The 56613-nt window shown below is 63.0% G+C and carries 53 protein-coding genes, 2 pseudogenes and 1 riboswitch (1 of these 56 cut by a window edge); of the genes and pseudogenes, 32 read left to right on the top strand and 23 right to left on the bottom strand.

Annotation, left to right across the window (positions count from 1 at the left end):
- Together EN845_RS27865 and EN845_RS27860 are read left to right on the top strand one after the other, a co-directional pair.
- Positions 1-182 carry the end of a TetR/AcrR family transcriptional regulator gene (locus EN845_RS27865; RefSeq protein WP_127873108.1) on the top strand. Its footprint begins 427 nt before the window's first position, so the window shows 182 of its 609 coding nt (coding positions 428-609); the start codon falls outside the window, past its left edge; its stop codon occupies positions 180-182.
- Between the two features lie 89 nt (positions 183-271).
- On the top strand, positions 272-1255 hold the full coding sequence (locus EN845_RS27860) for a hypothetical protein (protein WP_245511819.1): 984 nt from the start codon (positions 272-274) through the stop codon (positions 1253-1255).
- Between the two features lie 167 nt (positions 1256-1422).
- Here the strand turns inward: EN845_RS27860 and bluB are convergent.
- Positions 1423-1929: pseudogene (bluB, locus tag EN845_RS36195) on the bottom strand (5,6-dimethylbenzimidazole synthase); the annotation flags it as partial.
- Between the two features lie 171 nt (positions 1930-2100).
- A riboswitch (cobalamin riboswitch) is annotated at positions 2101-2283 on the bottom strand.
- 178 nt (positions 2284-2461) lie between these two features.
- On the opposite strand from bluB, the gene EN845_RS27850 reads away from it, so the two are divergent.
- The 6 genes from EN845_RS27850 (at position 2462) to EN845_RS27825 (ending at position 7416) form a co-directional block, all read left to right on the top strand.
- Positions 2462-3388 carry a histone deacetylase family protein gene (locus tag EN845_RS27850; RefSeq protein WP_127873110.1) on the top strand — a complete coding sequence of 309 codons (927 nt, stop codon included), beginning with the start codon at positions 2462-2464 and terminating at the stop codon, positions 3386-3388.
- Positions 3389-3391: 3 nt separating this feature from the next.
- Positions 3392-3643: an exodeoxyribonuclease VII small subunit gene (locus EN845_RS27845; RefSeq protein ID WP_127280686.1), complete on the top strand. Its 252-nt coding sequence runs from the start codon at positions 3392-3394 to the stop codon at positions 3641-3643.
- Positions 3644-3736: 93 nt separating this feature from the next.
- The gene (locus tag EN845_RS27840; RefSeq protein ID WP_027035955.1) at positions 3737-4003 is read left to right on the top strand and encodes a DUF2277 domain-containing protein; all 267 of its coding nucleotides are present in this window, start codon (positions 3737-3739) and stop codon (positions 4001-4003) included.
- A gap of 40 nt (positions 4004-4043) precedes the next feature.
- Positions 4044-4964: a pirin family protein gene (locus EN845_RS27835; RefSeq protein WP_127280684.1), complete on the top strand. Its 921-nt coding sequence runs from the start codon at positions 4044-4046 to the stop codon at positions 4962-4964.
- Between the two features lie 72 nt (positions 4965-5036).
- On the top strand, positions 5037-6974 hold the full coding sequence (dxs, locus tag EN845_RS27830; protein ID WP_189522192.1) for a 1-deoxy-D-xylulose-5-phosphate synthase: 1938 nt from the start codon (positions 5037-5039) through the stop codon (positions 6972-6974).
- 148 nt (positions 6975-7122) lie between these two features.
- Positions 7123-7416, top strand: a complete 294-nt coding sequence (locus EN845_RS27825; protein WP_127873112.1) for a hypothetical protein — start codon at positions 7123-7125, stop codon at positions 7414-7416.
- Here EN845_RS27825 and EN845_RS27820 read toward each other — a convergent pair.
- Positions 7413-7814 (bottom strand): GFA family protein, encoded by a 402-nt coding sequence (locus EN845_RS27820; protein WP_127873113.1) that lies wholly within the window; start codon positions 7812-7814, stop codon positions 7413-7415. The two genes, EN845_RS27825 and EN845_RS27820, sit on opposite strands and share 4 nt — an antisense overlap.
- A 172-nt stretch (positions 7815-7986) precedes the next feature.
- Between EN845_RS27820 and EN845_RS27815 the strand changes: the two genes are divergently transcribed.
- From EN845_RS27815 to EN845_RS27805, 3 genes are all read left to right on the top strand, one after another.
- Entirely contained in the window at positions 7987-8751 is a 765-nt protein-coding gene (locus EN845_RS27815) for a TlyA family RNA methyltransferase (RefSeq protein ID WP_127873114.1), read from the top strand.
- The gene (locus EN845_RS27810; RefSeq protein ID WP_127279342.1) at positions 8748-9983 is read left to right on the top strand and encodes a class I SAM-dependent RNA methyltransferase; all 1236 of its coding nucleotides are present in this window, start codon (positions 8748-8750) and stop codon (positions 9981-9983) included. The genes EN845_RS27815 and EN845_RS27810 overlap by 4 nt, the downstream gene beginning before the upstream one ends.
- Positions 9984-10140: 157 nt before the next feature.
- Complete coding sequence (locus tag EN845_RS27805) at positions 10141-12618, top strand: caspase domain-containing protein (protein WP_127873115.1); 2478 nt, start codon at positions 10141-10143, stop codon at positions 12616-12618.
- A gap of 142 nt (positions 12619-12760) precedes the next feature.
- On the opposite strand, the gene EN845_RS27800 is transcribed toward EN845_RS27805, so the two are convergent.
- The 3 genes from EN845_RS27800 to EN845_RS27790 form a co-directional block, all read right to left on the bottom strand.
- Positions 12761-13402, bottom strand: a complete 642-nt coding sequence (locus tag EN845_RS27800; protein ID WP_167531501.1) for a transglutaminase-like cysteine peptidase — start codon at positions 13400-13402, stop codon at positions 12761-12763.
- A gap of 290 nt (positions 13403-13692) precedes the next feature.
- Positions 13693-15105 (bottom strand): metalloprotease TldD, encoded by a 1413-nt coding sequence (gene tldD / locus EN845_RS27795; RefSeq protein WP_127873116.1) that lies wholly within the window; start codon positions 15103-15105, stop codon positions 13693-13695.
- 171 nt (positions 15106-15276) lie between these two features.
- The gene (locus tag EN845_RS27790; RefSeq protein ID WP_127281239.1) at positions 15277-15837 is read right to left on the bottom strand and encodes an invasion associated locus B family protein; all 561 of its coding nucleotides are present in this window, start codon (positions 15835-15837) and stop codon (positions 15277-15279) included.
- Positions 15838-16096: 259 nt separating this feature from the next.
- On the opposite strand from EN845_RS27790, the gene coxB reads away from it, so the two are divergent.
- The 13 genes and pseudogenes from coxB (at position 16097) to EN845_RS27730 (ending at position 26110) form a co-directional block, all read left to right on the top strand.
- Positions 16097-17113: a cytochrome c oxidase subunit II gene (gene coxB, locus EN845_RS27785; protein ID WP_167531500.1), complete on the top strand. Its 1017-nt coding sequence runs from the start codon at positions 16097-16099 to the stop codon at positions 17111-17113.
- A 38-nt stretch (positions 17114-17151) separates the two neighbouring features.
- Positions 17152-18804, top strand: a complete 1653-nt coding sequence (gene ctaD, locus EN845_RS27780) for a cytochrome c oxidase subunit I (protein ID WP_127279327.1) — start codon at positions 17152-17154, stop codon at positions 18802-18804.
- Between the two features lie 75 nt (positions 18805-18879).
- Positions 18880-19824, top strand: a complete 945-nt coding sequence (locus tag EN845_RS27775; protein ID WP_127873117.1) for a heme o synthase — start codon at positions 18880-18882, stop codon at positions 19822-19824.
- Positions 19821-19988, top strand: coding sequence for a hypothetical protein (locus tag EN845_RS27770; RefSeq protein ID WP_167531499.1), 168 nt, complete (start codon positions 19821-19823; stop codon positions 19986-19988). Before EN845_RS27775 ends, EN845_RS27770 begins: the two co-directional genes overlap by 4 nt.
- Complete coding sequence (locus tag EN845_RS27765) at positions 19988-20620, top strand: cytochrome c oxidase assembly protein (protein WP_127873118.1); 633 nt, start codon at positions 19988-19990, stop codon at positions 20618-20620. The genes EN845_RS27770 and EN845_RS27765 overlap by 1 nt, the downstream gene beginning before the upstream one ends.
- Before the next feature lies 1 nt (position 20621).
- A complete protein-coding gene (locus EN845_RS27760; protein ID WP_127873119.1) occupies positions 20622-21503 on the top strand; it encodes a cytochrome c oxidase subunit 3 in 882 nt (293 codons plus the stop codon).
- 80 nt (positions 21504-21583) lie between these two features.
- A pseudogene (locus EN845_RS36795) lies at positions 21584-21706 on the top strand (L,D-transpeptidase family protein); the annotation flags it as partial.
- 18 nt (positions 21707-21724) lie between these two features.
- Positions 21725-22111 carry a DUF983 domain-containing protein gene (locus EN845_RS27755; protein WP_027142361.1) on the top strand — a complete coding sequence of 129 codons (387 nt, stop codon included), beginning with the start codon at positions 21725-21727 and terminating at the stop codon, positions 22109-22111.
- A complete protein-coding gene (locus EN845_RS27750) occupies positions 22108-22863 on the top strand; it encodes an SURF1 family protein (protein ID WP_167531498.1) in 756 nt (251 codons plus the stop codon). Before EN845_RS27755 ends, EN845_RS27750 begins: the two co-directional genes overlap by 4 nt.
- 87 nt (positions 22864-22950) lie before the next feature.
- Positions 22951-23961 carry a 4-hydroxy-3-methylbut-2-enyl diphosphate reductase gene (ispH, locus tag EN845_RS27745; RefSeq protein WP_127873120.1) on the top strand — a complete coding sequence of 337 codons (1011 nt, stop codon included), beginning with the start codon at positions 22951-22953 and terminating at the stop codon, positions 23959-23961.
- A 6-nt stretch (positions 23962-23967) separates the two neighbouring features.
- Complete coding sequence (locus EN845_RS27740; protein WP_127280539.1) at positions 23968-24945, top strand: homoserine kinase; 978 nt, start codon at positions 23968-23970, stop codon at positions 24943-24945.
- Positions 24942-25475, top strand: coding sequence for a ribonuclease HI (rnhA, locus tag EN845_RS27735; protein ID WP_127873121.1), 534 nt, complete (start codon positions 24942-24944; stop codon positions 25473-25475). The genes EN845_RS27740 and rnhA overlap by 4 nt, the downstream gene beginning before the upstream one ends.
- Positions 25476-25516: 41 nt before the next feature.
- On the top strand, positions 25517-26110 hold the full coding sequence (locus tag EN845_RS27730; RefSeq protein WP_127873122.1) for a histidine phosphatase family protein: 594 nt from the start codon (positions 25517-25519) through the stop codon (positions 26108-26110).
- On the opposite strand, the gene EN845_RS27725 is transcribed toward EN845_RS27730, so the two are convergent.
- From EN845_RS27725 to EN845_RS27715, 3 genes are all read right to left on the bottom strand, one after another.
- Positions 26107-26583: a DUF2938 domain-containing protein gene (locus tag EN845_RS27725; RefSeq protein WP_127280542.1), complete on the bottom strand. Its 477-nt coding sequence runs from the start codon at positions 26581-26583 to the stop codon at positions 26107-26109. The two genes, EN845_RS27730 and EN845_RS27725, sit on opposite strands and share 4 nt — an antisense overlap.
- A 96-nt stretch (positions 26584-26679) precedes the next feature.
- Complete coding sequence (locus EN845_RS27720) at positions 26680-27162, bottom strand: peroxiredoxin (RefSeq protein ID WP_127280543.1); 483 nt, start codon at positions 27160-27162, stop codon at positions 26680-26682.
- Between the two features lie 84 nt (positions 27163-27246).
- Positions 27247-28053: a protein-disulfide reductase DsbD domain-containing protein gene (locus EN845_RS27715; RefSeq protein ID WP_127873123.1), complete on the bottom strand. Its 807-nt coding sequence runs from the start codon at positions 28051-28053 to the stop codon at positions 27247-27249.
- A gap of 172 nt (positions 28054-28225) precedes the next feature.
- Between EN845_RS27715 and EN845_RS27710 the strand changes: the two genes are divergently transcribed.
- Positions 28226-28834, top strand: coding sequence for a YqgE/AlgH family protein (locus tag EN845_RS27710; protein ID WP_127281136.1), 609 nt, complete (start codon positions 28226-28228; stop codon positions 28832-28834).
- Between the two features lie 99 nt (positions 28835-28933).
- Here the strand turns inward: EN845_RS27710 and EN845_RS27705 are convergent, their stop codons facing one another.
- Positions 28934-29725, bottom strand: coding sequence for an MBL fold metallo-hydrolase (locus EN845_RS27705; RefSeq protein WP_127873124.1), 792 nt, complete (start codon positions 29723-29725; stop codon positions 28934-28936).
- Positions 29726-29824: 99 nt separating this feature from the next.
- Here EN845_RS27705 and EN845_RS27700 point away from each other — a divergent pair, with 99 nt between their 5' ends.
- On the top strand, positions 29825-30715 hold the full coding sequence (locus tag EN845_RS27700; protein WP_127873125.1) for a LysR family transcriptional regulator: 891 nt from the start codon (positions 29825-29827) through the stop codon (positions 30713-30715).
- 31 nt (positions 30716-30746) lie between these two features.
- Here the strand turns inward: EN845_RS27700 and EN845_RS27695 are convergent, their stop codons facing one another.
- The 4 genes from EN845_RS27695 to thrC are packed head-to-tail and all read right to left on the bottom strand — an operon-like array spanning position 30747 to position 36952.
- Positions 30747-33635, bottom strand: a complete 2889-nt coding sequence (locus EN845_RS27695; protein WP_127873126.1) for an EAL domain-containing protein — start codon at positions 33633-33635, stop codon at positions 30747-30749.
- 3 nt (positions 33636-33638) lie between these two features.
- Positions 33639-34235, bottom strand: a complete 597-nt coding sequence (locus tag EN845_RS27690) for a GNAT family protein (protein WP_127278135.1) — start codon at positions 34233-34235, stop codon at positions 33639-33641.
- A gap of 12 nt (positions 34236-34247) precedes the next feature.
- Complete coding sequence (locus tag EN845_RS27685) at positions 34248-35540, bottom strand: pitrilysin family protein (RefSeq protein WP_127278136.1); 1293 nt, start codon at positions 35538-35540, stop codon at positions 34248-34250.
- A 14-nt stretch (positions 35541-35554) separates the two neighbouring features.
- A complete protein-coding gene (thrC, locus tag EN845_RS27680) occupies positions 35555-36952 on the bottom strand; it encodes a threonine synthase (RefSeq protein ID WP_127873127.1) in 1398 nt (465 codons plus the stop codon).
- Between the two features lie 129 nt (positions 36953-37081).
- On the opposite strand from thrC, the gene EN845_RS27675 reads away from it, so the two are divergent.
- Entirely contained in the window at positions 37082-37807 is a 726-nt protein-coding gene (locus EN845_RS27675; RefSeq protein WP_127278138.1) for a hypothetical protein, read from the top strand.
- Between the two features lie 42 nt (positions 37808-37849).
- On the opposite strand, the gene EN845_RS27670 is transcribed toward EN845_RS27675, so the two are convergent.
- Positions 37850-38539, bottom strand: coding sequence for an HAD family hydrolase (locus tag EN845_RS27670; RefSeq protein ID WP_127278139.1), 690 nt, complete (start codon positions 38537-38539; stop codon positions 37850-37852).
- Positions 38540-38717: 178 nt separating this feature from the next.
- On the opposite strand from EN845_RS27670, the gene EN845_RS27665 reads away from it, so the two are divergent.
- The gene (locus EN845_RS27665; RefSeq protein ID WP_127278140.1) at positions 38718-39851 is read left to right on the top strand and encodes a site-specific DNA-methyltransferase; all 1134 of its coding nucleotides are present in this window, start codon (positions 38718-38720) and stop codon (positions 39849-39851) included.
- Positions 39852-39909: 58 nt separating this feature from the next.
- Here EN845_RS27665 and EN845_RS27660 read toward each other — a convergent pair whose 3' ends face one another.
- Together EN845_RS27660 and mutY are read right to left on the bottom strand one after the other, a co-directional pair.
- Positions 39910-40521, bottom strand: coding sequence for an HAD family phosphatase (locus EN845_RS27660; protein WP_127278141.1), 612 nt, complete (start codon positions 40519-40521; stop codon positions 39910-39912).
- On the bottom strand, positions 40514-41653 hold the full coding sequence (gene mutY, locus EN845_RS27655; protein ID WP_127278142.1) for an A/G-specific adenine glycosylase: 1140 nt from the start codon (positions 41651-41653) through the stop codon (positions 40514-40516). The genes EN845_RS27660 and mutY overlap by 8 nt, the downstream gene beginning before the upstream one ends.
- A gap of 53 nt (positions 41654-41706) precedes the next feature.
- On the opposite strand from mutY, the gene EN845_RS27650 reads away from it, so the two are divergent.
- From EN845_RS27650 to smc, 3 genes are all read left to right on the top strand, one after another.
- Complete coding sequence (locus tag EN845_RS27650; RefSeq protein WP_127278143.1) at positions 41707-42207, top strand: DUF721 domain-containing protein; 501 nt, start codon at positions 41707-41709, stop codon at positions 42205-42207.
- 164 nt (positions 42208-42371) lie between these two features.
- Positions 42372-43115: a DsbA family protein gene (locus tag EN845_RS27645; protein WP_127278144.1), complete on the top strand. Its 744-nt coding sequence runs from the start codon at positions 42372-42374 to the stop codon at positions 43113-43115.
- A 123-nt stretch (positions 43116-43238) separates the two neighbouring features.
- Complete coding sequence (gene smc, locus EN845_RS27640) at positions 43239-46697, top strand: chromosome segregation protein SMC (RefSeq protein ID WP_127873128.1); 3459 nt, start codon at positions 43239-43241, stop codon at positions 46695-46697.
- Between the two features lie 454 nt (positions 46698-47151).
- Here smc and EN845_RS27635 read toward each other — a convergent pair whose 3' ends face one another.
- Positions 47152-48789, bottom strand: coding sequence for an ABC transporter substrate-binding protein (locus tag EN845_RS27635; RefSeq protein ID WP_127873129.1), 1638 nt, complete (start codon positions 48787-48789; stop codon positions 47152-47154).
- Between the two features lie 125 nt (positions 48790-48914).
- Here EN845_RS27635 and EN845_RS27630 point away from each other — a divergent pair, with 125 nt between their 5' ends.
- Positions 48915-49814, top strand: coding sequence for a LysR family transcriptional regulator (locus EN845_RS27630; RefSeq protein WP_127873130.1), 900 nt, complete (start codon positions 48915-48917; stop codon positions 49812-49814).
- An 89-nt stretch (positions 49815-49903) separates the two neighbouring features.
- On the opposite strand, the gene EN845_RS27625 is transcribed toward EN845_RS27630, so the two are convergent.
- The 6 genes from EN845_RS27625 to EN845_RS35565 form a co-directional block, all read right to left on the bottom strand.
- Positions 49904-50854 carry a phytanoyl-CoA dioxygenase family protein gene (locus EN845_RS27625; protein WP_135907132.1) on the bottom strand — a complete coding sequence of 317 codons (951 nt, stop codon included), beginning with the start codon at positions 50852-50854 and terminating at the stop codon, positions 49904-49906.
- Positions 50855-50909: 55 nt separating this feature from the next.
- On the bottom strand, positions 50910-51665 hold the full coding sequence (locus EN845_RS27620; RefSeq protein ID WP_127873131.1) for a GGDEF domain-containing protein: 756 nt from the start codon (positions 51663-51665) through the stop codon (positions 50910-50912).
- 145 nt (positions 51666-51810) lie between these two features.
- Positions 51811-52470 carry a thermonuclease family protein gene (locus tag EN845_RS27615; protein WP_245511818.1) on the bottom strand — a complete coding sequence of 220 codons (660 nt, stop codon included), beginning with the start codon at positions 52468-52470 and terminating at the stop codon, positions 51811-51813.
- Positions 52471-52519: 49 nt separating this feature from the next.
- Entirely contained in the window at positions 52520-53719 is a 1200-nt protein-coding gene (locus tag EN845_RS27610; RefSeq protein WP_127279954.1) for a penicillin-binding protein activator, read from the bottom strand.
- Between the two features lie 29 nt (positions 53720-53748).
- Positions 53749-54117, bottom strand: a complete 369-nt coding sequence (locus EN845_RS27605; RefSeq protein WP_127873133.1) for a hypothetical protein — start codon at positions 54115-54117, stop codon at positions 53749-53751.
- Positions 54118-54189: 72 nt separating this feature from the next.
- Positions 54190-56613: type I secretion C-terminal target domain-containing protein (locus EN845_RS35565; protein ID WP_189587427.1), on the bottom strand; the 2424-nt coding region annotated here is incomplete at its 5' end.

The following is a 56613-nucleotide window of genomic DNA, read 5'->3' as shown; positions in this document are numbered from 1 at the left end:
GGATGGTGGTGCCGGGCGTCGATCCCGAAACGGCGGCGCGATTGATCAACGGTGCGAGCAGTCAGGCCGCACAGCGGATCGCCAACTCGAACGATCCCGAAGCGACGTCGAGGAAGGTGGTGGCGGCGTTCAAGCAATTGCTCGAAGGCCTGCTCGAGAAACCGGAAGCACAGCCAAACTGAGCCGCCGTGGCGCTTCCGCCACCGCCTGCAATTGACAATAGCCGGTTTGGGCGCATCCTCCCCAGCCATCTCTGAGGGGAGAATCGGGCATGTGGGATTTCGATATCGGCAGGTCGGTGTCCATCATGATGCGGACCTGGCCTTTCATTGTCTTTCGCATGGTCGTCTATTTCGGCATCACACTGGCCTACGTCATGGCCACCGGCACCGGTGCCTCGGTCGGCTACGGCGTCGGACATATCTCCACCGATCCCGACGGACCGTTGTCCTTTGCCCTTTGGGGCGGTGTGGTCGGTTTCGGCGTCGTCTCGATCGCCGTCTACTGGATCCGCGAATACATCCTCTACGTCGTCAAGGCAGGCCATATCGCCGTCATGGTGCATCTGATCGACGGACATGACGTTCCCGACGGCCAGAACCAGATCGCCTACGCGAAAGAGGTTGTGACCGAGCGCTTTGCCGAGGCGAACATCCTTTTCGTCGTCGACCAGCTGGTCAAGGGCGCTATCCGCGCCATCACCGGCCTGCTGGGTGGCATCGCGGCCTTCCTGCCCATCCCCGGTCTGAGCGGCCTGGTCTCGTTCCTCAACACGGTGATCCGGCTGTCGCTGACCTATGTCGACGAGATCATTCTCGGCTACAACATCCGCATCAATTCGTCCTCGCCGTTCGAGACGGCGCGCCAAGGCGTGGTGCTCTACGCCCAGAACGGCAAGACCATGGTCAAGAACGCCGTCTGGCTGGCGGTCATCATGTGGGGGGTGTCTTTCGTGATTTTCCTGCTGATGCTGGCTCCGGCAGCCGCCATTCTTTACGTCATGCCCGGGCAACTCGCCGGCTGGGCTTTCGTGCTCGCCATCGTCTTTGCCTGGGCTTTCAAGGCGGCCTTCATCGAGCCATTCGCCATTGCCTGCCTGATGCAGGTCTATTTCAGGACCATCGAGGGCCAGGTGCCTGATCCGGCCTGGGACGCCAGGCTGGCCGAAGCCTCATCGAAGTTCCGGGAACTCAAGGACAAGGCGCTCTCCACCTTCGGCGGCTCGCGCTGGGGCACGGCCGGCGCGACGCGCTGATCGGCGGGGCTGGCGGGCGCACCTGCGACGGTGTCGAGGCGCGCCACCGCCAATTTGAGCGGTGCCTCACCCTGGCCGCAAAACGTCTCGCTCATGATCAGGTCGGGCAGCGGCAGGCGTCGGCCCCAGCCATGCGTTTCGAGGTCCGGTTTCGGCGCGAACTCCGAGACACGGCCGACGCAAAGATAGGCGATCGGCGTCACGTGGTCGGGGACAGACAGCAGGCTTTTCAGCGCTTGCGCCTCGATGATGCTGACCCAGCCGACGCCAACGCCTTCAGCGCGCGCGGCCAGCCAGAAATTCTGCACCGCGCAGACCGTGCTGTAGAGATCCATTTCCGGGTTGTGCCAGCGCCCCAGCGGCGAGCCTTTCGAGCGCTCGCGGTCGCAGGTGATACAGATGTTGAATGCGCTTTCGCAAATGCCTTCGAGCTTGAGCTTGCGGTAGAGCGCCTGCCGGTCTGCCTCGATTGCCGGCAGTTCCTGCTCGCGCGCGGCAAGGAACAGGTCGCGCACCTTCGCCCGTCGCGCGGCATCGCGGATGACGATGAAATTCCAGGGTTGCATGAAGCCGACCGATGGCGCGTGGTGGGCGGCAAGCAGCAGCCGCGCCAGCACTGCATCGTCGATCGCCTCCGATGTAAAATGGCTGCGGACGTCGCGCCGCGTGAACATGGCGCGATAAACCGCGTCACGCGCTATCTGATCAAATCCATCGCCCATTGGAGCGGTCATGGCTTCCGGCATCGCTTATCCCCTTGCGATTGCAGCAGTTCAAATTCTCAGAGCGAACTTTGCGCGTCCAAGAGGACCCACATCGCTCTGATGTCATCCGCCTGACCATGCGGATGACGATGCCTGCCAGGCCGGTCTTCTGGCTCGGGATCAACCCGCGTCCGGTGCCTTCCCGTCATCGACAGTGGCATTTACCGGCGCGGTCCCCCTTACAGCGTTGGGCACGCCACGGAATTCAACCGTGTTCCCGATTCTCCCGCCGGAGCATTTGCAGCCAAGTGAAATCATTTGGCGTCGCAGAATGCGGCTAAAACAAACAGACCGGCAGGCACCAGGCAGTGGCGGCAACCTTACGCCGAAGCCCCAGCGCCGCCAATCCCCGCAGCGACGCCAATGGACGCAGGCGTGATTTTCCCCAGCGATCAAGCCGCTGCGCATGGCCATTACGGCGCCGGGGCACTAGATAGGGGAGATGGCTACCCGTCTCTACACGCACCCCATCTTTCTCGAACACATCACCCCGCCGGGTCACCCCGAGCGGCCCGACCGCCTGCGCGCCATCGAGCGCGTGCTCGACGACGAAGCTTTTGCCGCGCTCGACCGCGTCGAGGCACCGCAAGGCGACGAGGCGACGATCCTCTATGCGCATCCCGCCGATTTCGTCGCGCGTGTCCGCGCCGCCATCCCCCACGAAGGCATTGCCCACATCGACGCCGACACCACCGCCAGCCCGAAGAGCTGGCAGGCCGCGATCACGGCGATCGGCGCCGCCAACGCCGCCGTCGACGACGTCTTTGCGGGCCGCGCCGACAATGTCTTCGTCGCCGCCCGTCCGCCTGGCCACCATGCCGAAAAGACCACGGCAATGGGCTTCTGCTTCTTCAACACGGCCGCGATCGCTGCCCGCTACGCGCAGAAGAGGCACGGCGCCGAGCGTGTCGCCGTCGTCGACTGGGACGTGCATCACGGCAACGGCACGCAGGATATTTTCTGGGACGATCCGTCGGTGCTCTATTGCTCGACGCACCAGATGCCGTTGTACCCGGGCACCGGGGCGAAGAACGAGACCGGTGCCGGCAACATCGTCAACGCGCCGCTGGCGCCACAGACCGGCAGCGAGGTGTTTCGCGATGCCTTCCTGTCGCGCGTGCTGCCATCGCTCGACAATTTCGCCCCCGACCTGATCATCATTTCGGCCGGCTTCGACGCGCACCACCGCGACCCGCTGGCCGAGATCAATCTGACCGAGGACGATTTCGACTGGGCGACCGGCCAACTGATGCAGCGCGCCGCACGCCACGGCGGCAACCGGCTCGTCAGCCTGCTCGAGGGTGGCTACGATCTGCAAGGATTGGCATTTTCGGTCGCCGCCCATGTCGGGCGACTGATGAAAGGATGAATGATGAGCGGTGAGATCAACGAAGACGTCAAGGCGATGAGCTTCGAACAGGCACTCGACGCGCTGGAGAAGATCGTCGATGATCTGGAGCGCGGCGACGTGCCGCTCGACCAGTCGATCCGGATCTACGAGCGCGGCGAGGCGCTGAAGGCGCATTGCGACCGCTTGCTGAAGGCAGCCGAGGACAAGGTCGAGAAGATCAGGCTGTCGCGCGATGGCAAGCCGGTTGGAACCGAGCCGCTCGACGCGGACTAAGGCGCCCTCGCAGTCTTACCGATTTTTGGACACGATCATGATTGAGGATACAGTTCGTCCCGATTGAAACGGACAAGAGGAGGTTTGGAAACGATGTGCAGAAACATCAAGACCCTGTTCAATTTTGATCCGCCGGCAACCAACGACGAAGTCCGCGACGCGGCACTCCAGTTTGTCCGCAAGCTGAGTGGAACGACGCGGCCGTCGAAACAGAACCAGCATGCGTTCGATCATGCTGTCGAAGCCATCGCGGCATCGGCACGCGAATTGCTTGATTCCCTCGAAACCCACCAGCATCCGCGCAATCGCGAAGAGGTGGCGGCCAAACTAAGAGCAAAGGCCGCGATCCGCTTTGCCTGATGCGGCTGAGGCAGCCACCGAGCGCTGACCAGGAGAGTTCATGAGCTTCTTCCCGGGGAAAGACCCTGAGGCCGGCGATGCCTTCGCCAGCGACCAGATCGAGTTGATGGTCATCCCCAACGCCAAGGATATTGGCGGCTTCGAAGTGCGCCGCGCGTTGCCGACCGCCAAGAGGCGGCTGGTCGGGCCGTTCATCTTCTTCGACCGCATGGGCCCGGCCATCCTGCGCGCCGGCCAGGCGCTCGATGTCCGTCCGCACCCGCATATCGGCCTGTCGACCGTGACCTATCTGTTCGACGGCAAGATCCGGCATCGCGATTCGCTCGGCACCGAAATGGTGATCCAGCCCGGCGACGTGAACCTGATGACCGCGGGCCGTGGCATCGTCCATTCCGAGCGCACGCCACAGGAATTGCGCGGCGCGCCGATGTCCATCTCCGGCTTGCAGACTTGGCTGGCACTGCCCGATGGCAAGGAAGAGGTTGCGCCGGTGTTCGAGAACACAGCGGCGCTTCGGCTTCCCGAGATCGATGCCGACGGCGTCAGCGGGCGCGTCGTCATCGGTGATTTCCAGGGATTGCGGTCTCCGGTGCGGGCGGACTCCGAAACGCTCTACGCTGATTTGCGGCTGGCGCCCGGTGCCAGTGTCAAAATCCCGGCCGATGCGGAAGAGCGCGCCATCTATACGCTGGAAGGCGAGGTCTCGATTTCGGGCGACGTCTTTCCGGCGGAACGGCTGCTGGTGTTCCGCCCCGGCGACGAGATCGTCATATCATCGCTGACCGGGGCGCATTTCATGCTGTTCGGCGGCGCCTCGCTCGGTTCGAAGCGCTACATCTGGTGGAATTTCGTCTCCTCGTCCAAGGAGCGCATCGAGCAGGCCAAGCAGGAATGGAAGACCGGCCGCTTCGATATCGTTCCTGGCGATGAGAAGGAATTCATTCCGCTGCCGGAAGGCTGAGCGGATCGAGAGGCTGGCCGTCCGCGTCACCGACACGCATTTACTTTCGCCGGCCGGCGGCCTATCCCGCCGATGAACAGAAAGTCTGGGCCCACCGTGAACGCAACGCCGCATACGCCGCTTCTCGACAGGATTCGCATCCCGGCCGACCTGCGCACGCTGGCCGAGAGCGAATTGCCGCAATTGGCATCCGAGCTGCGCGCCGAACTGGTCGATGCCGTGTCCCGCACCGGCGGCCATCTTGGCGCCGGCCTGGGCGTGGTCGAACTGACAGTGGCGCTGCACTATGTTTTCAACACACCCGATGACCGGCTGATCTGGGATGTCGGCCACCAGGCCTATCCGCACAAGATCCTGACCGGACGCCGGGACCGCATCCGCACCTTGCGCCAGGAAGGCGGCTTGTCGGGCTTCACCCGCCGGGCCGAGAGCGAATACGACCCGTTCGGCGCCGCCCATTCCTCGACGTCGATATCGGCCGGCTTGGGCATGGCCGCCGCCCGCGACCTCTCAGGCGGCCGCAACAATGTCATTTCCGTCATCGGCGACGGCGCAATGTCGGCCGGCATGGCTTATGAGGCGATGAACAATGCCGGCGCGCTCGATGCCCGGCTCATCGTCATCCTCAACGACAACGACATGTCGATCGCGCCGCCGACCGGCGCCATGAGCGCCTATCTGGCGCGACTGGCTTCCGGCAAGACCTATGTCGGCCTGCGCGACTTCGGCAAGAAGCTGACCTCCTATCTCGGCAAGCGGGCCGATCGCGCCATCACGCGGGCGGTCGAGCATGCGCGCGGCTACGTCACCGGCGGCACTTTGTTTGAGGAACTCGGCTTCTATCACATCGGCCCTATCGACGGTCACAATCTGGAACATCTGATTCCGGTCCTGAAAAATGTCCGCGACAACGGCAAGGGCCCGGTGCTGATCCATGTCGTCACCCAGAAGGGCAAGGGCTATGCGCCGGCGGAAGCCGCCGCGGACAAGTATCACGGCGTCAACAAATTCGACGTCATCACCGGCGCGCAGGCCAAGGCGCCGGCCAACGCGCCGGCCTACACCAAGGTGTTCGCCGAAAGCCTGATCCAGGAGGGCCGCGAGGACGACCGCATCGTTGCCGTCACTGCCGCCATGCCGAGCGGCACCGGCCTTGACCTGTTCGGCGAGGTGTTCCCGTCAAGGACCTTCGATGTCGGCATCGCCGAGCAGCATGCGGTGACCTTTGCCGCCGGCCTGGCATCGGAAGGCTACAAGCCGTTCGCGGCGATCTATTCGACCTTCCTGCAGCGCGCCTACGATCAGGTCGTCCATGACGTCGCGATCCAGAAACTGCCCGTGCGTTTCCCCATCGATCGCGCCGGCTTCGTCGGCGCCGACGGCGCCACCCATTGTGGAGCGTTCGACACCACCTTCCTGGCAAGCCTGCCGGGCTTTGTGGTGATGGCGGCGGCCGACGAGGCGGAACTGCGCCACATGGTGCGCACCGCCGCCGGCTATGACGACGGGCCGATAGCCTTCCGCTATCCGCGCGGTAACGGCGTCGGCGTCGACATGCCGGAGCGCGGCTCGGTTCTCGACATCGGCAAAGGCCGCATCGTCCGGGAAGGCAGCAAGGTCGCCCTGCTGTCCTTCGGCACAAGGCTGCAGGATTGCCTTGCCGCCGCCGAGGAACTCGGCGCGGCCGGGCTTTCCACCACGGTTGCCGATGCCCGCTTCGCCAAGCCGCTCGACCAGGATCTGATCCGGAGGCTGGCTCGCTCGCACGAGGTTCTGGTCACCGTGGAGGAGGGCGCCATCGGCGGCTTCGCCAGCCATGTGCTGCAGCTCCTTGCCCAAGAAGGATTGCTGGAGAGCGGCCTGAAGGTACGCCCGCTGGTTCTGCCCGACGTGTTCGCCGATCACGCCAAGCCGGAAAAGATGTATGCCGACGCCGGACTCGACGCCGCCGGGATCGTGCGCACCGTTTTCACCGCCCTCGGCCACACGGTCCGCGCCCAGCGCGCCTGAATCAAAATCTGAACAGTCTGACTCAGTTTGCCGGCTTGATTTCATAACGCATTGTTAACGCTGCCGTTTGGCCTTTCGCTTACCGTGTCCCTTGGCCGTTTTTCAACGGCGCCCTGCTAGACAGCAGCCAGGCAGGGAGACAACGAAAATGAAGACGCTTCTGTGCGGCACGGCCCTCTTGGCCGTGATAGTGGTACCGGCTGCCGCCGAGACGCCCTACGACCGCAATCTTGAAAAGGCGGCGACAGGGATTGTCGCCGGCAAGATGGGCGGTATCCGCGGCGGCTTTTCCTACAAGCAGATGCCGCAGCTTGTGGTCGTGCCCAACGCCGCACCTCAGCCCGCTGTTACGACCGAGCATCCACGTGAACAGGCGTCGGGCAACCGGAACGATGGTCTGTCTCCGGCTATCGAGCGCCAGGTTCCGCGAACCATCTTCTAAAACCACATATCGCGCACGCAGCGACCATCGCGTGGCAAATCGTCGAAAGAGTCGAGGCCATCGAAATGGTCGATCGGCAGGTCGGCAACGGCTTCGGGTGGCGCCAGCCGCACATTGACGGCGATGCGTATTCGGCCAGAATCGCTGGCGCGCAAGCCGCGCCAGGCCAGCACACAGGCGCAGGTCGGGCAGAACAGGACTTCGAGCGACGGCGTGTCCTTTCCGGCGCGCCTATAGCTGGCCGTCGGCCCCGAAACGCGAATGCGCTCGTCGACATAATCATAGGCCCAGAGCGCGCCATAGCGGCGGCAAAGCGTGCAGTTGCAGGCGGTCACCGGGCCGGGATCGCCCTCCAGGGTCCAGTGGGTCGCGCCGCAGTGGCAGGTTCCCGTCAGCATTCGTTCTCCCCGGATTCCCCGATGGAGGCTGTCCCCGACGGCCATTTTGCCGGACCCGACGCGATGCGCGCAAGCCGCGGCTTGGCCCGCTGCTCCAGCCGTTCACGCACGACGTCACCCTGTTCCGTGTAATGTCCTTGCCTTCATCGCGGGCTTTCGCCAGAGAAGGCCGATGAATTCGCCTCTGCCAGCCAGCACACGCCAGCGGCTCGACGACCTGCTCGTCCAGCGTGGGCTGTTTGCCAGCCGTTCGCGCGCCCGTGACGCGGTCGAGCGTGGCACGGTGACGGTTGACGGCGCAATTGCCCGCAAGCCCGGCCAGAACGTTTCGCCGCAATGCCTCGTTGTCATCGACGATCCGGCGCAAGGCTATGTTTCGCGCGCGGCGCTCAAACTGATCGGCGGGCTAGACCATTTCGGCCTCGACCCCGCCGGCCGCGAGGCCCTCGACATCGGCGCCTCGACAGGCGGTTTCACCCAGGTATTGCTCGAACGCGGCGCGTCCCATGTCACGGCCATCGATGTCGGCCACGGCCAGATGCATCCTGATGTCGGCGGTGATCCGCGCGTAACCGTGATCGAAGGCCTGAACGCACGCGATCTCACCGCCGCCGATCTTGCCGGCCACAGTCCGGATTTCATCGTTTCCGACGTCAGTTTCATCTCGCTGAAACTTGCGCTGCCGCCGGCGCTTGCTCTTGCGAGGCCCGGCGCCGGCGCGGTCTTTCTGGTCAAACCGCAATTCGAGGCGGGTCGCGAGGCGATCGGCAAGGGCGGTCTGTTGAAGGACCCCTTCGATGCCGCCCGTGTCGCGGGCCTGCTGCAGGATTGGCTGGATGCCGTTCCCGGCTGGCGCTCGCTCGGCCTGCATCTGTCGCCGATCGAAGGTGGCGACGGCAATCGCGAATTCCTGCTCGGTGGGATCAAGGACCGATGAGCGCACGCTTCACAATACGAAAGCTCGGATCGCAGGGCGACGGCATCGCCGAAACCGAAAGCGGCGATCTGTTCATTCCCTTCACGCTGCCGGGCGAGACCGTCACCGCCGCGCGCGAAAGGGATCGCGCCACGCTGATGGCGGTGCTGGAGGCCTCGCCGCTGCGCGTCGACCCTGCCTGCCGCCATTTCACCGAATGCGGCGGTTGTGCCCTCCAGCATTTCGAGACCGAAGCCTATCGCGGGTGGAAACGCGAAAAGGTGGTGCACGCATTGAAGGGCATCGATTGCGAGATTGGCGAACTGGTCGCCTGCGCGCCGCGATCGCGCCGCCGTGTCGTGCTTGCCGCCCGGCGCACTGAAACAGGCATGTTGCTCGGCTTCAATCGCCATCTGTCGCCGGAAATCATCTCGATATCCGAATGTCCGATCTCGCTGCCGGAGATCGTCGCCGCGCTCGGCCCGTTGAAGGCGCTGGCCGGATTGATATGTGCCACCACCAAATCATTCCGGATGGCGGTCACCGTGACGGCTTCGGGCCTCGACGTCGCGGCGCACGACCCCGGCAAGCTCGGCGAACACCAGCGCCGTATCGCTTCCAATTTTGTCATTGCGCAGGGCTTTGCCAGATTGTCCATCGACGACGAGATCGTCATCGAGCCGAGGAAGCCTGTCGTCATGTTCGGCAGCGTCGCGGTCGCCGTGCCGCCGGGCGCCTTCCTGCAGGCGACCGAGGCAGCCGAACAGACAATGGCCGAGATCGTCGGCGGACATCTGAAGCGTGCGAAAAAGGTCGCCGACCTTTTTGCCGGTTGCGGCAGCTTCGCCTTGCGGCTGGCCGCGAAGTCGGAGGTGCACGCGGTCGAAGGCGATGCGGCCGCACTCTCGGCGCTCGACCGGGGTTCCCGCTTCGCGACCGGCATCAAGCGGGTGACGGGCGAACGCCGCGACCTGTTTCGCCGGCCACTGACGTTCAAGGAGTTGAACGCCTTCGACGGCCTTGTCTTCGATCCGCCGCGCGCCGGCGCCGAGGATCAGTCGAAGCAGATCGCCCGCTCGGATGTCCCGTTCGTTGCCGCGGTGTCCTGCAATCCGGTGACGCTGGCTCGCGACCTGCGCATCCTCATCGATGGCGGCTACAGCTTGAAAAGCGTGACGCCCATCGACCAGTTCCTGTGGTCTCCTCACGTCGAAGCGGTCGCCTTGCTGGAAAGGCCGAAGAGGCGGCGGTAGTTCACGACCGCCGGTTCGCAGGAAATTTCTGAAGCCTCTGTTCTTTCGACCAAATTGTGCCCTAAAGCCGCCTTTGTGCGGGTTCCTAATTTCGCATCTTTGGGAAACATTTCGGCCCATTCGCCGTTACTAATATGAACCGATGGCGATAACGGACATGCAGACCCTTCAGAAATTCACCGGCCTCATCATCGTTCTTATCTTTTTCGCGGTCAGCTCCTCGACCGGAGCCCTCGCGCAAGGTGAAAAGCGCTTGGCGTTCGTCATCGGCAATGGCGCGTATCAGGCCGGCGAGCTCGCGACCGCCGCCAATGATGCGGGCCTGATCGCGCAGACCTTGCAGGCGGCCGGGTTCGATGTGGTCGGGGCGCGCGATGTCGATCAGGAATCGCTGCGCGGCGCATTGCGCGATTTCCTCGGCAAGGTCTCCGCCGCCGGTCCCGACGCGATTGTCTTCGTCTATCTCGCCGGCCACGGCGTGCAGTTCGAAGGCGAGAATTACTACTTGCCGATCGATGCCCAGATTGCCAGTCCAGCCGACGTGCCGCTTCAGGCGATGCGGCTCTCCGATGTCACCAAATCGCTGGCCGGATTGCCGACGAAGGTCAACATCGTCGTGCTTGACGCGGCGCGGCCAAATCCCTTCCCGAAGTGGAAAGAGCCGCTGGCCGGCGGCCTTGCGTTGGTCGATCCCGACCCGAACATGCTGATTGCCTTCAACGCCGCTCCCGGAACGGTCGCGCCCGAAGGCAAAGGCCCCTACGGTGCCTATGCCCAGGCGCTGGCCGAGATGATACGCCAAGGCGGATTGTCGCTTGACGACGTGTTCGACCGCACACGATTGCGTGTCAACGAGGTGACGCAAGGTGCGGAAGTGCCGTGGAACGCCTCGAAAATCGTCACGCCTTTCGTCTTCTTCGACCGCGCTGCGGACGCGCCCGCGCCCAAGGTCTCGGAGGCCGACTCCCGGTCCAATCGAACCAGGGCGATCCGCGATTTCAATGCTCATGACGCCTATGTCGCGGCTCTCGATCGCGACACGATGCGCGGCTACGAGGATTTCCTCGTCACTTATCCACACGATCCGATGGCCAAGCGCGTGCGCGCCATCATCGCCGCGCGGCGCGAGGCAATCACGTGGCGTGAGACCTGGCTGCAGGACACCCCGGAAGCCTATTGGTCTTATCTGCGACGCTATCGGCATGGTCCGCATGCCTGGGACGCGCGCTGGCGGCTCGAGCATTTCGACGCTGCGCTGGAACCGCCGGAGGAATTCACCGTCTATGACTATGATTTGCCGCCGCCGCCGGAGGAGGAAATCGTCTACGTCGACAGGCCGGTGCTCTATTTCGACGATCCCGATTTCGACTTCGAGCCGCCACCGCCGATCGCGGTGATCTTCCTGCCGCCGCCGCCGCCGGAATTCGTCGTGTTGGAAGCGCCTCCGCCGCCGGTTGACGTCTTCGTCCTGCCGACACCGGTATTCGTGCCGATACCTGTGTTTATCAATCCGCCGCGTCACATCGTGCCGCCGCCGAACGACATCATCTTCAACAACATCCACAACACGACCGTCATCAACAATATCAACACGACGATCAAAAACGAGACCATCAATCACAATGCTCAGGGTGGCCTCACGACAGGCCAGAAGACGGCCGGAGGCACGGTTGGGGCCGGCTCGGCTGCACTGGCGGCCAGGGTCGCGCTGCCGCCGCTGCTGAAAAAGAGAGTGGCCATGTCCGGTCAGGCCCCGTCCAATCAGCAACAGGGCGGCTTGCCGCCGAAGCCTGGCCAACGTGTGATACAGGGCCAGCAACCTGATGCCGCGACTCCGCTGTCGAAGACCTTGTCGACCGGTAAGCTTGAAACCGATCACGCCCTGCCAGGAGCCAACGGTAGAAAGCTGCCGCTCATCAACGGTAGGCCGGCGCTGAACGACGAGAATTTGCGCAGCAACAAGTCCAGGAAGCAGCTTGGCAAGCAAGGCATCGTAGGCCGCAACCAAGAGGCGACTGGAAATGCCGGTGCAGCTGTTACCGGAGAGCAGGGCACAGCTCGGCAGAACGGCAAGAAGTTCCGCAAGCTGCCGACCGTCAACGGTGCTCCGGCCGAAAATCGGCCTGGCGTGCAGGAGCGGCTCAGGAAGAACAATCCGGAGGTGTTCTCCAACCAAGGTCAAGGCCCGGCCAGCGGAAACGACAAGAGCAGGAAGCTCCGCAGACTGCCGACCGTCAACGGTGAGCCAACCGACAACGGACCGGGCGTGCAGAAACGGTTCAGCAGGAACAATCCGGCGGTGTTCTCCGACGAGAATCAGGGCTCCGCCAGCAGGAACGACAGGGGCAGGACGTTGCGCCGGCTGCAGAACAGCGAACAGGGGGCCGCCGGCCCGGAGGTTAACGTCCAGCGCAACCTCAAGATCAGGCCGAACGAGAATGCGCAGCGTCAGTTGAGACAGGAAAGGCCTAACGAGCAGGTGCTCCGGCCGCAGAGATCGGAGCCGAAGCCGGAATTCCGGGCGCAGCCGAGACAGCAGATGCAAGAGCGGCGTCTCCCGCAGGAGCAGCCGCCACAGCAGCTCAAGAAAAAGCCGTCTTGCGGAAAGCAGGGCGAACCGGCCTGCAACCAGTAGGCTGCCGCGGCCGGGAGGCGCCCTTTCCGTTCGCGGGGCGAACATCCTTGCTCGTTGCCAGACAGGGGGCCTCTGGTGTGGCGCATCAGCCCGTCAAAGGCGATCGCTCCGGCCGCTCAGATTACGCGCTTGGCGGCATCCGTCAGGTTTTCGGCGTGCCGCCTCGCTGGTTGACCGACTGCCAGACATTCGGATTCTGCTGCGACTGACGTTTCAGAAAGTAGTAGCCGGTCGCGTTCCAGGGCCTGATTTCGTCGACCATATTGTCGAGGACGAGATCGCCTTTGTCGGTTTTCACCGTCAGGATGGTGTGGCCCTCATTGTTGAGGTCGCGCACGACCGTCATCAGCAGCGCCTGTCTGGGAAATCCAGCCTCCTGAAGGAGCTTGCGTTTGTAGAGTGCGTAGATCTTGCAATCGCCCTTGCCGTCAACCGGGTAATCCCAATGGTCCGCCATCGTGCCCCAGTGATCGAAATTGCTGACGGGTTTGATGGCGCTGTTCGCCTTCTGATTTATCCGCTTGAGGATGCGGAGGTTCCGTGCTGTCAGCTTGACATTCGCGGCCGGCAGAGCGGGCACCTTGCACTCTTTTGGCCGGCGATGACAGAAGTCGATCCAACCGTAGGGGACGCTGGTGCTTCCACCCACGGCGGCGGCAGAAGATTGCGTCGATCGCGCCTTGAACCACGTCGACTGTGCTGCCGCCGGACTGGCTTGCAGCGCTGTCGCGCCAATCAACGAAACGAAGCCAAGCAGGAAAGACGAAGTCAGGACGGGCCGCATTGCCAAAACCACCACCGCAACGAGGAACTGGTGCTGCGTTCGTGCGCAAAAGGCAGCCCAAGCAGTCAAAGACCTAATAATGTCTTAATGTGGATTGTGTTCGCTTCAAGGTCGCGGCCGGGATTCAGGTTGGGAACGCCGGCAATAGCCTGTCGCTGAGAGAGCACGCTCGACGAAGGCAGGCACCATCCGTGTCGCCGGCCGCTCGATCTGTTCGTCGAAGTTCTATCGCCACGAACAGGTCGAAACGCGTCAGCGCGTCGTCGATCTCTTCCGAACGGCGCCGAGCCTCAAACCCGGGTGCCGCCGACCGTCATCTGGTTCATCCTCAGATGCGGCTGGCCGACGCCGACCGGCACGCCCTGGCCGGCCTTGCCGCACATGCCGATGCCATTGTCGAGCTTCATGTCGTTGCCGACCATCGAGACGCGGTGCATGGCGTCAGGTCCGTTGCCGATCAGCATGGCGCCCTTGATCGGCTGCGTCACCTTGCCGTTCTCGATCATGTAAGCCTCGGTGCAGCCGAACACGAATTTGCCCGACGTGATGTCGACCTGGCCGCCGCCGAAGGACACGGCATAGATGCCGTTCTTGACCGAGGCGATGATCTCGTCCGGCTCCATGTCGCCCGAGGTCATGTAGGTGTTGGTCATGCGCGGCATCGGCTGGTGCGCATAGCCTTCGCGCCGGCCATTGCCGGTGGCTTTCATGCCCATCAGACGCGCGTTCTGCCGGTCCTGCATGTAGCCGACCAGCTTGCCGTCCTCGATCAAAACGTTGCGGGCCGAAGGCGTGCCTTCATCGTCGACGGTGAGCGACCCGCGCCGCTCGGCGATGGTGCCGTCGTCGACGACGGTGACGCCCTTGGCGGCCACCTGCTGCCCCATCAGGCCGGCGAAGGCCGAGGTCTTCTTGCGATTGAAATCGCCTTCCAGCCCGTGCCCAACGGCTTCGTGCAGCATCACGCCCGGCCAGCCGCTGGACAGCACGATGTCGAAAGTGCCCGCCGGGGCCGGGATCGCCTCGAGGTTGACCAGCGCCTGCCTGAGCGCCTCCCTGGCGGCGTGCTTCCAACTGTCCTCGACCAGGAAGTCGCCGAACGCCTTTCGCCCGCCCATGCCATAGGAGCCGCTCTCCTGGCGGTCGCCATCGCCGACGACGACCGAGACGTTGACGCGGACCAGCGGCCTGATATCGCGCACCACCTGGCCGTCGGCGCGCACGACCTCGATATGCTGCCAGGATGCGGCGATCGAGGCCGTCACCTGGCGTACGCGTGGATCCTCGGCGCGCAGCCAGGCGTCGATTTCCTGCAGCAGCTTCCCCTTGGCCTCGAAGGACGGCGAGGGGATCGGATTCTCGTCGCCGTAAAGATGGCGGTTGGTGCGGGCGGGGGCCGCGGCAAGCGTGCCGGAATACCCACCCTTGACGGTCGACACGGCATTGGCCGCGCGCAGCAGCGACGCCTCGGACAGGTCGCTGGAATGAGCGTAGCCGCTGGCTTCGCCGGCGACCGCGCGCAGGCCAAAGCCCTGGTCGGTGTTGAAATTGGCGGTCTTTAGCCGGCCGTTGTCGAACATCAGCGCCTCGCTCTCGCTGTATTCGAGGAAAAGCTCGCCGTCGTCGGCGCCCTTGATGGTGTCGGCGACGATCTGCTTGATGCGGTCGTCTGAAATGTCGAATTGGCCGATCAGGCTGTTCATGGCGCGTCCGTCCGTGGGATGATTGCTTTCCCCCGATGTAGGCGTGAAGCCGCGCCCGCACAATCGGCAATGAAGATCAGCGCCGACGAATGACCCCGTCCGCTCGATGCAAGGCATGCGTCCGTGGTCGGCAAAAGCCGCGTCCAGGTCTGGTTCAGCGCCCAGCCACGATCAGGGCAGGGCGGCGAAACCCTCGGCGAAACCCTTGAGGTCGACCGGGATGCCGATGCCTTCCTCAGGCGTCTGGAAGACGATGAACGTTGCCGACGTGCCGGTCTTCAGCGTGTCGAGCAGCGGCTTTTCGAGAATGACCTCGGCATAACATCCGTCCTGGAAGCAGCGCACGAAATAGGCGCGGCCGATGTCCTTGCCGTCGACGTTGAGACCGAGGCCGTTCGGCAACAGCACGCCGAGCGGCGCCAGCACGCGCAGGATCTCGGCCTTGTTGTCGGCGGTGCGCAGCACGACGACCGAAAGCCCCATCTCCGGACGGTCCTCGGCGACGACGTTCTGCATCATCACGCATTGTTCCGAGGTCGCGCCGGCCGGCGTGTCGCAGATGATCGACCATGCGCCATGCGTCGACTTGACCGTGCCGCTCGGCTGGGCCGCATTGGCCTGCCCGGCGACGAACAGACCGGCCGCCGACAGGACGGCGAGAAACATGGCGTTTGCCAGGGTTCTCGAAAGTCTCAGTCGCGTATGCCTCAGTCTCGAAAGCCAAGAGTTCATGACGGCTCCATTGCGAATCACGGCACTTTAAGCTGCGCCAATGCCAAGTAAAGGACGAGACCGCGGCCGGACTGTCCCGAAACAGGCAATACAGCGCTTTTCCCTGTCAAATTCGCCTGAATTACGACGCTCTGCGGGCTCCGCCAGCGTAGGGCGGACAGCCCGCCGAACATACGCGATTCGCCACCATCGCCATTGCCTTCGAAGAGCCCTGTCAGCTTGCGCGCAAAAATGCCGCACGGTTTCGACCGCTCCTTTCTTGCGGAGGGAAAAAGAGTATGGTTTGAACCACCTTGAGACTGTCGGGATTCCCGTCCCGGCATTGTTCGTTATTCTCGTTGGCGCAGCCGCGAGGAACTGGGAGACGAAGAGGGCGATGAGAAATTTCCTAGCTGGCGCCAGGTTTCTAGCAAGTGCCAAGTTTCTGAGTGCTTGTGCCGCCGCCACGATTTTTGCCGGCACATCCGCCCAAGCCGATCAGCCCGTGGAGTGGGAGACCACCTTCCAGGCGCCGGCGACCGACATGATGCGGCAGATCGAGTGGTTCGGAAACTACACGATGTGGTTCATCGTTCCGATCACCATTCTGGTGCTCCTTCTCCTCGCCTACTGCATCGTGAGGTTTCGCGCGAGCGCCAACCCGGTTCCCTCCAAGACCAGCCACAACACGCTGATCGAGGTGATCTGGACCGTCGGTCCGGTCGTCATCCTGCTTTGCCTCGCCATTCCCTCGTTCCAGCTCTTGACCGCGCAATATACGCCGCCTGAAGAGGCCAAGCTGACAGTCAAGGCGACCGGCAACCAGTGGAACTGGGATTACGAATACCAGACCGACAACACGCTCGCCTTCAACTCCGCGATCCTCCAGGACGGCGACCGCGCCAAGGCCGGCAAGGAAGACCGCAAGGTCTATCCGCGCCTGCTCGCCGTCGACAACGAGCTGGTGGTGCCGGTCAACACCATGACCCGCGTGCTCGTCACCGCGACAGACGTGATCCACTCCTTCGCCATGCCGTCCTTCGGCATCAAGATCGACGCCATTCCAGGCCGTACCAACGAGACCTGGTTCAAGGCGGAAAAGGAAGGTCTCTACTATGGCCAGTGCTCGCAGCTTTGCGGCAAGGACCATGCCTTCATGCCGATCGCCATCCGTGTTGTCTCGGATGCGCAGTTCAAGACCTGGCTGGCGGCAGCCAAGACCGATTTGCCGGGCGCCAACAAGACGCTCATGGCCGAGGTCGATGGCCAGAACAAAGTAGCGGCCGCCGGCAATTGATGCCGCTGGTTAGCAAGATTTAGGGAACGGAGCGGAACATGGCAGACGCTGCAGCTCACGACGGGCACGACCACAAGCCGTATCATGGCTGGGTGCGGTGGGTTTATTCGACCAACCACAAGGACATCGGTACGCTCTACCTGATCTTCGCGATCATGGCCGGTATCATCGGCGGTGCGCTGTCGGTCGCCATCCGCATGGAGCTGCAGGAGCCTGGCATCCAGATCTTCAGCGGCCTGGCGCAGATGGTCTACGGCATGAACGGTGACGCCGCGGTCGACGGCGGCAAAAGCATGTACAATGCCTTCGCCACCGCGCACGCCCTGATCATGATCTTCTTCATGGTCATGCCGGCGCTGATCGGCGGTTTTGCCAACTGGATGGTGCCGATCATGATCGGTGCGCCGGACATGGCGTTCCCGCGCATGAACAACATTTCGTTCTGGCTGCTGCCGCCGGCCTTCATCCTGCTGCTCACCTCGATGTTCGTGCCGAGTGCGCCGGGCGCCTACGGCGTTGGTGGCGGCTGGACGCTCTACCCACCCCTCTCGACCTCGGGTCAGCCCGGTCCGGCCATGGATCTGGCGATCCTGTCGATCCACATCGCCGGCGCCTCCTCGATCCTCGGTGCCATCAACTTCATCACCACGATCTTCAACATGCGCGCCCCTGGCATGACGCTGCACAAGATGCCGCTGTTTGCCTGGTCGGTGCTGGTCACTGCGTTCCTGTTGCTGCTGTCCCTGCCGGTTCTGGCCGGCGGCATCACCATGCTGCTCACCGACCGCAATTTCGGCACCACCTTCTTCGCTCCCGATGGCGGCGGCGATCCGCTGCTGTTCCAGCACCTGTTCTGGTTCTTCGGCCATCCGGAAGTCTACATCCTGATCCTGCCGGGTTTCGGCATCATCAGCCATATCGTCTCGACCTTCTCGAGGAAGCCAGTGTTCGGTTACCTCGGCATGGCTTACGCCATGGTCGCGATCGGCGCCGTCGGCTTCATCGTCTGGGCGCACCACATGTACACGACCGGCCTGTCGCTCGACACGCAGCGTTATTTCGTCTTCGCCACCATGGTCATCGCCGTGCCGACGGGCGTGAAGATCTTCTCCTGGATCGCAACGATGTGGGGCGGGTCGATCTCGTTCAAGACGCCGATGCTGTGGGCGCTGGGCTTCATCTTCCTGTTCACCATCGGCGGCGTCACCGGCGTCCAGCTGGCCAATGCCGGCCTCGACCGGTCGCTGCATGACACCTATTTCGTCATTGCCCACTTCCACTACGTGCTGTCGCTGGGCGCGGTGTTCGCCATCTTCGCCGGCTGGTACTACTGGTTCCCGAAGATGACCGGCTACATGTACTCGCCCGTCATCGCCAACACCCACTTCTGGGTCACCTTCGTCGGCGTCAACCTGATCTTCTTCCCGCAGCATTTCCTCGGCCTCGCCGGCATGCCGCGCCGCACCATCGACTATCCCGATGCGTTTGCGGGCTGGAACTATGTGTCGTCCATCGGTTCTTATATCTCGGCCGTCGGCGTCCTGATCTTCCTCTACTGCGTGTTCGAAGCCTTCCAGAAGAAGCGGGTGGCCGGCGCCAATCCGTGGGGCGAGGGTGCAACGACGCTCGAATGGCAGCTGCCTTCGCCGCCGCCCTTCCACCAGTGGGAGCAGTTGCCGAAGATCAAGTAAGGCGGCTTCCCCTCGAATGCGAAACCGCCGGTCCGCCGGCGGTTTTGGCCAACGGAATAATGGACTTCAGTACGCATGGCCCTAGTCGACGAAACCAGCATTGACGAAGCGGGCTTCCGCATGTCGGAAGCGACGGCGGGCGATTTCTTCGCCCTCCTGAAGCCGCGCGTCATGTCGCTGGTGGTGTTCACCGCCTTTGTCGGGCTGGTCGCCGCACCGGTGACCATCAATCCGCTGCTGGCGGTGATAGCCATCCTGGCCATTGCGATTGGGGCTGGCGCCTCCGGTGCCCTCAACATGTGGTACGACGCCGACATCGACGCGGTGATGACCAGGACCGCCAGCCGCCCGGTCCCGTCCGGCCGTATCCAGCCGCACGAGGCGCTCAGCTTCGGCCTGGTGCTTTCGGTCCTGTCGGTGATGACGCTCGGCGTGCTGGTCAACTGGCTGGCCGCCACGCTGCTTGCCTTCACCATCTTCTTCTATGCCGTCGTGTACACGATGTGGCTGAAACGCTCGACGCCGCAGAACATCGTGATCGGCGGTGCCGCGGGCGCCATTCCTCCGGTGATCGGCTGGGCCGCGGTGACCGGGTCGGTCAGCCTCGAAAGCATCATCCTGTTCCTGATCATTTTCCTTTGGACGCCGCCGCATTTCTGGGCGCTTGCGCTGTTCAAGTCCGAGGACTATGGCCGCGCCGGCATCCCGATGATGCCGAACGTCGCTGGTCATGCATCGACCCGTCGTCAGATTTTCGCCTATGCATTGGTGCTGGCCCCGGTTGGCGTGCTGCCCTGGCTGCTCGGCTACACGACGCCATTCTATGGCATGGCCGCTCTGCTGCTGGGCGCTGGTTTCGTCTGGTATGCCTGGAAAGTGCTTGGCATGGTCGACGATGACCGCGCCATGAAGCCGGCCAAGGCCCTGTTCGCCTATTCGCTGCTCTATCTCTTCGCCATCTTCGCCGCCTATCTGGCCGACAGTGTCGTCGAACGCGCGCTTGCCATGGGTGGGGCATGACCATGGTCGAGAAAGAACTCGAGACGGTCACCCTGACCGATCGCCAGAAGAAGGCCCAGCGCAGCCGTTCCATCGCGATCGGCGTGGCGCTGGCTCTGCTGGTCGTGATTTTCTACATCGCGACGATCGTGAAGTTCGGCCACAATTTGTCGGGCAAGATGTGATGAGCATCGAGACGCCCAGAAAGACGGCGGGCAAGACCAGCAACCGCGTCGTCGCGGCTGTCTGCCTCGCCTTCTTCACCGGCATGATCGGCATGGCCTATGCAGCCGTGCCGCTGTACAAGATGTTCTGCCAGGCGACCGGTTATGGCGGCACGACGCAGCGTGTCGAGAAGCAGTATGCCGGCCGCGTGCTTGACCGCGAGATCACCGTCCGCTTCGATGCCAACATTGCCGGCGTGCCGTGGGAGTTCCAGCCGGTCCAGCGCTCGATGACCATGAAGATCGGCGAAACGGTCCAGGCACATTATCAGGCGACCAACAAGTTCGATCGCCCCGTCACCGGCCGCGCCACGTTCAACGTGCAGCCGGAACTGGCGGGCCCTTACTTCAACAAGGTCGAATGCTTCTGCTTCACCGATACGACGCTGAAGCCCGGCGAGACGCTGGACATGCCGGTCCTGTTCTATGTGGATCCCGACATCGTGAACGTGCCGGAACTGAAGGACATCAAGACGATCACGCTGTCCTATACGATGTTCCCGGTCGAGAAGAACAAGCCGGTCGCCTCCTCGGAGCCGGCCAAGGGCAATAGCAAGACAGTTTCAGATACCGAAGCAAATCTCGGGGGTTGATATGGCAGACGCGCACGCAAAACCACACCATGACTACCATCTCGTCGACCCGAGCCCGTGGCCTTTCCTGGGATCGGTCGGGGCGCTTGTCACCGCTTTTGGCGGTGTCTGCCTCATGGAATACCTGAAGGGCGGTTCCTTCCCGATCTTCGGCTTCAACATCGCCAATCCTTGGCTGTTCTTCATCGGCATCGTGATCGTGCTGTACACCATGTTCGCCTGGTGGTCGGACACGATCAAGGAAGCGCATGAGGGCCACCACACGCGCGTCGTGTCGCTGCACCTGCGCTACGGCATGATCATGTTCATCGCCTCGGAGGTGATGTTTTTCGTCGCCTGGTTCTGGGCCTATTTCGATGCCAGTCTTTTTGCCGGTGAGGTGCAGAACTACGCGCGCCACACGTTTACCGGTGGTGTCTGGCCGCCGAAGGGCATGGAGGTTCTCGATCCCTTCCACCTGCCGCTTTACAACACCGTCATCCTGCTGCTGTCGGGCACCACGGTCACCTGGGCGCATCACTCGCTCATCCATGGCGACCGCAAGGGGCTGATCAACGGCCTCGTGCTGACCGTCGGCCTCGGCATGCTGTTCACCATGGTGCAGGCCTACGAGTACATGCACGCGCCGTTCGGCTTCAAGGATTCCATCTACGGCGCCACTTTCTTCATGGCGACCGGCTTCCATGGCTTCCATGTCATCATCGGCACCATCTTCCTGCTGGTCTGCCTGATCCGCGCGATGAAGGGCGACTTCACCCCCAAGCAGCATTTCGGCTTCGAGGCGGCCGCCTGGTACTGGCACTTCGTCGACGTGGTCTGGCTGTTCCTGTTCGCCTCGATCTACGTCTGGGGATCGGTTGGCGCGGTGATCGAGGGCCACTGATCCAGCCTTTGGGATTTCGATTTGGGGAAGGCGGTCGCGGCAACGTGGCCGCCTTCTTCTTTTCGGCGCAATGATTGTCGTGGTGGGGTTGGCTGCTTCAATTGGTCGACTGGACCGATGGCTGCATTGCGGTTACGGATTCCGACATGGACGAAATCTGGGCAATGGTGGCCGATGGGACACCGATCGATATCGAGCAATGACCACGAATGAAGACAACCATGAGTGAAGATAGGGCGATCTGGCCTCCGATCGATCCGATTTCGGCCGGCCTGCACGGCCGTTGCCCGCGCTGCGGCGAGGGGCGGCTGTTTTCCGGCTTCCTCACCGTCGGCAAGCGCTGTGTCAATTGCGGCCTCGACTATTCTTACGCCGATGCCGGCGACGGGCCGGCGGTGTTCGTCATCCTGATCATCGGCTTCATCATCGTCGGCCTGGCGCTCTGGGTTGAAGTGACGCTGAGCCCGCCGCTCTGGCTGCATCTGCTGATATGGATCCCGCTCGCCCTGGTGCTGTGCCTGACGGCGCTCCGCTTGATCAAGGGCGTGCTGCTCACCCTGCAATACCGCAACAAAGCGGCCGAGGGTCGGCTGGATCGCGGCGAATGAGCGAAGCTTCCGCCAAGGCCGGCGGCCGTTCGCGGCCGAGATCGGCGCTGTTGATCGCCCTTGGCCTTGTGCTGTTCTTCATCCTGCTGGCGCTCGGCACCTGGCAGGTCCAGCGCCTGCACTGGAAGGAAGGCCTGCTGCAGACCATCGACCAGCGCACCCATTCGGCGCCGTTGCCGCTGGCAGAGGTCGAGAAGGAATTCGCCTCGACCGGCGACGTCGACTACACGCCGGTCACGGTCACCGGCACTTTCCTGCATCCCGGCGAACGGCACTTCTACGCGACCTGGGAAGGGGATGCCGGCTTCAACGTCTACACGCCGCTGGCCCTCGACGATGGCCGTTTCGTTCTGATCAACCGTGGCTTTGTGCCCTACGACCTCAAGGATGCCGCCAAGCGTGCCAAGGGACAGCCAACGGGCAAGGTCACGGTCACCGGGCTTGCTCGCAACCCGCTGTCGGCAAAGCCCTCGATGATGCTTCCCGACAATGACGTGGCCAAGAACATCTTCTACTGGAAGGACCGCGACGTCATGGCCGCGAGCGCCGGCCTGCCGGCTGGGTTCAAGCTGGTGCCGATCTTCATCGATGCCGACAAGACGCCTAACCCCGGCGGCCTGCCGGTCGGAGGCGTCACCATCATCGACCTGCCGAACAGCCATCTGCAATATGCTGTCACCTGGTACGGGCTCGCCGCCGCGCTTGCCGCCATACTCGTCCTGCGGCTTCGCCGGCCCGCGAAAGAGGACTGAACGCGAGCGACGCCCCCTTTCTACACAGACCCTTGACAGGGCGGGGGTGGGCACCTCATTTCGGCGCTGACGAACCGGCAGGATTTAATGCTTCACACAACCGCCAAGCCTCCTCTGACGATCCGGCTCTGCCAGCCGCGCGGTTTTTGCGCGGGCGTCGACCGTGCCATCCAGATTGTCGTGCTGGCACTGAAGAAATATGGCGCGCCGGTCTATGTCCGCCACGAGATCGTGCACAACCGCTACGTCGTCGAGGGGTTGCAAAGCCTTGGCGCCGTGTTCATCGAGGAACTTTCCGAAATCCCGGCCGAACATCGGCAGTCGCCCGTCGTCTTTTCGGCGCACGGCGTGCCCAAGTCGGTGCCGGCGGACGCGCAGGCGCGCAACCTGTTCTATCTCGATGCAACCTGTCCGCTGGTCTCCAAGGTCCACAAACAGGCGATGCGGCATCAGCGGCTTGGCCGCCACGTTCTGCTGATCGGCCATGCCGGGCACCCCGAGGTGATCGGCACCATGGGACAGTTGCCGGAAGGCGCGGTAACGCTGATCGAGACCGAGGCCGATGCCGCCCGGCTTGTGCCGGCCGATCCCGAGGCACTCGGTTTCGTCACCCAGACAACGCTCTCGGTCGAGGATACTGCCGGTATCATCCGCGCGCTGCAGGAACGCTTTCCGGACCTGCAGGCGCCGGCGGCGGAATCGATCTGCTATGCCACCACCAACCGCCAGGAAGCGGTAAAGGACACGGCCCCCGGTGCTGACCTCTATCTGATCGTCGGCGCTCCCAATTCCTCGAATTCGCGCCGCCTCGTCGAAGTTGCCGAACGCGCCGGCGCCGCCATGTCGCTTCTCGTGCAGCGCGCCGCCGAAATTCCGTGGAATGACATCGGCAGCATTTCGACGCTTGGCCTGTCGGCGGGAGCATCGGCGCCGGAGATCATCGTCGACGAGATCATCGACGCGTTCCGTCAGCGTTTCGATGTGACCATCGACCTGGCCATCACGGCCACCGAAACAGAGGATTTTCCGGTCATGCGGGTATTGCGCGATGTCGAACTGACGCCGGCCGACATGGCCTTCGTCAACGGGGCCGCGTGAACGGCCATGGCGGTGTACACCGACGTTGCGGAGGGCGAACTCGGCGCTTTCCTGAAGCACTATCCGGTCGGCGACCTCCTGTCCTATAAGGGCATCGCCGAAGGTACCGAGAATTCGAACTTCCTGCTGCACACCTCCAGCGGTTCCTACATCCTGACGCTCTATGAAAAGCGGGTCGAGAAGGCGGACCTGCCGTTTTTCCTTGGGCTGATGGGCCACCTCGCCAACAAGGGGGTGTCCTGCCCGTTGCCGGTTACCGCGCATGACGGCAGCGTCATCGGCACGCTGGCCGGCCGGCCGGCGGTCATCATCACCTTCCTCGAAGGGCTTTCGCTGCGGCGACCGGCCGCGACCCATTGCGCCGAGGTTGGCAAGGCGCTGGCCGCGCTGCATCTGGCCGGCGCCGATTTCTCTATGACCCGCCCCAACGCGCTCGCCATCGACGGCTGGCGCAAGCTTTGGGACGCGGCCCGCGCCCGCGCCGACGAAGTCGAGCCGGGACTGGCGGCCGAGGTCGATGCCGACTTCGCCGATTTCGAACAGAACTGGCCCAAGGGGCTCCCCAAGGGCATAATCCACGCCGATCTTTTCCCGGACAATGTCTTTTTCCTGGGCGAAAAGCTTTCGGGTCTGATCGATTTCTATTTCGCTTGTGACGATCTCTACGCCTACGATGTCGCCACCTGTCTCAATGCCTGGTGCTTCGAGAAGGATTTTTCCTTCAACCTTACCAAGGGCAAGGCATTGCTTGCCGGTTATCAGAGCGTGCGCCCGCTGAGCGCGGAGGAGAAGGCGGCGCTACCGATGCTGGCGCGCGGCTCGGCGCTGCGCTTCATGCTGACCCGGCTTTACGACTGGCTGACCGTCCCCGATGGCGGGCTCGTCATGAAACGCGACCCGACCGAATACATCAGAAGGATGCGGTTCCATCGGGCGATCAGATCTCCTTCGGAATATGGATTGGCCGAATATGGGGCATCATGAGCAAGCAGGTTGAAATCTTTACCGATGGCGCCTGTTCCGGCAATCCCGGCCCCGGCGGCTGGGGCGCCATCCTGCGCTTCAACGGCGCCACCAAGGAACTCTCCGGCGGCGAGGCCGAGACGACCAACAACCGCATGGAATTGTTGGCGGCCATTTCGGCGCTGAACGCGTTGAAGGAGCCTTGCACGGTCGAGCTTCATACCGACAGCAAATACGTCATGGACGGCATTTCCAAATGGATCCATGGCTGGAAGAAGAACGGCTGGAAGACCGCCGACAAGAAGCCGGTCAAGAACGGCGAGTTGTGGCAGGCGCTGGACGAGGCCAACCGACGCCACAAGGTCACCTGGAACTGGGTGAAGGGCCATGCCGGCCACACCGAGAACGAGCGTGCCGACGAACTGGCACGGGAAGGCATGGCGCCGTTCAAGAAGGGGCCTTTCAGGCCGGCAGTGCTGGCGCCAAAGCCTGATGGCCCGGCAGAGCAGCCGCTGGCTTCGAAGCCGCGTCGTTCTACGCAGAGCTATTGAGCTTCTGTTCGAGGGGGCTGACCGGCCGGAGAGTTTCTGTCATGTCGATCGCCTACTACATCACCCATCCTCAGGTTCAGATCGACGCCACCATTCCGGTACCGGATTGGGGTCTGTCCGACATCGGCCGCGCCAGGGCGCATGCAATGCTGGACCAGCCGTGGATCGCATCGATCGCGCGTGTGGTGTCATCGGGCGAACGCAAGGCCGTTGAAACCGCCGAGGTGCTCGGGCGGCACCTCGACCTTGCGGTGCAGGTGAGGGAGCGGATGCATGAGAACGACCGGTCGGCGACGGGTTTCCTGCCGCCTCCTGAGTTCGAGGCGGTCGCCGACCGTTTCTTCGCCAATCCGCACGAAAGCATTCGTGGCTGGGAGCGAGCCATCGACGCGCAGCAGCGCATTGTGAGCGAGGTCGAGGCCGTGCTTGATGCCGGCGGCGCCGGAGATATCGCCCTTGTCGGACATGGCGGTGTCGGCACGCTCCTGCTGGTGTCGCTGAGCGGCAGCCGGATCAGCCGCGACGCGGATCAGCCGGCGGGCGGCGGCAACTATTTCGCCTACGATATCGGCGCCCGCCGCCTCATCCATGGATGGCGGCCGATCGACAGGGTAGAACAGCCCCTGAATCCTTAGCGGATCAGCAGCGCCGTTCCCCAAAGACCGAGTGCGAACACGGTGTGCGAGACCAGGTTGAGGGCGCGGATTAGCATCGGATTAGGCCGCTTTGACGCCGCCCAGCCGGCGCCCATGCCTGGCGCCAGCAGGAACCAGCCGGCGCCGATGGTGACGATGCCGAGGATGAAGGCCGGCAGGAAGGTCGGGGCCGCCAACCAGCCCGCGCCCGCCAGCACCACCAGGATGATGCCGTAGACAATGCCGACGAAGTAATGGAAAGCCCAGCCCAGCGCCTTCTCATGGGCGTAGGGCGTGGCATCGCCAATATCGTCGTGAAACACCTTGTGACGCAGATGCCAGACCCAGCGCCCGACCGGCCCCCAGTTCGGCCGTGGTTGGCCGAACGCCTTGTGCAGGAAGAAGGCCCAGATATCCATCAGGACAGTGGCGCCGACGCCGATCGCGATAGCGCGCCAGATGATGTCAAACATCGTTGGAATTCCCCCCGAAAGCCGGCAGTTCTGAAGCGCAGCCGCTTGTTAGGCGAGGCCAGCCGTTGCGACCCCCGCCTGACCGGCCGTCGAAGCTCAGAGCTGGCCGAGAATATGAGCCGCGCCGGACTCGTCGACGCCGGGTTTGGTCTCGACATTGAGCGCGGTGACCTTGCCGTCGTCGATAATCATCGAAAACCGCTTCGAGCGCAGGCCCATGCCGCCACCGGAGTAGTCCGCGTCAAGACCGACCGCCTTGGCGAAATCGCCATTGCCGTCGGCGAGGAACAGGATCTTGCCTTCGCCGCCGGTGAAGCGCGCCCAGGCGCCCATGACATGGACGTCGTTGACCGAAACGACCGCGATGGTGTCGACGCCGCGCGCCAGGATCGCGTCATGGTTCTCGAGATAGCCGGGCAGATGGTTGTTGCTGCAGGTCGGCGTGAAGGCGCCGGGAACGCCGAACAGAACCACTTTCTTGCCCGGGAAAATCTCGGCCGACGTGATCGCCTTGGCGCCGTCGGCGGTCATGGTCTTGAAGGTCGCCTCGGGCAGCTTGTCGCCAACGGAAAGGGTCATGAGTTCCTCGCTTGGGGATTTGGGGAAGGACGGTGCTTGCGTAGCGAACTAGGGGGCTCCCTGCAACTGTTCGGGCAAGCTGGATCAAGGGAAAGGCAGCAGCCCTTCGACCGCGCCCGCCGAACTCGTCAGCGTGTAATGAAGCCCGCCGTCCGTCGGCGTCGTCGAGGGGCGATCGAGGATCGGCACGGTGAAGATCAACTTGCCGTCCTTTTCCGCACGGGAAGGGGTGCCGAACATATAGTCGCGCTCGCCGGCGACGAAGAAATCCGCCGCCTGCGGATCGCCAGGAAAACTCGCCTCGACAACCAGCGTCTCGTGATTGCCCGGCAGCACGTTGATGCCAAAGTCGGGTTTTGCAGCCGCCGGCAATGCCGTGAAACTCGCCTTTACCAATGCCGTGTCGTCGGCATTGTCGGGATCGGCAGCGGGGTCGACGCTCAGCCGTGTCTGCACGGGGATGCAGATGGTTTCGCAAATGCCGAGAAAGACGTCGGCATCGATGACGGCCGGCTGGTTCGGCGTCGACAGCGTGAACGTCACCGGCAGCGAAACCGGATAGTTGTAGCCGGCCCATTTGCCATAGCCATCGTCGTGACGCTGCGGCGCGGGAAACGACAGTGTCGCATCGCCGATATTGGTGCTGGCCGAAATGTCGAGCTGCGGCGGCACGCCGGCGTCACCCGGGTCGCGCCAATAGGTCTTCCAGCCGGGTTTGAGGGCTATGTCGAGGACACCTCGGATGCGGCCGGCGTCGTCCGGCTTGCCTGATGTCACCAGCCGTACCTTGCCGCCTTCGCTGTTGTACCAGGCGGATGAGGAGGCGGTGGCGGGAAGGGCGGTTGCCAATCCGATGGCGGCGCCGAGCAACAGGATTTTCAAGCTTTGCATGGCGGTGATTTGATCGTCCGTTCGTGGCCGCGCAATGATTTCATGGCCGTGCTGATATCATATTTGCGTGACCTTTGTGGGCAAGCCAAGACCGGCCCCGCAATATGGGCTTTGGTCGAATCCGGTACGGCGCATCTTTTCGGCGCCCGGGAAACGCGTTACCCTCCCTGGAATGGATTTGTTGCGCCACAAGAAGACAGCCGCCCGCCGTGGCTTTCTCGACGATCAGTTCCTGATTGCCATGCCTGGCATGAAGGACGACCGTTTCACGCGCTCGGTCATCTACATCTGCGCGCACAGCGATGAAGGCGCGATGGGCCTGATCATCAATCAGACGCAGCAGATGCTGTTTCCGGACCTTCTGGTGCAGCTCGGCATCATGAACGAGCAGGAGGCGATCCGCCTGCCGGCGCAGGCGCGCGATTTCGTCGTGCGCAATGGCGGGCCTGTCGACCGCAGCCGGGGCTTCGTCCTGCATTCGGGTGACTACCGCGTGGAATCCTCGCTCACCGTTTCCGACGACATCTGCCTGACCGCGACGGTTGACATATTGCGGGCGATATCGTCGGGGCGCGGGCCGCGTCGTGCGCTGATGGCGCTGGGCTATTCCGGCTGGGGCGCCGGCCAACTGGAGACCGAGATCGCCGAGAATGGCTGGCTGACCTGCCCGGCGACACCGGAATTGCTGTTCGACGCCGATATCGAGCGTAAATACGACCGGATCCTTGCCTCGATCGGCATCGATCTCGCGCATCTCAGCCTGGCCGCCGGCCACGCTTAAGCCTCGTCTTGCCGATAGTGACCTTTTGGCCGGGGCGCAGCGGAGCCGGAACGATGCGCCGCGAGCCCAATCTTATCCCGTGACGGTGCGCAAGAGCTTTTATGCCGGTTCATAGCCGTACGCTCCGCCCGCGCGCACCACGCGGCCGACGCCTGGCCAGCCAAGGTGCGCTCCAGCGACCCACATTCCAGCCTCGGCCGCATCGCGGAAAACCTTCTGGCGTGTTGCACGTGCGGCCGGTTGATCGTCGTCATACCCCCAACTCAACGCGGGATTGCCAAACTGCAAGGCCGGCACATGAACGACGTCCCCGAAAAACAGGAAGCGGTCTTCGTTCGTGTCGAATGCGTAGCCGATGTGGCCGGGAGCATGACCCGGCAGGGCAACTGCTCTCAACCGCTCAGCCACTGGGTCGCCATTCCGCACCGGCTTCAACAGGGATTGGAATCGCGCAAGGCTTGTTTCGGCCAGAAAGCTCTTCACAGCCTCCTCGGCAATTACAATGGCCTTCAAGTTCGGAAAAAGCCCCCGATCGTCGAGGGTCAAAAGGCCGTACACATGATCCTGATGGGCATGGGTGAGAGCCAAGACCGTGATCGAGCCGGGATCGATGCCGGCTTCGGCCAGCGCCTGCTCGAGACGTCCTGTTGTGGGGGCCCAGCTTCCTCCTCCACTATCGATCAGAATGCCGTCAACGCCTGGACCTGCGAGGGCAAAGCAATTGACGGAAAGGAGTAGCGCTCCTGCCTGCGCGACTTGCAGCACCGGCTTGTCCTGCGGATCCCGAAGAAGGTCCGCCGGCATCTCGATATAGCCGTCCGAGAGCGACCAGACGCGCCAAGCGCCCGTGGTACAGCCGAGAACGTTGTCGCTGCGGAATGTCACGATCATAAGGTCCCTCAATCTACCGTTTGCCGATCAAATTTACGACAGGGTTACCTATGAGGATAGGCCTGTTGAGCTGGGAGGCCTTATGAGTGATATTCATAAATGATGAGGAACGAGCTGAATGAACTCGCTGCGTTCGCGATGGTCTCGCGGGAACGAAGCTTCACACGAGCCGCGGCAAAATTGGGTGTGTCTCAGTCCGCGCTGAGCCACACTATCCGTGGGCTTGAGCAGCGGCTCGAGTTACGGCTTCTAGCGCGAACGACGAAGAGCGTCGCGCCAACCGCCGCGGGGGCGGCTCTCTTGAAGGATTTGTCTCCAGCGCTTGAGCAAATCGCTGCTGCCCTTGACGGAGTGCGAACCCTCAGGCGCCGCCCAGCGGGCCGCCTTCGAATTGTGATGTCCCGCTCGGCCGCCGTAATGGTATTGCTGCCACGGCTCACGGCATTCGCCGAGGCCTACCCCGACATCGTCCTCGACGTTGTCACCGTGACAGGTCCTGTAGACCTCGTTGCCGGCGAGTTCGATGCCGGTATCCAGCTCGGCGAATACATTCAAAAGGACATGATCGCGGTACGCGTCACGCCGGAGTTGCGGCTGGCCGTGGTAGGGTCGCCTGGCTATTTCTCGTCACGAAGCGTTCCGAAAAAGCCGAGGGATCTCAATGATCATCGATGCATAGCGCTCCGTCTTCCGGGCGGTCCATCTCGGTGGGAGTTTGAGCGCGCACAAAAGTCGGCCACGATCAGCGTCAGCGGACCGCTCATAATCGACGATACTCACCTCGTGATCCAGGCGGCGCTCGCTGGCGTTGGTCTCGGCCTCGTCTATGAAGAGCAAGTCGCCGAGTATATCGCAGAGCGACGGCTTATCCGTGTCCTTGAGGATTGGACGCCGCCAATCCCTGGCTTTTTCCTGTATTATCCCAGCCGTCAGCTTCAGCCGGCGGCGCTGTCTGCATTGGTGAACGCGCTGCGACACTCGCAACAATAGTCGTGCGCGATGCGCTAGACCCCGAGGGCCTCTAGGCCTGCGTCAGCGGATACTGCTCTTTCAGCGTTTTCAGCACCTGGTCGCCCGGCATCGGCGCGCCGAACATGAAGCTCTGCACATATTCGCAGCCCATCTGGCGCAGCTCGAGCGCATCGCGCTCGTCGGAGATGCCCTCGGCGACGACAGACAGGCCGAGCTCATGCGCCATGTTGACCATGGATTTGAGCAGCACGGCGCGCTTGGGCGTGCTGTCGTCGACGAAGCTCTTGTCGATCTTGATGGTGTCGAAGGGGAACCGCGTCAGATAGGCGAGCGATGAATAGCCGGTGCCGAAATCGTCCAGCGACAGGCCAATGCCGAGCTGTTTCAGCTTGGTCAGCACATGGGCCGTCTGTTCGGGATTGTCCATGACCAGGGACTCGGTGAGTTCGAGCCGGAAGCAGCGCGGCTTCAAATTGGCGCGTGCGATCACGGAACGCACATCGCTGACCAGGTCGCGGCGGATGAGCTGGCGGCTGGACAGGTTGACCGAGACCGACAGTGGTGCGTCGCCGATCTGCTTTTGCCATCCCGCGAGATCCTCGGCCGCCTGCTGCATGGCGAACAGGCCAAGCTGCACGATCAGCCCACAGCTTTCGGCGACCGGGATGAAATCGGCCGGCGGGATCATGCCGCGGCGTGGATGGTCCCAGCGCAGCAACGCTTCGAAGCCGGCGACACTACCGTCCTCGAGCCGCACGATCGGCTGGTAGGCAAGCGTGAATTCGCGCCGCTCGATGGCGCGCCGCAGGTCGGATTCGAATTGCAAGCGGTCGGTACCGACGGTGCGGAATGCAGGGCGGAATGGCTCGATCCTGTCGCCGCCGAAGCGCTTGGCCTGATGCATGGCGAGCTCGGCGTCCTTGACCATGTCCTCGGCCGAGGTCTGCGCCGAGGTCCAGGTGATCAGCCCGATCGAGGCGGTCAGCACGATCTCGCGCTTGGCAAAGGTGATGGGGTTGTTGATCGCATGCTTGATGGCATCGGCCACGCCGGCGATGCGGGCGGGATCCTGCTCCGACAGCAGCATCAGGGCGAACTGGTCGCCGGCGAAGCGCGACAGCGAATCCTTCGGCTTCAACAGCCGGTGCAGGCGGCGCGCGATGGTGAGCAGGATGGTGTCGCCGGCCGAGATGCCGAGCCCGTCATTGACCTGCTTGAAGCGGTCGATGTCGATGACGAAGACGGTCGGACGCACCTTCTCCTCGGTGCGGGCGATCGAGATGATCGCCTCCAGCCGGTTCATGAACAATTCGCGGTTCGGCAGGCCGGTCAGGTTGTCATGCACGGCGTCGTGCAGCAGCCTTTCCTCGGATTTCTTCTGTTCGGTGACGTCGACCATGGTGCCGACGCAGCGGATCACCTCGCCGTCCGACCCGATGACCGGGCGCGCGCGCAGGGCAAACCAGTGATAGTGCCCGTCGGCGCCGCGCAGGCGGAAATTCTGCGCCACCTTGCCGCGGCGATGTTCCAGAACGACGTCGAGCGTCGTGCGGAACGTGTCGCGGTCATCAGCGTGCAGCACCGGCAGCCAGTTGCGCGCGGCACCGCCCAGGCTGTTGGGAGCAAGGCCGAGCTGGATGCTGACATCGGGTTTGGTCACCACGCGGTCGCGCAGCACGTCCCAGTCCCACACCGTATCGCCCGACCCCGCGACGGCCAGCGCCTGTCGCTCGAGGTCGGAGAACAGCCCCTGATGCAGCGCACCGCCTGCAAAGGCGTGCTGCATGACGGTGAAGCCGATCAAGAGGATGATCAGGATCAGCCCGCCGCCAAGTGCTGGCTGGGCGATGTCGTTGTCGAGCATGCCGGTGATCGCCATCCACGACCCGCATAGCCATAACAGCACCATGACCCAACTGGGCACCAGCATGATGGCGCGGTCATAACCACGAATGCCGAGGAAGATGATCAGGCCGAGCCCGGTCAGCGCCGTGGCGGCAAACGAGATGCGGGCGATGCCGGCGGCGACCGCCGGATCGACGATGGCGACGCCGGCGATCAGCAGCAGGCCGAGGATCCAGACCAGGGCGCCATAGCTGAAATGGCCGTGCCACCGATTGAGGTTGAGATAGGCGAACAGGAACACCACGAAGGTCGCCGCCAGCGCCACCTCCGTTCCGGCTCGCCACATCTGCTCGTTGCCGGGCGAAATCTCGATGACCTTGTTGAGGAAGCCGAAATCGACGCAGATATAGGCAAGAACCGCCCAGGCGAGGGCTGCCGTCGCCGGGAACATCGACGTTCCCTTGACGACGAACAGGATGGTCAGGAACAGCGCCAGAAGGCCGGCAATGCCGATGACGATGCCGCGAAACAGCGTGTAGGAATTGACCGAGTCCTTGTAGGATTCCGGATCCCAGAGGTAGACCTGCGGCAGCTTCGGCGAGGCAAGCTCGGCGATGAAGGTGATCACCGTGCCGGGGTTCAGCGTCACCCGGAACACGTCGGCATCGGGGCTGGTCTGGCGGTCGAGTGCGAAGCCTTCGCTGGGCGTGATGGCGGCGATGCGCGTCGAGCCGAGATCCGGCCAGAAGATGCCGGAATTGACCAGCCGGAAATGCGGCGCGACGATCAGCCTGTCGAGCTGCTGGTCGGTGGTGTTGGCGAGCGCGAACACCGCCCAGTCGCCGGTCGAGCGGGCGTCGTTGGCTTCGACCTCGATGCGCCGCACGATGCCGTCCGGCCCGGGCGCGGTCGACACCTGGAAGTTCTCACCCTGATTGCGGTAGATCTCGACGGCGCGCGAAAGGTCGAGCGCGACATCGTCGCGGGCAATCTTGATGGGTTCTACGGCAAAGGCCGACGAAGCCGCGCACAGCGTCAGCATCGTCGCCAGCAGAAAGGCGAACAGCGGTCCGTTTCGCAGGAAATTCGTCAAAAATCAGTCCTTCGTTCCAGCGCCCGGCGGATCGTCGGCGATCCGGGCGTAGAGGTAATGGTCCTGCCAGATGCCGTTGATCCTGAGATAGGATCGCAGAAGTCCTTCGCGCCGGAATCCGGCTTTTTCAAGCACGCGGATCGACCTGATATTGTCGGGAATACAGGCGGCTTCGATCCGGTGCAACCTCAGCGTATCGAAGGCGAAGCGGGCCACCACCTTGACCGCGTCGGTCATCAGGCCACGGCCGCCGAAGCGTTCGCCGATCCAGTAGCCGACATGGCCGCTTTGCGAGACGCCGTGACGTATGTTGCCGAGCGTGATGCCGCCCGCGAGCTTGCCGCTCGACTTCTCGAAGATGAAGAAGGCGATCGCCGTTCCCTGTGCATAGTCCTCGCGATAGCGGCTGATGCGCAGGCGCCATGCCGTGCGGTCGAGTTCGTCGGGGGTCCAGCGCGGCTCCCACGGCTCCAGGAACGTCCGGCTTTCGCCGCGCACCGCCGACCACTCGCGATAATCGCTGGTGAACGGCACGCGCAGCGTGACGAGGTTGCCCTTCAGTGCCGGCAGGTCACGGCGAAAGAAAGGGAGCGCGAACACGGCGCTTGGGACTTAGACGGCGAGCCTGCGGGCCGTGGCTTGCGTACCCGGAAGCGAATCGAGGATCGCCTCGTATGGTGCCAGCGTACCCACGGGCCCGACAGCGGTAAGCGTCGGCTTGGTCGAGAACATCCGCGACGACAGGTCGGTCAGGCGCTCGATCGTCAGCGCCGCCAGCCGCTCCATCAACTCTTCCTTTGCGATCGGACGGCCGAAAAGCAGCAGTTGGCGCGCGATCTGCGAGGCACGGCTGGCCGGACTTTCGGCGGACATGATCAACCCGGCGCGATACTGGGCGCGCGCACGGTCGAGTTCTTCTTGAAGGATGCTCTCGCCGGCCTTCTGCAACTCGTCAATGATGACAGGCACCAGCTTGGCGATGTCGCTTTGCCCCGTGGCGGCATGGACGCCGAATATGCCCGTATCGGAAAAACCCCAGTGGAAGGCATAGACCGAATAGCACAGGCCGCGTTTCTCGCGGACTTCCTGGAACAGACGCGATGACATGCCGCCGCCGAGAATCATCGACAGCACCTGCGAGGCGTAGAAGTCGCGCACATGATAGGCGCGGCCCTCGAAGCCCAGCACGATCTGCGCGTCCATCAGGTCGCGGTCCTCACGGAAATCGCCGCCGACATATTGCGCGTATTGCGGAATGGTGCTGTCGGCCTTGCTGCGGAAGCCGCCGAGCCGGTTTTCGACCTCGCGCACGAACTTGTCGTGCTTGATGTCGCCGGCCGCCACGATCACCATCCGCTCGGCGCCATACTGGCGTTCGATGAAATCGTGCAACTGCTTGGAGGTAAAGGATTTTACCGTTTCGGGCGTGCCCAGGATCGACCGGCCGATGGTCTGGTGGCGGAAGGCCGTCTCGGTGAAACGGTCGAAAACGATGTCGTCGGGCGTGTCGTGCGCGGCGCCGATCTCCTGCAGGATGACGTGCTGCTCGCGCTCGAGTTCCTGCGGGTCGAATTCAGACTCCTGCAGGATGTCGGACAGGATGTCGACGGCCAGCGGCACATCGTCGGAGAGCACCCTGGCGTAGTAGGAGGTGGTCTCGACGCTGGTGGCGGCATTGATCTCGCCGCCGACGTCCTCGATTTCCGAGGCGATCTCGAAGGCGCTTCGCCGCTTCGTCCCCTTGAACGCCATGTGTTCGAGCAGATGGGCCATGCCATGCTCTTCTTCGCGTTCATTGCGGGCACCCGACTTGACCCAGGCACCCAAGGCAACCGATTCGATACTTGGAAGGGTTTCGGTGGCGACTGTCAGGCCGTTCGACAGACGGCTTACCTCAACACCCATATGGCTCGTACTCCCTAACGCGCCGCCCGCGCACGGCGGCTGACGTAATCTTCCACCATTTTCAGGTCGGATGGAAGTACCGTGTATTTTTCCTCAAATGTCATCAATCCCCCTAGCCATGCGGGCAGGGCGGGCGAGACACCGCTGGCGGCCTCGACGGCGGCCGGGAATTTCGCCGGATGTGCAGTGCCCAGCACCACCATCGGCACGGCGCCCGATGCTTTGCCGGCCGCGACATACATGGCCGCGGCGGTGTGCGGATCTAGAAGATAATTGCTGCCCGCGAGCGTCGAGCGGATGGTGGCGGCGACCTCGTCCATATCGGCGCGGCCGGCATCGAATTCGGACCGCATCCCGGCAATTTCCTGGGCTTCGATGGTGAAAGCGCCCGATTGCTTCAGGCCGGCCATGTAGCGCCGCACCGTCGCCGCATCGCGGTTTGATGCCTCGAAAAGCAGGCGTTCGAAGTTCGAGGAAACCTGGATGTCCATCGACGGCGAGGTGGTCGCAAAGACGCCCTTGGTGCGGTATTCGCCGGTCGCGAAGGTGCGAGCCAATATGTCGTTGTCGTTGGTGGCGATGACCAGCCGGTCGATCGGCAGGCCCATCTTCTTGGCGGCGTAGCCGGCGAAGATATCGCCAAAATTGCCGGTCGGCACGGTAAAGGAGACCGGCCTGTCCGGTGCGCCGAGCGACAATGCCGAGGAGAAATAATAGACGATCTGGGCCATGATGCGCGCCCAGTTGATCGAATTGACCCCCGACAGCGACACCCGGTCGCGAAAGCCGTGATCGTTGAACATATCCTTCAGCAGGCCCTGACAGTCGTCGAAATTGCCTTCGATCGCCAGTGCATGGACATTTTCAGCCTTCGACGTGGTCATCTGCCGCTGCTGCACCGGCGAGACGCGGCCATGCGGGAACAGGATGAAGATGTCGGTGCGGCTGCGCCCGGCAAAGGCGTCTATGGCCGCGCCGCCGGTATCGCCCGACGTGGCGCCGACGATGGTGGCATGCTGGCCGCGTTCGGCAAGCACATGGTCCATCAGCCGGGCAAGCAATTGCATCGCCACGTCCTTGAACGCCAGCGTCGGCCCATGGAAGAGTTCGAGGACAAAAGTGTTGGCGCCGGTCTGGACCAGCGGGCAGACAGCCTCATGGCGGAAGGTGGCATAGGCTTCGCGGACCAGGCGCTCGAAGACCGGTGCGGCGATCTCGCCGCCGAGGAACGGCGTCAGCAGGCGGATTGCAAGGTCAGGATAGGCAAGGCCACGCATGGCGCGGATCTCGGATGACGAGAAGTGTGGCCATTCGCGCGGCACATAAAGCCCGCCATCGCGCGCCAGGCCGGCCAGGACGGCGTCGGAAAATCCAAGCGCGGGCGCTTCCCCGCGGGTACTCACATAGTGCATGTCACAGATCCGTTTGCCGCCTGTTTTTCCGTTCACCACAAGGTGGTTAATTTCTGCACCGGCTGTAGTCGCATTTTTGCCGCGCGGTTGATATACGTCACCAGCTTTGCGAGAGGGAAGTGCAGTTTCATGGCGTTTCGTATATCAAGTGGTCGCTTTTTGGCGGGTCTCGCGCTCACGGGCTTTATGCTTGCCGCCGCCGGCTGCCAATCCGGCGACAATGGCATCTTGAACCTCGGTTTCGGCAAGAAGGACCCGACGGCGCCACCGCCGCCGCAGGACCCCAAGGTGCTGGCCAGCCAGCTGAACGCCTACTGCCCAAGGGTGACGGTGCGCGATGGCACGGCGTTCTTCAACACCTATGTCAACGAGGCCCGGAAGCCCAAGCCGAAGCTCAAGAAGACCGGCGACGCCGCTGCGGATGCAGCGGCCCAGGCAGCGGCTGACGCCGCCGCCGCTACACCGCCCGACGATTCGGCGAGGATCATTTATCAGGCATCGATCAGCGACGTGACCCGCGATTGCAGCCGTGCCGACGGACAACTGACGATGACGATCGCGGTTGCCGGCAAGATCGTACCAGGGCCGAAATTCACTCCGGGCACCATCACCATGCCGATCCGTACCGCGGTGATGCACGGCACCGACGTGCTTTATTCGCAAATCCACCAGTATCAGGTCCAGGTCACCGATCCCTCGGTCGCGACCCAGTTCGTCTTCACCGATTCCAATATCGTCGTACCGGCGCCGACGGCTGCGGACTATCAGGCCTATGCCGGTTATGATGAAACCGCGCCCAAGGCTACAACCGACAAGTCGAAGCGCAAGAAGAAGAAAGCCGCGGCAACGAACTGAGCGGCCCTCAGCGTGGCGTGCGTCCGGTCGGGCGCACGCAGCTCAAGCATTCGCAGACCACTCCGACAGCGCCGCGATAACGCTTTTCAACTCCGCCCACCGCCGGATCACCGTTTCGGCGCCGGCCTCGGTCAGGGCATCGGCGTGGCCGGGATAACTGTGGCTCGCGCCCGTAAAACCGATCACGCGCATACCGGCGGCCGTGGCGCCGGTGACGCCGTGCACGGAATCCTCGATGACGAAGGTGTTCGCCGGGTTGGCGCCGAGCTTTTCGGCGGCATGCAGGAACACGTCCGGGGCCGGTTTGGTCTTTCCGGTCGGCGTCTCCAGCGCCGAGAAGATGCGTCCGGCGAAGAATGGCAGCAGATGCACCTTCTCCAGCATGAACTCGATCCGCTCCGAACGTGAATTGGAGCAGATGCAGCGTTGCGTCGTGACCGAGGCGACCGCTTCCCGCACGCCTTCGATGGCACGAACGTCGCTGCGCAGTTTGCGGTCGACCAGTTCCTCGGCGCGATCGATCAACGAGACCTGGAACGGGATCTTGGACTTCTCCTCGATCCGCATCAGTATGTCCTTGAAGGTCAGGCCCGCATAGGTCTCGGCAATCTCCTCCGCCGAGACTTCATATCCGGCCAGGGTGATCAATTCGGCCTCGACCCGTGCGGCGATGATTTCGGAATCGACGAGCACGCCGTCGCAATCGAAGATGACAAGGTCTGGCTGGGGCATGATGATCCGGACGATGGAGGATGGAGAAATGGCCGCTCAGGGCTCAAGCGGCGCGGCATACACCAATGGGCACGCCTTCGCAAACTCCTGCACCGGATCGATAAAGCTTCACCGAATATTTACGCTGATCGGTAACCATAACGGGGAGTAAACAGTAACGCGTGCCTTGGGTGTAAAAATGTCAGCCGTGCGTCTTCTCGACGAGCTCTCCCATGCTCCCCAGCAATCCGAATGGCTGGACACGATCCTGAAAGGCGACTGTGTCGCGGCGCTCGACCGCCTGCCGGAAAAGTCGATCGACGTCATCTTTGCCGATCCCCCCTACAATCTGCAGCTCGACGGCGATTTGCATCGTCCCGACCAGTCCAAGGTCGATGCGGTCGACGACGACTGGGACCAGTTCGAGAGCTTCGAAGCCTATGACGCCTTCACCCGCGCCTGGCTGCTGGCGGCGCGCCGCGTGCTGAAGCCCAACGGCACGATCTGGGTCATCGGCTCCTACCACAACATCTTCCGGGTCGGCGCCAAGATGCAGGATCTCGGCTTCTGGATCCTCAACGACGTGGTCTGGCGCAAGACCAATCCGATGCCGAATTTCCGCGGCCGCCGGTTCCAGAACGCGCATGAGACGATGATCTGGGCCTCGCGCGATCAGAAGGGCAAGGGCTATACCTTCAACTACGAAGCGCTGAAGGCGTCGAACGACGATATCCAGATGCGCTCCGACTGGCTGTTCCCGATCTGCACCGGCGGCGAGCGCTTGAAGAACGACAATGGCGACAAGCTGCATCCGACACAGAAGCCCGAGGCGCTGCTTGCCCGTATCATGATGGCCTCGACCAAGCCGGGGGACGTCGTGCTCGACCCGTTCTTCGGCTCCGGCACGACGGGTGCCGTGGCCAAGCGCCTCGGTCGCCACTTCGTCGGCATCGAGCGCGAGCAGGCCTATATCGACGCCGCCAATGAGCGCATCGATGCCGTGCGGCCACTCGACGAAGCGGATCTCACCGTGCTTACCGGCAAGCGCGCCGAGCCGCGCGTCGCCTTCGTCAGCCTGATCGACACCGGTCTGGTGACGCCCGGTGCCACGCTCTATGACGCCAAGAAGCGCTGGGCCGCCAAGGTTCGCGCCGATGGCACCGTGGCGATCGGCGACAGCGCCGGCTCGATCCACAAGATCGGCGCCGAGGTGCAGGGGCTGGACGCCTGCAATGGCTGGACCTTCTGGCATTATGAGCGCAGCGGCGGACTTACCCCGATCGACGAACTGCGCCGCATCGCCCGCCTCGGCATGGAGCGGGCAGGGGGCTGATCCCCTGCCGCTTATTCGTTGAATCAAAGTCTCAACGGATCGCCCCAAGCGATAGAGATCACGCCTTTATTCCGAAGCGTTCAAGATCCGCTTGAAGCGTCCTGGCATCGGTGAACAGCACCGCTTTCCAGCCGGCCGCCTTGGCGCCGTCGACATTCTTCTGGCTGTCGTCGATGAACAGTGTCGCGGACGGTTCGAGGCCGAACGCCGCCACGTGATGGTCGTAGATGTCGCAGTCGGGCTTGATCTTGCCGATATCGCCCGACACTGTCACGCCGCGTGGGCGGTTGAGAAAATCGAAGCGCTGCCGGGCTTCGGCCAGCGTGTCGGAGGCGAAGTTGGTCAGCATGGTGACATCATGGCCGCTTTCGATCAGGCCGAGCATGATGGCGACGCTGTCGTCATAGGCATGCGGCACCATCTCGTGCCAGTGGCGGCGGAAATTGCGGATGTTTTCAGAATGATCTGGATGATCCGAAATGAGCAGCGCCTCGGCCTCTTGCCACGTCCGGCCGCGATCCTGCTCGAGGTTCCAGTCATGCGTACAGACATTGTCGAAGAACCACTTTCTCTCGTCGGCATCGGGAATGAGGCGGCTGAACGGAATGTTTGGATCGTAGTGGATCAGCACCTTGCCGATGTCGAAAACGATGTGGCGGATTTCAGTCATGGGGTCTCTTTGCACCTGATGGCGACGGTTTTTTCGTCGCGCCGGGTATCGCAGCCTCGATTGCCTTTTTCATGACAGTCGGCAGCGCCTCGCCGGAAATCTCGCCAGCGGGCGACCAGAAGTGCCCTGCCACCGCATCACCTTTGATGTGGGCGTGAAAGACTTCGAGTGCGAGCGCGAAATGGGTGAAGACATGCGTGATTGACCCGGCGTGCCGCCAGGCGCCGGGAAAGGGCGCCGCCGCTTGCGTGGTGGCTCCGTCCACCCGCGCTGTCCAGTCGGTGGTAGGCACTTCCGTCATGCCGCCGAGCAGCCCTTTTTCCGGCCGCTTGCGCAAAAGAATGGCGCCGTCCTCACGCACGGCCACGAAAGCCGCGCCGCGCCGCAGCGGTTTGTCGGCCTTTGGCAGCCGCACCGGGAAATTCTCGGGGTCGTCTGCAATGGCGGCGCTGCAGTCCTCGCGCAGCGGGCACAGCATGCAGCGCGGCCGGCGTGGCGTGCAGATCGTGGCGCCGAGATCCATCATCGCCTGGGCGAAGTCTCCCGATCGCGTCGCCGGCACCATGCGCTCGACCTGGGCCCGTATCTCGGCCTTGGCTTCGCTGAGCGGCGTCGTGATCGAAAACAGCCTTGAGATGACGCGTTCGACATTGCCGTCGACAACGGCCGCCGGGCGGTCGAAGGCAATCGCCGTTATTGCCGCCGACGTATAGGCGCCGATGCCGGGCAATTCTCGAAGTCCGGTCTCGGTGTCGGGAAACCGGCCGCCGCGTGCCGCCACCAGATCGGCACAGGCCTTGAGGTTGCGGGCGCGGGAATAGTAGCCGAGCCCGGCCCAGGCTTTCATCACATCCTCGGTCGGCGCCGCGGCCAAGGCTTCGACATCGGGCCATTTCTCGACAAAGGCGCGGAAATAGGATTTCACCGCTTCGACGGTGGTCTGCTGCAGCATGACCTCGGACAGCCAGATACGGTAGGGGTCGGGCCGCACGCCGCGTGCATGCTCGCGCGGCGTCACGCGCCACGGCAGTTCGCGATGATGCGCGTCGTACCAGGCGACCAGCCGTGACGCCGTATCGTCGGCCTTGGCTCTGCTGGTCTGGGCCTTGCGGGTCTGGTCTGCTGGTGCCATTGATCTTGCGTAGGCTTGGCCGGTGTCTGCTGGGTCGTGGCTGGAGAACGCACATGGCAGGGAAAAGGCCCTTCGGCAATCCCGTTCCGGTGAGCGACCTCGCCACCGAGATCCTCGACCCGGTGCTGCGCAAGCGGGCAGGCATCTCGATCGGTCTCGTCCAGTCCTGGGAAGAGATTGCTGGCCCGCGCCTGGCCATTCACTCGCGGCCCGAAAAGATCCAGTGGCCGCGCCGCCTGCACGAGGACGATCCATTCGAGCCGGCCGTGCTGGTCATCGCCTGCGAAGGCATGGCCGCGCTTCACCTGCAGCACGAGACCGGCGAGATCATCAACCGGGTCAACGCCTTCCTGGGCTTTATCGCGATAGGCCGCATCAGGATCGTGCAGAAGCCGGTGACTTCTGGAAAAGCCCGGCCCAAACCTGCTCTCAGGCCACTGAGCGCGGCGGAAAAGGCGAAATTGGCCGATACAGTCGGATTGATCGAGGATGACGGACTGCGCGCCTCACTGGAAAGGCTGGGTGCGACCATTTTGGGCACAAGGAAAGCCTAGTTCTGACTGGAAACAGTCATAGGTTTGTCGTTAATCTCGCGCATTCGTGATCACCCTTGTCAGGTTTCGCGATTGGATTGGGGACAGGGATGCCTTAATTCGCGCCAACTCTCGCTTTTTCGTGTCTTTGCATTGCAAAATTCAACCCTTATCAGGTGATTCGTATGAGCCGCACCCCGTTTGGCCAAAGCTTCTCTCGCAGAAACGTCCTGACTTCGCTGGCCGCCATTCCGGCGGTGGCCCTGCTCGCGGCCTGCAGTGATTCCGGCGAACAAGCCAAGGCGGCGGATGTCAAGCCCGCGGACCCGGCAACGCCCGCGAAGCCGGCCACGCCCGCAGCGGTCCAGGTGCCGGAGGCGCAAGGCACGGTGGATATGGCCGAATTGTTGAAGCCGGGTGCGCTGCCCGACAAGCAGCTCGGCAAGGACGACGCCAAGGTCACCATCGTCGAATACGCTTCGATGACCTGCCCGCACTGTGCGCATTTCGCCGAGACCACCTTCCCGGATTTGAAAACCAAGTACATCGATACCGGCAAGGCCCGCTACATCCTGCGCGAATTCCCGTTCGATCCGAGCGCCGAGGCGGGTTTCATGTTGGCACGCTGCGCCAAGGATAACTATTTCCCGATGGTCGATGTCCTGTTCCGGCAGCAGGCGAACTGGGTCGGCGTGTCCAACACCAAGGATGCGCTGCTGCAAATCTCCAAGCTTGCCGGTTTTACACAGGAGTCCTTCGAGGCCTGCTTGACGGACCAGAAACTTCTGGACGATGTGAGATCGGTCCAGAAGCGTGGCGCCAATGAATTCAAGGTCGACTCGACACCGACCTTCTTCATCAACGGTAAGACCTACAAAGGGGCGATGTCGATTGAGGAAATGTCGGCCATCATCGACCCTCTGCTCTGACATCGGCTCAGCGCTGAAGCGGCAGCGCTCCGGCGCTGCTTGCCTTTCCATCTGTTCGCGCGCCATGCGCCCTATCGCAAAACTTCGGTACACTTTTGCGGAACCGGTGTATGAGGCGCGTGAATGAAGTTTTCGCGCCTCCGCCTTCTTGGTTTCAAGTCCTTCGTGGAACCCGGCGAGTTCGTCATCGAACGCGGCCTGACCGGCATTGTCGGGCCGAACGGGTGCGGCAAGTCGAACCTCGTCGAGGCGCTGCGCTGGGTGATGGGCGAAAGCTCCTACAAGAACATGCGCGCGTCCGGCATGGACGACGTGATCTTTTCCGGCTCGGGCACGCGTCCCGCCCGAAACACCGCCGAAGTCACGCTTTTCCTCGACAACAGCGACCGCTCGGCGCCATCCGCCTTCAATGATGCCGACGAGCTGCAGGTGTCGCGCCGCATCGAGCGCGAGGCGGGCTCCCTCTACCGCATCAACGGCAAGGAAGCACGCGCCAAGGACGTGCAGCTTCTGTTCGCCGATCAGTCGACCGGTGCACGCTCGCCTTCGATGGTCGGGCAAGGCCGTATCGGCGAACTGATCCAGGCCAAGCCGCAGGCCCGTCGCGCCCTGCTCGAAGAGGCGGCCGGCATTTCCGGCTTGCACACCCGCCGCCACGAGGCGGAACTGAGGCTGAAGGCCGCCGAACAGAATCTCGAACGCCTGGACGACGTCGTCGGCGAACTGGAAAGCCAGATCGAAAGCCTGAAGCGCCAGGCGCGCCAGGCTTCGCGCTTCAAGAACCTGTCCGCCGACATCCGCAAGGCCGAAGCAACGCTCTTGCACCTGCGCTGGACGCTGGCCAAGACGCAGGAAGGCGAGGCGCGTTCGGCGCTGTCTACGGCCACGGCGCTCGTTGGCGACCGCGCCGCCACGCAGATGAACGCGGCCAAGGAGCAGGGCATCTCCGCCCATCGCTTGCCTGACCTGCGCGACGCGGAAGCCGCGGCTGCAGCCGCCTTCCAGCGGCTGTCGATCGCCAGGTCGCAGATCGAGGAGGAAGCCGGCCGCATCCGCACCCGTCAGGCCGAACTCGAGCGCCGGTTGCAGCAGCTCGACGGCGACATCGCCCGCGAAGAGCGGATGGTGCGCGACAACGCCGACGTTCTCGAGCGCCTGCGCGCGGAAGAGGCCGCGCTGAACTCCGAAAACGCTGGTGCCGCGGAGCGCGAGGCCACCACCCGCGCGGCATTCGAACAGGCCGCCTCGACGCTTGCGCAAAGCGAAGCCAAGCTCGCCGCGCTGACCGCCGAGCGCGCGGAGGCTGCCGCCTCGCGCCATCAGATCGAACGCACTTTGCGCGAAACCGCCGAGCGGCGCGATCGCTTCGCCCGCCAACTCGCCGATGTCGACCGCGAATTGTCGGACATCCTCGCCAAGGTGGCCGGCCTGCCGGACCCGGCCGAGAAACAGATCCTGGTCGAACAGGCGCTGGCGTTGCTGGAAGAGTCGGAGGCCGCGGCGGAGCAGGCCGAGCAGTCGGTCATCGACGCTCGTGGTGCCGAAAGTGCCGCGCGTCCGCCGCTCCAGGACGCCAGGGCGGAACTGGCGCGGATCGAGACCGAAGCGCGTACGCTGGCCAAGATCCTGAACGCGGCCAGCGGCGATCTCTTCCCTTCCGTGCTGGAGCAGATCAGCGTCGAGCGCGGCTTCGAGACGGCTCTTGGGGCGGCCCTGGGCGAAGATCTCGACGTGCCGCTCGACCGCAACGCGCCGGCGCATTGGGGCGAAAGCGAAATCCAGCCCGGCGACGCCGCGCTTCCGGAAGGGATCAGGAGCCTTGCCAGCATGGTTCGCGCGCCGGCACAGCTTGCCCGCCGGCTGGCGCAGATCGGCATCGTCGAGGCCGCTGACGGCCGCCGGTTGCAGGGGCTTCTGGCTCCCGGCCAGCGCCTGGTCAGTCGTGAGGGCGCGCTGTGGCGCTGGGACGGCCTGACCGCCAGCGCCGATGCACCGACCGCCGCGGCACAAAGGCTGGCGCAGAAGAACCGGCTTGCCGAACTCGATGCCGAAGCGGTGCGGGCGACGCTCGTCCTGCGCCAGGCCGAGGAGGCGCTGGCACAGGCCGAGCAGGCCCTCCGCCAGGCAAGCGAAGCGGAGCGGACCACGCGCCAGGCCGGACGCGAGGCCCAGCATCGGCTGGATGCCGCCCGCAATGCGCTGGCCGAGGCCGAAAAGGCCGGCGGTGAACTGTCGAGCCGCCGTGCCGCGCTGGACGAGGCGCGTGCCCGCATAGTCGACAGCCACGAGGAGACGTCGGCGGCTTTCGTCGAGGCCGAGATGTTGTTGCAGGACGCGCCGGATCTCGGCGACCTGCAATTGCTGCTCGAACAATCATCGGCCAATGTCTCTCGCGACCGCGCCGCACTGGCCGACGCGCGCGCCGTCCATGAAGGCTTGCGGCGCGAAGCCGAGGCACGCACTCGGCGTCTGGATGCCATCGGCGCCGAGCGCGGCAACTGGCTGGCGCGTGCTGAAAACGCCTCGACCCAGATCGCCTCGCTCGGCGAACGCAAGGCGGAGGCCGAGGCCGAGCGCGAACGGCTGGCCGATGCGCCCGACGAGATCGACGCCAAGCGCCGTGCATTGCTGTCGCAACTCACCGAGGCCGAGACTTTGCGCAAGGCGGCCGCCGACCGTCTGCAGGAGGCGGAGAACCGGCAGGCCGAACTGGACAAGGCCGCCACATCAGCCATCCAGTCGCTGGCCGAAGCGCGCGAAACCCGCGCCCGTGCCGAGGAACGGCTGACGGCGGCGGACGAGCGCCGGCTGGAAGTCGAGGCGCGTATCCAGGAAACGCTGAACACGCCGCCGCATCTGGTCATCCGCCACACCGGCCTGGAAGCCGACGATCCGATGCCCGAGATGCCCGAGATCGAACGCCAGTTGGATCGGTTGAAAATCGAGCGCGAACGGCTCGGCGCCGTCAATTTGCGCGCCGAGGAAGAGCAGAAGGAGCTTTCCGAGCGCCTGGACACCATCGTGTCGGAGCGCGAGGACATCATCGAAGCGATCCGCAAGCTCAGGCAAGCAATCCAGAGCCTCAACCGTGAAGGCCGCGAGCGGCTGCTGGCCGCCTTCGATGTGGTCAACAGCCATTTCCAGCGGTTGTTCTCGCACCTGTTCGGTGGCGGCACGGCCGAATTGCAACTGATCGAATCCGAGGACCCGCTGGAGGCGGGACTGGAGATTCTTGCCCGCCCACCCGGCAAGAAGCCGCAGACCATGACGCTGCTGTCGGGCGGCGAGCAGGCGCTGACGGCGATGTCGCTGATCTTTGCCGTGTTCCTGACCAATCCGGCGCCGATCTGCGTGCTCGACGAAGTCGACGCGCCGCTCGACGATCACAATGTCGAGCGCTTCTGCAATCTCATGGACGAGATGGCCAAGACCACCGAGACACGGTTCGTCATCATCACCCACAATCCCATCACCATGGCGCGCATGGACCGGCTGTTTGGCGTGACCATGGCCGAGCAGGGCGTCAGCCAGTTGGTCTCCGTCGACTTGCAAGCCGCGGAGGCGATGCGCGAGGCAAGCTGACGCCGACAGCGCCGCGGCCCGTAGGAACTCAATCAGCCGTCATCCGGACCGCCTTTGTCGTGACGCCCCCGTCGCGTCCTGACCCTCGCGCTGCTGCCGCTGGTGCGCGAGGCGAATTTTCCCGTTTTTAGGGAAGGTTGTTGTCCGTCAAAGCGGGTTTCGCTTCATTTCGGCAAGGATAAGCTCTCGCCATCAATTGGAGCGGCTTGACGATGACAGACCCAGACACCGGGATTCTTCGTATGCCTGACGATCCGGCGGACCTGGCGACGCGGCCACGGATACGCGCGGACATGCCGGGGCAAGGCACGTGCGGGCGCATCTGTGCGACGTGTCCGAAGCGAAACCTGAACTGCGCCTCGTCGGTCCTCGACAGTGTCGCCACGAGGCGAAGCACGCAGTGAAAAAACGGCAGGGCGGCACCGTGGAATGCACCGCCCCGTCGGATGAGCAATCAGGCGGCGAGCCAGGCCTTGGTGAAATCCTGCTCGTAGGCCTGATGCATCTGATAGCCCATCAAGGCGGGTTTCATATGGCAGAACAGCTTTCGCCAGTAAGGCTGAACGATGATGCCGGACTCCTGCAACATCACCTGCAATTCCTTCATCACCGCCCGACGCTGGTCCGGATCGGCGATGGCGTTGGCCTTGTGAACCTTGGCATCGAACGCGGCATCGGCGAAACCCGTCTCGTTCCATGCCGAGCCGCTCTGATAGGCGAGAGCATAGGTCTGGATGCCGAGCGGGCGGGCATTCCAGTTGGTCGTGGCGAAAGGATATTTCGTCCAGTCGTTCCAGAACGCCGATTCCGGGATGACGGTACGCTTCACCTTGAAGCCGGCGTCGCGCATCTGCTGGGCAACCACGTCGGAACTTTCCTTGCGGTAGTCGGCTTCGACCGAGATCAGGTCGAACTCGAAATCGAGCTGGCCGGCTTCCGCGAGCAATGCTTTCGCCCGGGCCGGATCCCGCTTGATCGGCGGCAGTTCGGCATGTTCGGGATGCATCGGGCCGACGTGATCGTTCTGCGCCACGATGCCCATGCCGTTGGCGCCCAGTTGCAGCACCGCCTCGTTGTCGACCGCAAGCTGGATGGCATTGCGCACGCGCTTGTCGTCATAAGGCTTGGCGTTGACGTTGCAGCGCGAGACGATCGTGGCGGCGGTGACGATCTCGCTCTTCTTCAGGCCCAGCCCGTCGAGCATGGCGACGTCATAGGATTGCGTCTGGCCGTTCAGATCGATCTCGCCGGATTCGAAGGCGGAGACGGTGGCGGCCGAGTCGGTGCCGTAGTCGATCCAGTCGATGCCATCCAGGAACACCTCGCCGCCCCACCAGGAGCCTTCAGGCCGCCTGCGCACGGAGGCCGCGACGCCGACATCGAGCTTCTTGAGTTCAAAGGGGCCCGTGGAGATCGGGTTGGCGGACAGGGCTGCCTGTTTCGGATTGAACGTGCGATGCACGATCAGCGCCGGGTAGTCGGTCAGCGCTGGAATTATGGTGATATCGGGTTGCGACAGTTTCAGCACCACGGTGTGGTCGTCACGAACCGTGATGGCGCCGGCGCGGGCGGCCTTGGTTTCGGGATCGATAAGCGACGTCACGCGGCCGGCCATCGAATTGCCGGCGGCCCCCTTCTCGCACCAGCGCGTGACGTTGAAGGCAACGTCCTCGGCGGTGAAATCGTCGCCATTCGACCATTTCACGCCAGGGCGTACCTTGAGCACATATTCCGTGGCATCCGTATTGATTTCCCAGCCCTGCAGCAGCACCGGCTCGAAGGTGAAATCCGGCTTCCAGCGCACCAGCGGCTCGAGAAACTGCATGGCGATGTTGCCCATCTGCGAAACCTTGAAACTGCGCGGATCCTCCATCTCCATCACCTGCATGGCGACGCGCACGATTCCGCCCTTTCTGGGTTGGGCCGCCTCGTCGGCCAGGGCCGGAACCGGCTGGCCGATGAGCCCGTAGGCGACCGCCGTGCTGGCGCCGAAGGCGCTGGCCAGCGCCAGGAATTCGCGGCGGCTGAGCGCGCCGTTTTTGGCACCCCGCGCAAAGGCGTCGATCGCGGGATGAAGAGGCTTGGATGTCATATCGTTTCTCCCATTGTTGATTTTACGTCCAAATCGGGTGGAATGCCCTTGCCGCAACAGCGCTGGGCACGGTCTTTTGTTGGAAACCGCGAGCGGCCGAGCCGATGCGGCGAGGGGGAAACAGGATGAATCTTCTGACGGCCATGCGGGTCTTCGACCGGGTCTGCCTGCTGGGCAGCCTCTCGGCGGCGGCGCGCGATCTCAACATGTCGACGACGGCGGTCAGCCGGACGATCAAGGAGCTGGAAGAGGATCTTGGCGTGCGTCTCATCAACCGCACGACCCGGCGCCTCAGCCTCACAGAGGCCGGGCGCGACTATGCACCGCGGGCCCGCAGCCTGCTGGACGAGATTTCGGAACTGCAGGATTCGACGCGCGGCCTGCACAAGGAGACGCGCGGCCTGATCCGGGTTTCCTGCTCCAATGTCCTTGGCCACACGCGCATCACCAAGCTGGTGCCGAAATTCCTCGAGGAGAACCCGCTGACCACCATCGAATTCGATCTGACCGCGCGCTACGTCGTCGGCATCGTCGAGGAGGGTTATGATGTTGCGATCCGCTTCGGCGGCCAGGCCGATTCCGCTCTGATTGCGCGGCGCCTGGGCGAAGTCCGCAACTATGTCTGCGCCACGCCGGATTATTGGGACAGAAACGGCCGACCGACCCATCCGGACCAACTGGCAAGCCATTCCTGCGTCTTGAGCAATTTCGCCAAGCGGCTCGGCACGTGGCCCTTCATAGGGCCTGACGGGCCGTTTGACGCACCGATCGGCGGGCGCATCTCGACCAACAGCGTCGAGGCCGCCTATCAGATGACGATCGCCGGCTTCGGCATCGGCAACCTGCCGAGCCTCCTGGTCGATGCGGCAATCCGCGATGGACGGCTGGAGGTGCGGCTCGACGAGTTTCGCCCGGATTCCAGCCCAATCTATGCCCTCTACCCACACCGGACCTATATCGCCGCCAAGGTCCGCGCCTTCGTCGATTTCCTGATCCGTGAGCTGTCGGCTGATTTCACCGCCTGATGCGCGCTCGGGGCATCGCCAGTCGACGCCAGCAAAGGCCCGGCGCGAACGCCAGGCCCCCCTTGCCCCCAACGGCAAACTCGGCGGTGTCATTTCCACCAGGCGGTGGTGTCGTACGTCGGTCCCGGCTCCTCGAAGAGCTTTTCGTATTTGCAGAGCGCCGGCGTCTTGCCGAGCTGCACCGAGGCACCATCCTTGAACGCCCACTCGCCGCGTTGCGTCGAGTCGGCCCGCACATAGCTGGAGAGGGCAAACGCGCGGTCGTGCTGCGACAGGTTGGGCGAGGAGCCATGCACCGTAAGCAGCCCCCACATGGCGAGGTCGCCAGGCTCCAGGACCAATGGAACGATCGTCGCCGGGTCGATGCCGACCTTGCGCAATTCTTCCTCGGCGGTCAGCCCCTTCATCAACTCGCCCTTGCCTTCGTCGGACAGGCCGAGATAGCCGAGCTTGTGGCTGCCAGGCACGACCTGAAGGCAGCCATTGTCGAGCGTCGCTCGGTCGACGGCGAGGCCCGTCGTCACTGTCGCATCGGCGACATTGTCGAAGGCGGCCTGGTTGCGGAAGCGCAGATCCTGATGGAAGCGATAACCAGTGACATTGGCCCCGGGTGGCTTCCAATGCAGCTGCTGGGCGATTTGCTTGATGTCACGCCCGATCAAGCCTTCGAGCAGTTTCAGGTAATTGGGATTGCGCCGGAATTGCTCGAAATAGGAATTGATCCAGGAAAACCAGTAGGCCTGCAGCACGTAGCGTTGGCCGAAATCCGACTCGGGCAGGATCTGGAAGTTGAGATTGCCGTCCCGGAAAGTAGCGTGATGCTTGAGCCCTTCGGCGTAGACGGCATCCGTTTCCTTCTTCAGCCGGACCATCTCGTCGCCGTCGACGAATTGTCGAACGACCGCGTATCCCTCCTCGCGGTACTGCTCCACCGCCTCGCGTGCCTGCTTGTCCGTCAGCATGTCCTTGGCTATCCCTGTCTGATGATCTCCAAGGATCGTAGCGAAGGGATCGCGGCGATAAGCCACGGATTTTGGCATCGACTTTCCCGATAATCGCAAAAGTCGCGGCAAACTGAACCGGTCTTGGAGGACGTCAGGCTGAAGCGCGTTGAATACGCGACAGTTCAAAACCGCCTTTGCCCGACAAGCTCTGTTCCGCCGGCCGGAACATATCCTCGAAGTCGAGGTCCTCCTCGAAAACCACGCCTCCGACGGTCACGGCCAGGATCTCCACGGCGCCCCGAGGGGAAAAATAGACCTGCGAGACACTGGCGCGGATACGCTCGCCAACCATCCTGGCTTCGGCCTCGCTCGTTCCGGGAAGGAAGACGCCGAACATCGACGCGCCTATGCGGCCGATGACGTCTTCCGAGCGCACGCAAGACCGGATGGTTGAGGCTATGAGACGCAAGGCTTCGTCGCCCCAGCTCAGGCCGAAGCGCAAGTTGATGGCGTTCAGATGCTCAGGATGAATGACCAGGAAGGCGCCCGATCGCTCGCCTGGAACGGAAGGCCTGATTGCCCGTCTCTCGATCAGCGACGTGAAGACCCTGCCGTTCAGGCAACCGGTCAGCGTATCGAAGGTAGCGGCCCTGTTGAGTTCCCGCCGGTAGCGACGGATCTCTGCCAGTTTCAGGCCTATGAACACAAAAAGCGGCAGGCAGATCACCAAAGGCAAAAGCGTTGCGGTGATCATGCCGCGCCCGAAAGGCGTCAGCGTCTCGCTGAACAACAGCAGATAGTTCAGGCTCAGGGAGACGCAAAGGCTGCCGATGGTTCCAAGGAAAGCCAACCAGCCGACGCTCCTCCATTCGTGATGGGCCGGGACATCAGCTGCTGCGTTGGACATGATCGATCTCCGTTGGATCGCCAAGCATAAGACCGGCAAGTTAGGATTTCGGTTTCAAAGAACAATACAATTTGAGGCGTCGGGATAGATCGCTCAGCTTTCTGGAGGCGATGCCGGCCTTTGCGGCGACTCCGGTTGCTGCCGCCTATGGGGAGCCGAAGATTCCCATCTCCGCCGTCCTGGCTGTTGCTTCGGCCTTGCCATAGATACCGCCCGGCAAGGCCAACGCCCAGCCATTCGACACGAGCCAGGCTCCGACATCCTGTTTGCCCAACCTGCATGTCGCCGCGACAGGGAAGCGGTCGACCACCGGAGGCACGAAACAGTTCAGCGTCCGCCCGCGCATCCAGTTGTTGAAAGCCGCACGCGCCCGCTGTCCACAAGGCCAGGCACTCTCGTGAAACAGGCAGATCCTGTCGGCTTCGACGCTCTGGGTTCCGCTGATGAACAGTTTCCGCCCCATGGAGTCGAAACCAGCCGAGGACGTGGCCACCGGATGATACAGCGGTGTTTCCCGCCAATCCTTGGGCATCGATGGCTTGGGTTGTGACGCCAGGCCGAGGTCGCCAAGGGGCAAGCGAGGTTCCACCCGCTCCACATCAGACCCCTCGACCTGCGGCGGTGCGATGAGATCTTCGGCAATCTTGCGGGCTGAATTGACGATCGATCGAACCGGGTGCCGCGCGACGTCGTCGCTGACGTCCGGGGCCGGGTCGGTGACGGTCCGCTCGACAGGGAACAGGGTCGCTGCCTTGACCAGCAGCAGGATGCCGACGAGAAGCTCGAGGCTTGCGACCGCGATCATCACGCGAAGGCGCCCCGCTTGTCCCCCCGGACCGCCCGCGCCCAATTCGCTAGAAGCTGGACGTCGATTTGGCAACCAGTTTGAGCGCACCTTTTTCAATCCGGTAAAACGGCATCGAGCGTTCGCTGGATCCATCCGCGCGGAACCTGAACAAGCCGGTCGATCCGCGAAATCCGTTCGGGTTCTCGAAAACCTGCCTGTTGAAGCCGGTCGGTCCGGCAGCGCTCGCGATGCCCGCGGTCAGGGCGACCATGTCATAGGCATAAGCGACATTGACGTCGGCCTGGTAGTTGAAGGTTGTCTTGAAACGATCCGAAATGGGGCCTGTTTCGTGTTGGTCGAGGGTCGCGATATAGGCACCTTCGAATAGTGGACTGGCCGGGTACTCCAGCCAGCGGTTCGTGCCAACCACCGAGGTCGATTTTCCGGGAATGCCTTTTGCCTTCAAGGCGATCAGGATTGGCGACGGATTGCTGTCGCCGCTGGCGACGACCACGGCATCGGGGGCGTCCACCAGCGAGCCCATGTCCGTCACCGCCTTTGTCGCGCTGTCGGCGCTCGTATAGGGTATGGTGATCGCAAGTGCGGCTCCGTACACGCTGAGGCTGTTGGCAACCCGCTTTTCGACGATATCGGCACTCGCGCCCGCCGGCACCAGCAGGACGAACTTCTTGCCGCCCTTGGCCGCAATCGCGCCGGCGCCTGCAGCGGCGCTGTCTGCCTCGCTGAGACATACCGCATAGACGCCCGGGCCACCGGCAAAATTGTCCGCAAGAGCCAGAACCACCGGCCGGTTTGCGCCCGACAGTTTCGCGACATGCTGGGCTGCCGGCAGTTCGGTCGGACCGATGACCACTTTCGCTCCCGAAGTTATGGCCTTTACCGCCAGTTGCTGCGAGTAGGTCGCGTCTCCCTTCGTGTCCTCGACGGTAAGCGTCAGCAGCGGGTTGCCGAGATCCGTCATCGCGAGCTTGGCGGCGTCGAGCATCTTTCTGCCGTTTTCGCCTGCGGATCCGGAGGCGGAGAGGGGCAGCAGCATGGCGACTTTTGTGGGGCCGGTGCCGAGAGACTGCGTTGCCATGCTTGCGTTGGCGACAGCAACAGCAGCCGGCTGATTGGGGGCCTGGATGGCAGCGGGGTCGAGCGCGTCTGACACCGCGCCTTTCGATTGGCAGCCGAGCAACGACATTGCCAGCGCGCAAGCGACCACGCACGTTCGCAAGCTGTGGACCTGCCGGTCAGATACCATTTTCTGCCGGCGCGCTCTCGCTGTTGCGGTCAGTTCATGTACTCGACCATACGGTCGTGAAAACACTCGCACTTGTTGAGCGTGTCTTCGTCCTTGTAGTTCGTCTTCAGGTAGCCGTAAGCCATGCCGCAGGCGACCTTGGCTTCCGATGCCCAGACGAAGACCGGCCGCGACGAGTTGATCCATTCCGGGCTCTTGGCGACGGCGATCGACTCATCCATCAGCTTCACGACCTGTTTCGTGAGGTCGACCGTGTTTTCGGTCAGCACGAGATTGGAGGTTCCAACGGTGCGGCAATAGTCGGCCGTCGGACCTTCGATGATGTCGGCGGCAAAGCCGGTGGATCCAGCCAAGAGCAGCGCCGCGGCCGTGCCCAGCAATCTTGAACGAATTTTCATGTAAGCCCCTCTCCAAATTGCCATTTCATGTTCCGCTAATGCATAGCATGGGAGCACAAGCGCGCAGAAGTGTTAAATCGTGACATGCTGCTGCGTATGTGTTGCGTCGTCATAGAGGATGTTGATCGTACCGGCTGCGGGTGCGTTCTGCAGTACGGCCACATCCACGAAGTTCGCCGCGTTGCCCGAGCCGCTGGTATCGACGCTTACTGTGCTGGTCGCGCTGTTGTAATGCACATAGTCGGCGATGTTGCCAGCCGGCGCCTTGTCGAAAAGCGCCGTCAGGTCGATCTTGTCCCCTTCGTCGCCATGGTAGTCGACGATCAGATCCTTGATGTTGAGATTATCGATCTTGAACGTGTCGGCTCCCGAAGTGCCGTCCATGGCCACCGACGGCTGCGTCGAGGCAACCAGCGATGTATCGAGTTCCACCTCGACATAGTTGCCGCTCGTGCCGTCGGCCATCTGGAAAGTGCCGTTGCCGGTCACGGTCTGCCCGTCGATTTCGCCGACAGCCGCGTTCGCTGCCGTGCTGATGGAGACAATACCGTTGTCGGCGAGGTGCGACAATTCCCCGGTGTCGCTGATGCCGTTGGCATTGGCGTCCTGCCAGATCAGCAGGCTGCTGAACGCCGCGTCGTTGTGGTCGATGACGCCGTCATGGTTGCTGTCGAGCGACGCCAGCGCGGCCGCGCCGCTGTCGAAATGGCCGCCGTTGAAGTTCGGCGTGAACAGCTCCGTGCCATCGTCGATCTTGCCGTCATGGTTGAGGTCGACGGCCAGCATGCCATCATGGGATGTGTTCCAGGCGAGCTGTTCCTTGGTGCCATCGCCGTTCATGTCGAACTGGACACCGTGGCTGACGTCGGAGAAGGCGAACCCATTGTGGTTCAGGTCGAGAATGATGGGGTCGACCGAGCCTCCGATGAGGTTGTTCAGGTTCGATATGGTGACGCCCTGGAGATCGACCAGTGCTCCCACGCCGGCATTCGTGGTTGTCTGGGTATAGACGTAGGTGTGGTTTACCCCTGAGATCGTTGCCGTGAAGGCGAGCGTCGCCCCGGCGTCGCCGATGTCTGTGGCGTTAAGATACTGGACAACCGCCGCCAGGCTTGCGGCGGACGTGACCGCCAATGGCGCGGTAAAGGTGTCGGTTCCAAAGAAACTGGCGATGCCGTTCGTGACCGAATGGGACTGAACCGTGTCACCGCCGATCGTCAACGTGGAGTCCCCGCCATTGACGTTGCCCGCGGTGGCGGCCACCAGACTGCCGGGCAGTGTCAACTTGTCGGTGCCGGCGACGAAGTCGGTGATGATGTCATATCCGGTGATCGTGCCTGCATTGCCTGATCCGCCGATGACGGGTGTCGATTCACCCGACCCGATCACGAAGGTGTCGGCGCCGGCTCCTCCTGTCATTGTGTCGGTATGCGTGCTTGCGGCGATCACATCGTTGCCGGCCGTACCGGTAAGCGTGAAATTGCCGCCAGTCCCAGCTGTTTCAACGTTGATGCTGAGGGTGGAGCTTGACGAGAGGTCGCCGTCACCATCACGGGCGACGATGTGGAAATCTAGAGTTTGATCGGGAGGCAGAATGGTATGCGAAACGCTGACATCCGTCCCGATACGCAAACTTCCTGTTCCTACAGTGTCTATATTTTCGATCTTGAGGACGCTGAATTGAATCGTCGGATCGATGGTTAGAGGACCTGTTGAGGATACAGTGATGTCGTGGGTCTCTGTATCCCCGTTTACTGGATTTGTTGCGGTCCATCGTATTGTTACAGGGCCCTGCTGAATCTGCTGGATGTTTATGGTAACGGATTCAAGAAGGTCTGGATTGGAGCTCGCGGCATCGTTGCCAGCGACTCCGGGCTTGTGGAACTCCATCTCGAACCATTCGCCGTAGTCGGTCCATTGATTGCTGACGCCGAAACCCTGGTTGCTGGCGTTGACTCCGTTGCCGTTGCTTTGAAATTCGACCCGACCCAATTCATTGACCGGAGTATTTGGATCATCGGCCAGTTCGCGGAAACCGGGGCCTCCAGCACCAAGTTGAGCGAACGAAATCTGTTCTGTGGTCGCCGCGCCGGGTGTGATCAGCTCAAAGGTATAGGTCGCATCGGCCTTGACGGTCAGCGCGAAGATATCCGTGCCGTTTGAGTCCTCGGCGAGAAGCCGTGTCGTTCCATTACCAAGATCGGTTTCGGTGTAATGGATTCCATCGATGACCGGCCCGGTGATGTCGAACGCATTGTTAGTGGAGTGGCCATCGGCCCCGAAGCTGACGTTGAACGTACCATTTACGGTGCCGATTTCGTTGGGGATCGTGGCGGAAGTGAAGGAGCCTAGCGTCGGCACGTCGTCAGTAACATTGACCTGAACCGTCGCGCTCGCCTGGTCTCCGTCCGAATCGGTAGCGACCACATTGATGCCGGTCAGGTTGATGACATTCTGTCCACCCGCGTCGGGATGCGGGAAATTGTCGAGCAGCGT

Source organism: Mesorhizobium sp. M8A.F.Ca.ET.202.01.1.1 (assembly GCF_004791595.1).
Lineage (GTDB): Bacteria > Pseudomonadota > Alphaproteobacteria > Rhizobiales > Rhizobiaceae > Mesorhizobium.
The sequence above is the reverse complement of the archived record's forward strand: the minus strand, read 5'-3'. Positions and strand labels throughout refer to the sequence as shown.

Bases quoted from the DNA above. Each gene is read 5' to 3' on its own strand.
- EN845_RS27825 (WP_127873112.1), top strand. From the start codon at position 7,123: ATGAAGACGCTTCTGTGCGGCACGGCCCTCTTGGCCGTGATAGTGGTA.
- EN845_RS27605 (WP_127873133.1), bottom strand. From the start codon at position 54,117: ATGAAAATTCGTTCAAGATTGCTGGGCACGGCCGCGGCGCTGCTCTTG.
- EN845_RS27850 (WP_127873110.1), top strand. From the start codon at position 2,462: ATGGCTACCCGTCTCTACACGCACCCCATCTTTCTCGAACACATCACC.
- EN845_RS27660 (WP_127278141.1), bottom strand. From the start codon at position 40,521: ATGACTGAAATCCGCCACATCGTTTTCGACATCGGCAAGGTGCTGATC.
- EN845_RS27700 (WP_127873125.1), top strand. From the start codon at position 29,825: ATGATGAGGAACGAGCTGAATGAACTCGCTGCGTTCGCGATGGTCTCG.
- EN845_RS27845 (WP_127280686.1), top strand. From the start codon at position 3,392: ATGAGCGGTGAGATCAACGAAGACGTCAAGGCGATGAGCTTCGAACAG.
- EN845_RS27670 (WP_127278139.1), bottom strand. From the start codon at position 38,539: ATGCCCCAGCCAGACCTTGTCATCTTCGATTGCGACGGCGTGCTCGTC.
- EN845_RS27665 (WP_127278140.1), top strand. From the start codon at position 38,718: ATGTCAGCCGTGCGTCTTCTCGACGAGCTCTCCCATGCTCCCCAGCAA.
- EN845_RS27820 (WP_127873113.1), bottom strand. From the start codon at position 7,814: ATGCTGACGGGAACCTGCCACTGCGGCGCGACCCACTGGACCCTGGAG.
- EN845_RS27630 (WP_127873130.1), top strand. From the start codon at position 48,915: ATGAATCTTCTGACGGCCATGCGGGTCTTCGACCGGGTCTGCCTGCTG.
- rnhA (WP_127873121.1), top strand. From the start codon at position 24,942: ATGAGCAAGCAGGTTGAAATCTTTACCGATGGCGCCTGTTCCGGCAAT.
- EN845_RS27720 (WP_127280543.1), bottom strand. From the start codon at position 27,162: ATGACCCTTTCCGTTGGCGACAAGCTGCCCGAGGCGACCTTCAAGACC.
- EN845_RS27675 (WP_127278138.1), top strand. From the start codon at position 37,082: ATGGCGTTTCGTATATCAAGTGGTCGCTTTTTGGCGGGTCTCGCGCTC.
- smc (WP_127873128.1), top strand. From the start codon at position 43,239: ATGAAGTTTTCGCGCCTCCGCCTTCTTGGTTTCAAGTCCTTCGTGGAA.
- EN845_RS27705 (WP_127873124.1), bottom strand. From the start codon at position 29,725: ATGATCGTGACATTCCGCAGCGACAACGTTCTCGGCTGTACCACGGGC.
- dxs (WP_189522192.1), top strand. From the start codon at position 5,037: ATGAACAGAAAGTCTGGGCCCACCGTGAACGCAACGCCGCATACGCCG.
- ctaD (WP_127279327.1), top strand. From the start codon at position 17,152: ATGGCAGACGCTGCAGCTCACGACGGGCACGACCACAAGCCGTATCAT.
- EN845_RS27750 (WP_167531498.1), top strand. From the start codon at position 22,108: ATGAGCGAAGCTTCCGCCAAGGCCGGCGGCCGTTCGCGGCCGAGATCG.
- EN845_RS27805 (WP_127873115.1), top strand. From the start codon at position 10,141: ATGCAGACCCTTCAGAAATTCACCGGCCTCATCATCGTTCTTATCTTT.
- EN845_RS27835 (WP_127280684.1), top strand. From the start codon at position 4,044: ATGAGCTTCTTCCCGGGGAAAGACCCTGAGGCCGGCGATGCCTTCGCC.
- EN845_RS27760 (WP_127873119.1), top strand. From the start codon at position 20,622: ATGGCAGACGCGCACGCAAAACCACACCATGACTACCATCTCGTCGAC.
- EN845_RS27645 (WP_127278144.1), top strand. From the start codon at position 42,372: ATGAGCCGCACCCCGTTTGGCCAAAGCTTCTCTCGCAGAAACGTCCTG.
- ispH (WP_127873120.1), top strand. From the start codon at position 22,951: ATGCTTCACACAACCGCCAAGCCTCCTCTGACGATCCGGCTCTGCCAG.
- EN845_RS27740 (WP_127280539.1), top strand. From the start codon at position 23,968: ATGGCGGTGTACACCGACGTTGCGGAGGGCGAACTCGGCGCTTTCCTG.
- thrC (WP_127873127.1), bottom strand. From the start codon at position 36,952: ATGCACTATGTGAGTACCCGCGGGGAAGCGCCCGCGCTTGGATTTTCC.
- EN845_RS27765 (WP_127873118.1), top strand. From the start codon at position 19,988: ATGAGCATCGAGACGCCCAGAAAGACGGCGGGCAAGACCAGCAACCGC.
- EN845_RS27715 (WP_127873123.1), bottom strand. From the start codon at position 28,053: ATGCAAAGCTTGAAAATCCTGTTGCTCGGCGCCGCCATCGGATTGGCA.
- EN845_RS27800 (WP_167531501.1), bottom strand. From the start codon at position 13,402: ATGCGGCCCGTCCTGACTTCGTCTTTCCTGCTTGGCTTCGTTTCGTTG.
- EN845_RS27615 (WP_245511818.1), bottom strand. From the start codon at position 52,470: ATGATCGCGGTCGCAAGCCTCGAGCTTCTCGTCGGCATCCTGCTGCTG.
- EN845_RS27755 (WP_027142361.1), top strand. From the start codon at position 21,725: ATGAGTGAAGATAGGGCGATCTGGCCTCCGATCGATCCGATTTCGGCC.
- EN845_RS27635 (WP_127873129.1), bottom strand. From the start codon at position 48,789: ATGACATCCAAGCCTCTTCATCCCGCGATCGACGCCTTTGCGCGGGGT.
- EN845_RS27620 (WP_127873131.1), bottom strand. From the start codon at position 51,665: ATGTCCAACGCAGCAGCTGATGTCCCGGCCCATCACGAATGGAGGAGC.
- EN845_RS27725 (WP_127280542.1), bottom strand. From the start codon at position 26,583: ATGTTTGACATCATCTGGCGCGCTATCGCGATCGGCGTCGGCGCCACT.
- EN845_RS27810 (WP_127279342.1), top strand. From the start codon at position 8,748: ATGAGCGCACGCTTCACAATACGAAAGCTCGGATCGCAGGGCGACGGC.
- EN845_RS27790 (WP_127281239.1), bottom strand. From the start codon at position 15,837: ATGAACTCTTGGCTTTCGAGACTGAGGCATACGCGACTGAGACTTTCG.
- EN845_RS27730 (WP_127873122.1), top strand. From the start codon at position 25,517: ATGTCGATCGCCTACTACATCACCCATCCTCAGGTTCAGATCGACGCC.
- EN845_RS27710 (WP_127281136.1), top strand. From the start codon at position 28,226: ATGGATTTGTTGCGCCACAAGAAGACAGCCGCCCGCCGTGGCTTTCTC.
- EN845_RS27625 (WP_135907132.1), bottom strand. From the start codon at position 50,854: ATGCCAAAATCCGTGGCTTATCGCCGCGATCCCTTCGCTACGATCCTT.
- tldD (WP_127873116.1), bottom strand. From the start codon at position 15,105: ATGAACAGCCTGATCGGCCAATTCGACATTTCAGACGACCGCATCAAG.
- EN845_RS27650 (WP_127278143.1), top strand. From the start codon at position 41,707: ATGGCAGGGAAAAGGCCCTTCGGCAATCCCGTTCCGGTGAGCGACCTC.
- EN845_RS27770 (WP_167531499.1), top strand. From the start codon at position 19,821: ATGACCATGGTCGAGAAAGAACTCGAGACGGTCACCCTGACCGATCGC.
- EN845_RS27685 (WP_127278136.1), bottom strand. From the start codon at position 35,540: ATGGGTGTTGAGGTAAGCCGTCTGTCGAACGGCCTGACAGTCGCCACC.
- EN845_RS27860 (WP_245511819.1), top strand. From the start codon at position 272: ATGTGGGATTTCGATATCGGCAGGTCGGTGTCCATCATGATGCGGACC.
- EN845_RS27610 (WP_127279954.1), bottom strand. From the start codon at position 53,719: ATGGTATCTGACCGGCAGGTCCACAGCTTGCGAACGTGCGTGGTCGCT.
- mutY (WP_127278142.1), bottom strand. From the start codon at position 41,653: ATGGCACCAGCAGACCAGACCCGCAAGGCCCAGACCAGCAGAGCCAAG.
- EN845_RS27840 (WP_027035955.1), top strand. From the start codon at position 3,737: ATGTGCAGAAACATCAAGACCCTGTTCAATTTTGATCCGCCGGCAACC.
- EN845_RS27775 (WP_127873117.1), top strand. From the start codon at position 18,880: ATGGCCCTAGTCGACGAAACCAGCATTGACGAAGCGGGCTTCCGCATG.
- EN845_RS27815 (WP_127873114.1), top strand. From the start codon at position 7,987: ATGAATTCGCCTCTGCCAGCCAGCACACGCCAGCGGCTCGACGACCTG.